The sequence below is a fragment of the Moorena sp. SIO1G6 genome, from assembly GCF_010672795.1.
Taxonomy (GTDB): domain Bacteria; phylum Cyanobacteriota; class Cyanobacteriia; order Cyanobacteriales; family Coleofasciculaceae; genus Moorena; species Moorena producens.
Genome location: NZ_JAAHFZ010000001.1, coordinates 602,842 through 657,486, shown reverse-complemented (window position 1 = coordinate 657,486; position 54,645 = coordinate 602,842). Strand labels below are relative to the sequence as shown.

Genomic DNA, 54,645 nt, shown 5'->3' with positions numbered 1-54,645 from the left:
AGATTAGCGATCGCACTCTTATACACACTTAACTCTTTTTGTCAATTTAGGGCGATCGCCTCTCTATGCACACTTGACTCTTTTTGTCAAGTTTTATGTTAAGAAAGATGTTTATAAAGCATAGCTTAAAAAAGGGGGGAGCCATACTCAAAGTCCCCCTTTTTTAAGGGGGATTTAGGGGGATCTCCGAGTTTGAAAACACGCCCTAGGGGGGCTAAACCATACCCAGAATCAGCAACGCCAAATAAGCTGACGACTGACGGCTGACGGCTGAATGCTTACGTTTTGTTACACAAAAGATGACAATGGTGTATAACTAGATGAGAATTTTTCTGATCATCTGGATTGGACAATTTCTCTCCCTAGTAGGTTCTCGCTTAACTCAGTTTGCCTTCAATGTCTGGTTGTTTCAAGAAACCGGCTCAGTTACCCAGTTCGGCTTACTGGTTTTGTGTGGTAGCTTGCCTAGTCTACTCATTTCCCCAATCGCAGGGGGATTTGTAGACCGCTGGAGCCGTCGCTGGACGATGATTATCGCTGATTTTTGTGCTGGTCTTTGCACCTTAAGCATAGCTTGGTTATTCATCACAGGAAACCTAGAAATTTGGCACTTGTACATCATCGAAGCTCTTAGTTCTTGCTTCAGCACCTTTCAGGCTAATGCTTATGCTGCTGCCACTACTCTGCTAGTACCAAAAGAAAACCTACCTCGTGCCAGTGGCTTAACCAGTTTGGGGCGGGGTGTATCTAAACTGATTGCACCAGTTTTGGCAGGTATATTGCTGCCCCTTGTTCACATCCCAGGCATCATTGTCATTGACTTTGCTACTTTATTTTTTGCCATTGTTCCCTTGATGGTAGTTACATTTCAGGAATTAAATAATCTAGATGAACAGACAGGGGACAAATCTTTTTGGAAGGAGGTTATCTATGGCTGGAATTTTCTAACTACCAAACCTGGATTGCTAGCATTATTAATTTTTTTTGCTAGCAATAACTTATGTACAGGAATATTTAATGTCCTTACTACTCCCCTAGTTTTATCTCTCACCTCCCCTACTGGTCTTGGGATTGTTTTATCCATTGGCAGTTCTGGAATAGTATTAGGTAGCCTGATGATGAGTATCTGGAAAGCTCAGGAGCATTACATCAAAACTATATTTGGCTTTACCCTCCTAGCAGGTCTTTTCATATTTTTGGCAGGTTTACGCCCTTCCCTGTCTCTATTCACGGTTTCTGACTTTTGTTTGTTAGCTACATATCCGGTTATTAGCGGTTTAGTGCAAGTCATGTTTCAAAAGAAAGTACCTCCAGAGGTACAGGGAAGGGTTTTTGGTTTGAAAGCTCCCATTGCTAGTTTGGGTTTAACCCTTGGTTATGCGATCGCTGGCCCTCTAGATGATCTGATTTTTGAACCTCTGATGGCTCCTGATAGTATTTTAGCAGGAAATATAGGAAAAATAATTGGAGTTGGCCAAGGTCGTGGAGTTGGTCTTCTAGACATTCTTATCGGTTTAGTAGTAGTTGTTGGAACCATTGCGGCTTATCAGTATCCTCGCCTCAGATTGCTGGAAGAGGAATTGCCCGATGCTATTCCTGATGAACCTTTTGCTACTTCTAAGTTTTAAAATTTTGACTGCATGCTGTTTCACCCGGTGGGTGGAACGGGCATCTTGCCCGTTACAATCGGGCTGGTTGTCAAAACCAAGCACGAAGAGGCGGAAAATTAGGGCGACCGCCCCTAACGCACCTTACAAAACTATCAGCCAGAAGAAAGAAGAGGTAATATCATCTCAGGATAATTACCCTTAATAAAAATCTGCCCCATCTCCCCATCTCCCCATCTCCCCATTCACACCGATATTTTTTCCATCTCCCTAACCAGGGGTAAAATTTCCTTACCAAAGTAGGTCATTGTTTCCAGTTCAGGCCAACCAGAGAAAATGAACTGAGAGCAGCCCATCTTTTTATATTCCATGATTGCTTCAGCAATATCAATCGGGCTTCCGACAAGGGCCATAGAAGACGGTCCATGGGCAGGTACAGCACCCTTCCATAACCAAGGGGTAAGCCAATTACCATCAGCTTCTTCTTGATAAGCAAATTTTATTGATTGGAAATCAGAGTTCTTAACAAATACTTGATCAATCCATTGTTTATTGCCAGTCTTAATCAAAGAATAAGCAGCTTCTATGGCTTCTTCACGAGTAGGTCTAGCAATTATAGAACCACGTAGACCAACCTCTATTCCTTGGTCAATTATGGTTTTAACACGTGGTCGCAGTTTATCTGGGGTATCGAAAAGAAGTAACCAACAATTACCTTGCTTTACAGCAAGTTCCTGTGCCCCAGGCGAACCGCCACCGATGTAAATTTCTGGGGAATTCCTCTCTGGTGCCACAAAAGGTGTACCGACTTGCCCTTCTTCAATATGGTAGTAGGTACCTTTAAAAGTAAACCCGCCATTTTGTTGCCACAACCCTTGACAAATCTCTAAAAATTCTTCGGCTCGCTGATAACGTTGATCGTGTTCGAGAAAATCGCCATAGTAGCCTTGCTCTTTTTGGGAATGACCCATAATTACATTTAAACTCACTCTGCCATTGCTTAACGCAGAAAGGGTATTAATTTGTTGGACAAACAAGGTAGGTGAAATTGCTCCGGGTCGATAGGCAACCATGAATTTTATCGTTTCTGTTGCCATTGCTAAAGCAGTGGAAAGTATAATTGGATCTGGTCTGTAATAGCCGAAGGCAGTCAACAGGGAATCAATACCAATTTCTTCGGCACGGCGGCAGAAGAAAAGATTATTCTCGATATCTGGTAAATTCACTTGTTGCTCAGGTGAATTACTTGGCTGGAGTTTAGCATCTTGTGATACAACTCCTAACCTATTTGCTTGTGCGGCTAATCGCCAGTGAAATCTCAATGAGTTCATCTTCAAAAAAATCGCTAGTTTGGAAAGTATTTAGCTTTAGCTACGGTCGGACAAATGTCTCGGCGACTTTAGTTGCAGTTCCTTTACGAGGCAGGGGAGTAACTGTTCCGTAGTTAGCCCTGGAAGCTACAATAATTAGTAAACTTTATAATTATATGATTGATTGTATATTATTTATAGCGGTTTTTAGTTTAATGAGGTACACAAAATTTTTTCCTTATTCCCTATTCCCTATTCCCTGCTCCCTAAAACCCAGGACGAAAGTACTTGATAACTATGAGAATTCCTATAGATTGTTACAACTGGCCTAATTTGTACTCCCAATTCAATAAATTAGTTAATTAATTAATTGCTATTTAAGCAGCGAGGTCTCAAAGCTGTGACCTTGATTATGTTTGCTTTCTAGCTACTCTTGTCACCCCGCCACATTGAAAACTTACTTAATACATGGTAAATTATTCCTTGACTTAAAATAGTACAGACAATGAATCCTTCATCAAGCGAAACTAAACCCGCTCCTGTTGAACAAGAAATCAATCTAGATGCTAGTGAACTATTGGGAACCTGGAAGAATACTAACTCCCAGACTAAGAATATCACCAAAGCAATTATCGAATTTGACGAGGGACAACTGACTATTCATATTTTTAGTGCAGGTAGCCCTGAGCTTGATGATTGGGGAAAAGCAAAATTACAAGCCTTTACTTCAGATCAATCGTCTCCTGTGGTTGGAGGATTTATTACCCAATATAGTCGAGGTTTTGTGGAAACTTCAATCGCTGCTAACTGTAAAAGAGGAGTTTTAGTACTCCAAGTTTATAACAGTTACAAGGATAGTAACGGCAAATTTAACGATTTTTCACGGGAATTTTTCCACAAATAATTTTCTTAAATCTAAGTATTATGGCACAAACAATGACTAAAACAAAAGTAGATATTAGTAAGTTTCTGGGACGTTGGGTTAACACCTATAAGGAAACAAAAGGAATAGCCTCATTTGAAATCTCTAGTCAGGATGGTGTTCCTAAATTTCGTGCCTTTGGATCCCAGACGAGTCATGCTCCTGGAGATTGGGGGGAAGTTGAAATTATTCCTTTAGCAGCTAGTCCAGATGGTGGTGTGGCTAAGGGATTTCATATAACTTATGAAATCAACCAGGTTAAATCATTACTAGCTGTTAATGAAAATAAAGGTTTGTTGATTATCGCAATTTATTTTTTACCGAGTGAAGGTAATGGTTACTTTTCTAGGGAATTCTTTTTTCTTGAATAAATAGCCAAATTTTTTCAGTATCATTAGTTGTAAGTATTCAGCTATCAGCTATCAGCTATCAGCTTAAGCGCTACGGGCACGCTACTTGATGTGCTTATGGGCTACGGGCACGCTACTTGATGTGCTTATGAGCATAGGGCAAGCTACACTGAACAGCTTTTGAATAAAATCGGTAAGCATTGGTTTAATCTGAGTGAAGTCACAGGGCTTGTGGCCTGTGCCATAAAGCTGACTGCTGACTGCTGACTGCTGAATGCTTACAATTAGTTTATCGTCATACTATGGCTACCATGGCGATAACCTATAGTCCTCACCTCTTGGTAGCGATAGTTATCTTCAAAGTACCACAAAACAAGTCCCCACAAGGGCAAATCCCCCCATCTATTGCTATAAATACAGCTTGACTCATCAACTTTAGTTTGAAATTTTCTGAAAATGTCATTATTTCTAAAGTATTGACAATTGATGAGCATGCAATTAGTGTAAGGACACTTGACACTATTGTGATCTTCTTCCAGCTTATTTTTTAGTTCAATATTATTCTCATTTACAAATTCTTGTAAGAGTTTTGTCATACCAAGAGTCACATCCGGTACATCGAATTTTCTAAAGTAGGGGGAGATAAATACTTGATTTTTTTTCTCCATCACCTCGACTATATCGTTATCAAATTTATGAATAAAACAATCTTCATCTATTCTGATCAGATATTGGTAGTCATTGGTGTAGTCTAAAAAATCTATAAACCAAAAATGACACATATGCTTATATCCTAGTGTAAACTGACTAGATCTACTCGTTGGAGGACATAAATCATTGTTAATTTTATTTTTACAATTATTGAAGGCTGTTCTGGGATATTCAGTTTTAATATTGATGAACTTTATTTCCATTTCTGGGGTAAAGCTTTGAATATATTCCTGGTGAGCAACTGATATATTGCCCTCATGAAATAAAATGTTATCAAATTGATTACTAATATACTTGTTGATTGATGTATTTCTGGCAATCAAGTCTTGATAGTTTTCTTTTTTTTCATAGCCCTTAGTCAAAGCAACGACAGCAATCGATTTTTTATCCATGTTACCCATTATTACTTGCCGTGATTGATATTTCTTTTTCGTATTCTTTAAGGTAATTAGCAGCCATTGTTCGATAATGAAAGTCTCTCATTGCCTTTTCCCGACAGGCTTGAGGAGAAATTTCATCCAGCCTTTCCACTGCAGCAATATAGTCTTTTTGCCTGTGACAAATAAAACCAACATCAGAGGAAACTATTTCCTTAAAAGCTCCATGATGACTACAAATTACTGGAGTTCCTGAGATTAACGCTTCAGGCACAACTAAGCCAAACGGTTCGTTAATTAGTGTTGGTGCCAGAAGTGCTTTGGCGGAAGCGATTAATTGCGCTTTCTGTGGTCCCCGTATTTCACCAACAAACTCAACTCCTTGCTCCTGGCACATGGCAGCAAATTGCCGTTGATAAAATTGGTTTTTACTCGAACCTGCGACCACTAGCTTGATGCCCAGTTCTTGGACTAAGAGTAAGGCGAGACCAAATCCTTTCAAGACAGCTCTTTCTAAACCGCAGACCAAAAAGATGAAATAATCATCTTTGGTTTCAGAATAAATGAATTCAGCAGGATCTATACTATTGTAGACATAGCGATCGCAACCATAGCTTTGGGCATGGGAGCGCGAAACAAAAATCAAATTCTCTTTTGAGAGCCCTGAAATATCATGGTTTCCAAAAGGAGCTTGGAAGGTTCTGACCCAAGGCTTACCATGGGAATCGAATGCACGAGATGGGGGAATATCTTGAGGTTGTAAAATATCAACGTCAAACATTCGCTCCGTAACCTGATTAACGCTGTCTGGTAAAGGTTCTATAATTTCATTATTTCTGAGATCGTAGAACACATCATGCCCCAGTTCTGCCAAGCCTTTAGCGAGCAAATCTGTAGTGTGTTGGGATGCAGTGCCATTAATCTTGGCTGGATATTGGTGATTACTCGATATGTAGATACGCATTTTTTATAAAATCTCTTTTACTCTATTACAATTTTACATCTGCTGGCTCTAATTTGTTAGATTTAAATTCCTCTTTTTCCTGAGGCAATAATCCGCTGGATTGGGTTCTGTATAGGTAGGCAAAATGTCCGTTCTTTGATAGCAGTTCATTGATTGAACCATCTTCGATAATCTTTCCTTCCTGAAATACCAGAATGCGGTCCATAAAGCTGAGGGTGGAGAGGCGGTGGGCAATGACAATGGCAGTTCGTCCTTCGATTACCTTTTTTAGGGCATCCTGGATAGCTTGTTCAGTGATAGAATCCAGGGAAGACGTGGCTTCATCTAGGATTAGGATAGGACTATTTCTGAGCATGGCTCTAGCGATCGCAATACGTTGCCGCTGCCCCCCTGAAAGTTTTATTCCTCGTTCTCCTACCAGGGTTTGATAACCTTTTGACATTTCTGTAATAAATTCATGACAACAGGCTTTCTGAGCAGCTTCCATTACCTCCTCATCTGTGGCATCCAAACGGCCATAGCGAATATTCTCGATCAGGGTACGCTGGAATAAAGAAGGGTCTTGGGGAATCAGGGCAATTTGACTGCGTAGACTCTCTTGAGTGATTTTATTAATGGGTTGATTGTCAATGAGGATTTGACCCTGTTGAATGTCAAACTGACGTAAAATCAGCCTGGTAAAGGTGGTTTTTCCTGCCCCTGAAAATCCAACAAGCCCTACTTTTTGTCCAGGTTCAATTTTCACGGATAAGTTTTCAAATACCCTGTAACTGGAGGGATAATGAAAGCTAACGTCTGCAAATTCGATAGCCCCTGCTTTCACTTCTAGGACTTCGGCTTCTTCGAGATCAGTAATCTCATGGGGTTGAGATAATGTTTCAATAGCATCTGTACAATTACCAAATTGTTCAATTAGATCTGCCAGTTGTTTGACAAGTTGATTGGCTTGATTGAGAAAGTTGGTTAGAATGGTAACAATCAGGACAAAATCTCCGGCGGAAACCCATTGGTGTTTAAATCCATAAACGAGAAGTAATAGAACCATAACTTCACTGATTAAGATGGTAAAATCTTTAACAGCAAACGCTTTGATTGTATTTAGTTTAAGATCAATTTTTTTATCAATAGTCTCATCCTGATGACTAGAAAATAAAGCAATTTCTTCTTGCTCATGGGCAAAAGATCGCACAACATCATGGTTACCTAAGACATCAGTTACCAATCCAGAGATATTAGCATTAGACGCTGAGTGATTTTTTGCTTTATTGTAAAGTCCTTTTGCTAAATTAGGAGCAACTAACCCGATAAATATTAAGAACCATATTACAAAAAATAAACCGATAATTGGGTGGACTAAAACAAAAAAAATAAAGACATATACAAACTTGATTGCTACACTGGCGAAGTTATTAAAGCAAACATTAGCAATTCGATTGAAACTAGTCACGAGAGTAAACAACTTGCTCGAAACTGCTCCAGATAAGTTATTTTGAAAAAAATGACTGGAATGTCCTAGAGTATACTTCAAGAACGATCGTAAAATAACTCGATGACAAGTCGATATAGAGAATATATTAATCCAGTCTCGAAGCAGAATCATCAGTTTCGCAAAGACTAGACAACTGATATAAATAAGGACAGGACTTAAAAAGTCTCGGTAAGAAATATTACCTTTTGCCTGAGCTGCTATAAAGCCATCTAGGATTACTTTTAATTGGTAAGACTTCAGCATTACTAATGAAGCCCCAATTACCGTTATAACGGCCAAGGCAATAAATTGCCACCGGATTTTATTATCGGCTTGCCACAAAACATACCAAAAGAATTGTTTGGTGCTTGTAGGAATACTGATGTTTTCCTCTGGAATTTGAGTGTTTTCCTCTGGATTTTCCGTGTTAAGCAGTTTTTCTTCCATTACTGTAAACTAAACTGTAAACTAAGCTTATGTAAGTATATAAAAACTAGCAATGTAAAGAATGGACATGCTAATGGAAATGAAGTTTAGGTGTCAGGTATTAGATTTAAGAACGAGACAGGAGCTAAAATCAGCTTCTCCCTAGGTAGACAGCCCATACAAATCAGTATACACTATTCATGATTCCGAATTTTCCCCAAGGGACCTGAATATGGCTTCAGTGTACCATATCAGTTCATTAATAAAGGATTTAAGCTTGGTTTTAAACCCTAAATCGGATAAATTACCATCGATATCAAACATTTCTTGAACATGGGAAATAGGTAATTTATCTGGAATGGGCAAACCGCCTAAAGCCAGGCAAACTAATCGCAATTGTGCCAGACAATTAAGTCCTCCAAATCCCCCAGAAGATAAGGTACAAATACCAATCGGTTTATACCTTAGAGCCTGGGGTTCAAGATAATCAAGGGCATTCTTTAATACTCCTGGGTATCCATTTTTGTATTCTGGAGCAACAATCAAAATACCATCCGCTTGGCTTAGTTTAGAGCAGAATCGTGATAAATCAGGGGGTAAAATTTCCATTTCCTTTAATCGCTCCTCTAGCATAGGTAGCTTATACTCAGCCAGGTCAATTATTTCAGTTTTAATCGGATAGTTTTGAGATAATTCATTGAAAATGAACTGAGCTACCTTCAAGCTTTGTCTTCCCGTCCTACAGCTTCCTAAAAGAATAGGAATTTTAAGGTTTATTTGCCTTGATTGTTCCATAGAGATAGCGGTTGAATGTTGAGGGTTAATAACCTATAATTTTAGGATTACTCCAGTATTATCATAAACCGAGTTGATTGTGATAACGACAGCTAAATGTTATGATTTTATCACAATCAACCAGGTTTATTGACCGAGGCACTAGCAGTGCGGTCATAGCCACTAACGCCATAGGCAAATTTCTGGCTGGCGAGCTCCCTAATGACTTGTTGATCGGCAGTTAGATGGAGGATCATGTAAAAATCCTGTTTGATTTAAGCAATTTATTCCTCTTAAAATTTGATAGTATCTTAAAAAGTGCTAAAAATCAAATAGTTAACCATAAACAATAGATGATGACCCCCAATTTAGCGTTTATTACCTGTATAGAATCAGGCCATCTAGAAAGTCAGTCTCTACTACTATATGAAAGTATTCGCTGTTACGGAGGTCGCTTTAGTCAATGTCCGATCTACGCTTTCTCTCCTAGGGTAGGTCATGAGATTTCTCCAGAGACGAAAAAATCCTTAGAAAAACTTAGTGTTGAGCATATTGACTTGGTACTAAATGATGAATTCACCCACGACCCCTACGCCAACAAAATCTTGGCTAATGCTTATATTGAGAATCAGCAAAAACACGATTTTTTAGTATTTATCGACAGTGATACGTTATTTTTTCGCGAACCAACTGCATTAGAGTTACTAGATAGTTATGATGTTGCTGTCCGGCCAGTGAGTTGGAAATCAATCTGTACTTCTGGTTCGCCAGACGATCCCTATGATAATTACTGGCATCTTTTGTGTAAGTATTGCGGTGTCGATTACGAGAGTATCCCCTTGATCGAGACGTTTGTGCAAGGGGTTTTGATTAAAGCTTGTTATAACGCTGGCTTAGTAGCAGTAAGAGCGAGTAAAGGCATATTTAGCAAATGGCGGGACGATCTGATCACTGTTTACCGCCAGGGACTAGAGCCAAAGCAGGGTTCTGTTTGGCCAAAAGATCAAACTACTTTATCAACAGCTATCTGGGGAATTACGGACCGGGTTCAGATTTTGGAACCTGTCTATAACTATCCGATTATAAATATTAATAAACGACAACCATTATTACAATTTAATAGTTCTCATCCCCTCATTCACATTCATTATCATGGCATGTTCAAGGCTGAAAATTTACCGACTAATCCTTTATTTCAGTCCAATTTTGAACTGGAAGCAGAACTCAAAACTTGGTTATTAGCAAGGTTGCCCTTAGATTCTGTGCCATTGCCAGCAACAAAACTGTAATCCACTGGCAAATCGTAGTTGTATTGACTCAGATCAATCCCGATTAACTCGGAGGTTATAGCATTACTTTCTTGATAGTAATCACCAACAACTTCAGTGATTGTTGCCATGAGCTTACGTTTGATAGCTGAGTTACAGGGTTTAAGAATAGCTAGGGGTAATTTACTCTCCAGTTCTTGCAAATAACTCACAAATCGACGATTACAAACCTTTAAAGGCAGTAATGGACTGGGATTGAGTTGTGAAGGTTTCATAATCAACGGATTTAAAGTACCCATCAAGAGAGTTGCCATCCATGACAGTGAACTGTTCACACGGTCATGATAAGGCAAGGTTTCAACAATAGCCGCACAATCTTTAATTCCGTTGAACTCTAGAATTTGCGCAACAAAGCGTTTGGGATCGGTTTTAAATTGCTCGTAAGGTAAGACTAGTACATTCGAGCGACCGAACAGTTTTTGATAGTAATCTATCAGGAAATTATAGGCAAAGTGGTCGAGGCTAAACAGCGGTATTTTATAACCTCGAAGTGTCGGTTGTCCGATGTAATTGCGTAGAGAACATGGACCACTGGCACGTACATATTGATTGTAAGTTGAAAGAATCATCTGCTTTTGTTCCCTAATCACAATCAGAATGCGAGCCTTGGGAAACAAGGCAATCAGTCTATCCGCGATTTCTTTGCTGTCGTAACCACCTGAATGGGGGTGTCCAGATAAGCGTTCCAGGGCAATAACGGGAATTTGATCATTTAAGCTTGAAGGAATAGAGCTTTGAATTTGCTCACTACATTTTGCTAGATCAAATGCCAACGGATGGGGGCCAACGATTTGATGTCGCAGCGAGGGGTCACTCCACCAAATGAAGCCTGAGGACGGATTTTTAAAAAGGTGACGGTCAAGCCAAGAGGAGCCAGTTTTAAAATAACCAATAGCAATTAAAATATTTTGCGAAATCATAATTTTATAGCGTTCCTGGGCACAAAAAATTAATTAGTTTATCCGAAAAAATGCTCAGATACAGGAGCGCAAATTTCTTCTATTAGAGCAATATCCGTCTCCTGCAAAGCTTGGATCTCAATCTTTTCTTGCTGTAGCCAGGAACTATCCAAGACAGCAGAACCATCAGGAGATCGTTTTTTTGATAAAAGCCGCGCTCCCCTTTGGTATTCATCATCAAAACATTGGATTACCGGGTAGTCTACTGATAGTTTAACTTCTTTCCCCTCAATTAAACTGAGAATTTTTTCTACAGTTCCTAGGGGGGATGAACAAACCTGATCATAACTGACTATTAAATTAAGCAAGTTTTGATCTTGTAACAGTTTACCATTAATAGCTTTCCATTGATGAGCGCATTGAATAATTTTGTTGTTATCAATTAGCTGTTGCCAGTTTTTAGGTTTTACCCCCCACCAACCTTCTTCTGGCTCATATCTATATCCCTGACGACGTGTAAACCTTTTCAGTAAAGAAAAGATATTGGGAACAGGTTTACGCACGATACCAACAATAAAACTATCGGGAAAAAGTTTTCTGAGCCAGGGAATCCGAACTGTATTATAAGGATTTTTGTTGACAATCAGAGCTGATTTTATTTCTAGATTTGCTAAGCGCTCTAGTAAACAATTTTTGATTTCTTCGGTAGCATCATTCTCCCCAATTTCATGACCCATTTCACCTCCACTCCTTTGATAAATCGTTCCTGCGGGAAAACCACGGGGAGTAAAGGGTGGTACATTGCCCCAAAAATCCTGTCCTTCTCCTTCTTCAAATGGATGTTCTACTAATCCAGATTCAGCTAGGAGTTGTCTTAAGAGGAATGTTCCTGATTTTTGGAGACCAACAACTAGAATAAATTTTGGTTCCATTTTTTATTCTTTACACCTGATTCATTAACAAATGCTATAGCTTGAAACTAGCCGGTTGGAATCTTTTTATTATAAACTCCTCTTGTTCTTTATATTTTTCAGTTAAGTACTCTGCTACTTTTTCAGGTATATCCATTTTGGGGCTATTATTGAACAGAGAGTTCATCGTAGAATTAAAAAACGTCTCTTCGTACTTTATCTCTAAAAAGTCACAAACTTTTTGGAGGAGATTAGCAGGATTGAGGCAAATATCATCGTAGAATAAATAAAGGATTTGCTCTTGAGCGAAATATTTTTCATAGTTAGTTATCGTTATGGTATAGTGCCCCTTAAGTAAACTATATTTGGCATCAATCATCTCGATCCACTCTTCATAACTAATCTGTTGATGATCGAGAGTATCCCAACGCCTTGAGGTAACGACCTGTGACCAGGCTCTTTTGATGGGGTTACGTAAAAGATAAATAATCTTAATATCGCCTAATAAACTTTTGATGTGTTTAACACCTAGTTCTGGTAAAGCTGAATAGGCAGGGGTTATTTCACCTATAGCATCTTGAGATGTCGCATCTTTAAATAAAGACAAATACCACTGGTCATCTTTGACTTCAGAAAATGCCAGATGAGCCAAAAACTTAAGGTAGCTATAGCTAATAGTTTCTCCCTTAAGTTTTTTGTTTAGCTCCCTGTTCAACGTCGATAATCTATTTCTTTCTATTCTGGTTACTGTACTTTTATCCAGATGAATCTCATCGAAATAGTGTATTTCTTTATAAGCAGGTAGCCATATTTGAGGGTGCCCCTTGAGATTATGATATAACCAGGTTGTCCCGGCTTTTTGAGCCCCAATACACAAGAAATTAGGTTTACTAGCGTTAGTAGCCATGTTCAACAAAAATGAATTTTTGCTTATGATCAATAGTTACTTTAAATCAGCACCCACAGCCAGGGAGGTATCAGTAAAAGCCACTAAAACATCATTTTCTATTTTGCCATTTTCATAGCTCAGGGAGTAATTATGATTGATTTGTTTAAGCTTTTCAATGATGTCATCTTTGACAACTGATTCACCCCAACCTTTTTGTGATAGTAGACGCAGATCATCAATTAGGATGGTATGGTTTTTTATGGGATGATTAGCGATCGCATCAAGTTCCTCGTACAGGGGGCAAGACTTTTTACCTTGATAACCCAGTGTCTCGTGAGCATCTAACCAGAAGGTTATTGGACGGTCTATGGTCTGAATTACCTCTGTTAAACAAGATAATGAGTCTCCTAAAATGATTTCTACAGTTCCTTGATCAATTTCTGATTTAAATCGTTGTACCGAATGCTCATAAAACTCTTGAGAAACTTCGATACTGTAGATCTTGGTAAAGCCTGATGCTAAAGCAGCAGCAATTCCGTGGCCCTTATAGGTTCCGGTTTCAACAAATATAGGGTTAAGATATTTGGCTAAATCAAATTGGATTGGCATGTTTTACAAATAGTTTAAAAATACTACATGTGGGGAACAGGTTGCCCACGTTACTGCTAGCTATAGAGTGAGTAGGTTAATTATAGCAAAAGATTTTACCTACCTGCAAAAACAACGTCTCCGGAGACTATTTACTATCTATGAAACACTTATTTCAATAAGTTTACCACCCTCTATTCCATAACTAATTGTGCAGTTTAGATGTGTGACAGCTTAACAAAACTAAACTAGTTGATTTTTAATCGGTAAACCTATAGCCAAAGGTTTCAATATCTTTTTGGTAAATTTTTCCTACAAATTCTTTGGTTTCATCGTCATAATACTCCAAATAAGGTTTGTACTCCTGTTTGTAGCCCTTTTTAATCTTGTTTTGTTTATTTGAATTCAGATGAGGAAGTTGAGAGTCTTCTATTCCCAGCTTTTGACAGACAATATTAAAATCTGCTTGCAGGTTCTCAAATTTGCCCACAAAATCCACTAAACGATTTCCTTGAGAGTCATAAAGGAAATCATACTGCGGTAAGACATGTCGAGAGGCATCACTATAATCATCTGGTTTGGGAAAATGGTTGAAAACAAAGTCCTTAAATTCAAATTTGTCTATATATCTTTTAAAAATATATTCAGATGCTAATCGTTTCCAAGGATTTCGGACAAAAGAAAATTTATAATAAGACTTGAATTGTTCTGGTGTCAGGTGGCCAAACCTAACATATTCTTCTGCTGTTAGATGGGAGAGCTGCTCCGGGCCTAGTTTCGGATCTCTATTGGATCTAAGCAGCAGCATCTCTCTGGTGACACCAAGCAAGGTATAAAAAAAACTCTCAATGCTTTCTCCAGCCACTTTGGGGATATGAACAAAAACACATTGAAAATCGTTACAGAGCATAACCAAACATGCTAATTTCTTTACTAAATGTCTCTTGGATTTGTTTTTGGGTATTTTCGTCTAAAATTTCGCGATAGCTTCGCTGATCTTTTCTAGTAGAAGCTTTAGCTCTAGGCAATTGTAAAGTTTCAGGTAGCCCTAATCGAATCCTTAATTGTTCTAATTCTTCATTGAGATTCTCATAAAGACAAACTCTATCTACGGCGACTTCTCCCTCAATAGTATACAACTTAAACCCCATCCTCCTTAGGTAAAACAGAGGTTTGAACTCTGACTCCACGAACTCAGCAATGGTTGGACGTGGTTCTAGCTGATAACGCCAATAGTAATAGGATACAAAACGATCCCAAGGATTTCTCTCGAAACAAAACTTGTAGTAGCTGTTCCAGACCTCATCTCCAATCAAATTTTTGATACCCGCAGCATGAATATGATTATAAAAACCATTAGATTGATAGTTTTGAGCACCTCGATAACCTAATTGCTTTCTCATTTCTTCCTCTGGGTAAATCGGGGTGATAATGTCTTCGCTACCACAAAATTTAGATAAAGCGATTTCGATGCTTGTTCCAGCAGTTTTGGTTGTTTTTATAAAAATGAATTGGTACTTGTGAGAAATAATCATTAGCTTAGGGGTAAATTAAAGGAATGCCACCTAACTCAGCAGCATATTCACTAAAACTAGAGTAGTAAGAACCGATCATTTTTTGGCACTTAGAAAGCAAGTATAGATCTATCACAGCATTTTTGACAGGTGTTTGACGTTTATTATCACTATTAAATCTTTGACAATAGCTAATAATTTTGTTTGGAAATTTATGGTAGATTAGCTGTTGGGTAATTTTATTATCTGTAGCCAAAAAAAACTTGGAGCAGCCATTATATATTTCTTTTTCTATTGCGCTAATAAACATCTCATCCGAAGAAAAATTTGATTCTAGCTTTTTGTATTTTAGATGGTTGAATAAGTCCGTGCGTCGAATATGTAGACCAATGATATTATCTATCCAATGCTGTTGTCTAAAATTCTCTAGAGCTTGACGTAAGTCTTGTTTAGGTTTTAGTTTCCTAACAAATTCTAGGTACTGCCTTCCAAATGTTTCACGATCTAGCTCGTCCTTAAGATATCTTTCATAGACATTCATGCCTATATAGGCATTCTTATCTAAATATACGTATAATGTTTTGGCAGAATTTTCGCTACGAAAAAGTTTTACCATTGATTGAGGAGATATAGTGGCACAGACAGGTTCAAACAGTTCGTGAAAATAACAGTTACAAGCATCTTCAGGATACCAGCACAGAAATAAGGGAATATCCCAAAAGTAGCTCAGGCACAGGTAAGAACACAAGATACGCAAACGGTTGCACAGACCACCTATTGCTGTATGTAAAATAATTTTTTCATAGGGCGGTTGATTAATGGTAGCAACAGAGGCAGCCTGCTTGATGACCTTCTTAATTCCTCGATAGGCTGAGGTATTGTGGCTAGACGTTAAATTAATTGCTTTTTGATAAGCTTCTAAAGCTTCCTCTAATTGTTTTGGGTGTTGTCTAAGCAAGTCTCCTAAAGCGATATAGGTATCTGGATTACTAGGTTCTAATTCGATCTGCTGCTGACAAGCACCCAACAATTCCTCATAGCTTTTGTCATAGCTTTGCTGTGTGGTTAATTCACTCTGTTCAAAACTGAAGTTATTTTTCACAACTAATCTTAACTAGTGTGCAGGGATGATACCAAAACAGCCTATTCTAATCTCTTCCTAGCAGGTTAACTAGGAGTGTCTATCAGACTCATATTCTCATACAAATGTACAAATGATTAACTTGAGCTAAAACGTTAATAAACTTAATATATCCATTTTCAGGGTAAGGGCCAGAAAAATTGAGCCAAAATGTGATATTGGGCTATGTGGTGGGGACTATGTGTTAGCCCTCAAGGGAAACCAGTTGTGTAGGGTGCGTGATAAGACGGGCTGTCGCTGATTTTCTCGGTAGGCAGTATTGAGACACTCCGTCCCGTAACGCACCACCCACCGGGTAAAACAGCATGCTAAAACAAACTTTTCACAAATCCTCCATCAACTTGAATACAGGTTCCTGTGATATAACTCGCTTTTTCCGAAGCCAGAAATACTGCTAAATTAGCGACTTCTTCTGCGGAAGCTGGGCGACGGAGGGGAACACTTTTCATCCATTGCTGGATCACTTGTTCCCGAGAACTACCCTGTCTTTTCGCTACTTCATCAGCTACTTCATAGAACTTATCCGTAACCGCAAAGGAAGGGCAGATACTATTAACCAGAATGTTATGCTGCCCCAATTCATTAGCAAGGGTTTTAGCATAGGCGACAACACTTGCTCGTTGGGAATGGGCAATCAGCATCCCTGGCTGTTTGGCTGCTACTGAAGTCACAAAAATTATCCTACCCCAAGACTGTTTTTTCATCAAAGGCAGCAACGCTTCAGCTATAGTAACCTGACTCATAAAGGTGAGATCGAATGATTGCTGCCAATCCTCCTGGTTTAGTTCATAGTGGCGCTTGTAGGGCATCCCACCCACGTTATTGACGACAATATCAATGGTGGAAAATTGATTGGTAATGCCCGTTAGCAATTGGGATATACTCTCTTTTTGCTCAAGATCCACTGGGATAGGTGTAATGACTTGTCCTGTCTTGGCTTCTATTTGCTGGGCAGCCTTGAGTAAATTATCCTTATCTCTACCGCAAATTATCACTTGACACCCTTCAGCGGCCAAGCCCTCTGCGATCGCTCTACCCATGCCTCGACTCGATGCCGTCACTAAAGCGATTTTGCCTTTTAGTCCTAAATCCATAAATGAACTAATCCAGCATAATTAACATCTGGCTTCTAAAATCAACCGTTCTTTTTCTCCTGTCAGGGGACGGTGATAGATGAAATTTTCGTTCTCAACGGCTTCAAAACCAGCGCTAAGTAACTCCGAACGCAAATAATCTGCCGAAAACCAATAAAAGTCTTTCACCCTTGGGTGAGGATGTACAGGAGCATTAATCACTGCTGAATCATTAGAAATCAGCAGAATACCCTGGTTAGACACTAACCAATCTCGTAAACGACTGAAGAGCTTGGTTAAACCCACTCCTGGTTTGTATAAGTGTCCAACTACCCCATCACAGTAAATTAAATCAAAATTTTTGTGTTCCGGTTCCCACTGATTTATATCAGCAAAAACCACGGGCAATCCTTTGTTTCGCGCAATTTCAATGGCATCTTCATTCACATCATTGGCTATGACATGATACCCTTTTTTATGTAAATCACTTTCCACAAAAGCGTTACCCGTGCCAATACTTAAGATATTGCTTGTGAGTTCGTAGTTAACCAAAGATTCAATTTTTTTGGTAATGAATTCTCGGTAGTTTTGGTCGTAAATTGTCGGTGTGATCGAGTCTTTATAGGCGTTTCCTTCTTCCCAGATAGTGTAAATACTTTTACCTTGCTCCCGGAGCTGGGAATAGTAATTGTCTGTGGATAGCTGTAAATTTTGGTTCATCTTCTTTACAATTAGCCTTTGGGATTCTTAGTATGTGCTAGGCTTGCTTCCCGTAAGCATTCAGCCGTCAGCCGTCAGCTGTCAGCTGTCAGCCGTCAGCCGTCAGCTTAAAATAAACCTATGCAGACCTATGGCCACGCTAAGGGAACGGGAGAATTTAATATTGATAGAGAAGCATGAGAATTGAAAGTCTGGGTAAAAGCCCATTGCCCATAAGCTGAGAGCTGATCGCTGAGAGCTGATCGCTGATCGCTGAGAGCTGATCGCTGATCGCTGAGAGCTGATCGCTGAATACTTACGGATTCCCTTATCCACGCTGACCATTGATGTATTCTGCTGTAATCGAATGTTGGGGATTCTGGAAGATTTGCTCAACTGGGCCAAATTCAATTAAGCGTCCACAGCCAGACTGAACCCAAAATAACCCCACATAGTCTGCAATCCGTCGAGCTTGAGCCAGGTTGTGGGTGACAATCACCACCGTGTATTTCCCCCGCAAACTAGCAATCAAGTCTTCCACAACCCCACTAGAAATGGGGTCTAGGGCACTACAAGGCTCATCCATCAAAATAATTTCTGGAGCCAAAGCGAGGGTACGGGCGATGCAAAGACGTTGTTTTTGGCCTCCAGAGAGGCGCAATGCTGAGGCTGTAAGCCTATCTTTGACTTCGTCCCAGAGCTTAACATTTGTGAGCACCCTCTCGACAATTCCATTAATTTTCCGACGCTCTATAATACCATGCTCTTTCAACGGAAAAGCAATATTTTTCCAGATTGAGAATGGGAAAGGATTTGGTTTCTGCAAAACCATACCAATCCGACGGCGGAGAGCGATAGTATCAGTTTTAGGGTGAAGAATATTTGAATCCCCCAACCAAACATTACCATAAATTAGGCAGTTGGGGATGAGATCGGTTAAGCGATTGAGACAATACAAAAAGCTGGTCTTGCCACAACCAGATGGGCCAATCAAGGCAGTGATAGAACCCTGGGGAATTGACAGAGTGATATCGTCTAGGGCCTGTTTCGAACCATAGTATAAACTGAGCCGATCCGTGCATAGGGTAGGAAAGCCCCAGTTGTCCATAGGAGGAGAGATGACTGGTTTTGCCTGGGATGAAAACTGACTCATTAATGTTAGTTACGATACATTTTTACTCCTGAAGACTGCGATCATGCCATTGCTTCCCTAGGTAAATCGCTGTGGTATTGATCAACAGGATAACTATAACTAATATCACAGCCGAGGCATAGGCATTATCATCCCCGCCAGGGACATTCATGGATAACTCATAAATATGCAACGACAAAGCCCTTCCAGAATCAAATAAAGAGGTAGGTGTGCGATCGACATAGCCACTGGTGTAAATCAACGCCGCTGTTTCAGCGATTACCCTCCCAACTCCCAAAATTAACCCTGCTACTAAACTGGGAACAGCAGCAGGTAACAATAGATGAATGAGGGTGCTAGTGCGTGAGATTCCCAAGGATGCAGCCCCCAAACGGTATTCTTCAGGAACAGCCCGCAGCCCTTCTTCAATAGAACGAATCAAGATCGGCAGCACCATACAGGCCAAGGTCAATCCTCCAGACAGGATAGAGAAGCCAAGACCAAGGGTAACACAGAAAAAGGCATTGCCAAACAAACCAAAGACAATCGAAGGAACTCCTGCCAACATATCCAAACTGCGTCGCACCAACCGACTAAATAAGTTATTGGTGGCGGTAAATTCAGCTAACAGGATGGCAGTTCCCAACCCCAGGGGCAGGGCTACTGCCAGGCAAACCCCTAAAATCAATGCCGTTGAAACCAATATGGAGGCAATACCTCCTTCTCGACCAGCATTTTCAGGGTCTGTGGTCACGAATTCCCAAGAAAGATGGCTAGATCCATACCAAACCAAATGCCCTAGAATTATCGCGAAACTAGCGGCGACGGACAAAGCGACGAACCAGACAATGATCCTCAACACTCGGTCTCGATAAGCAATCTTGCTGCGATGCCGATGATTGCGAGAGTCACTCAAAAATTTCCGTTTTTTAGAGCCTTTAGACGGATGGGCAGCATGAGAGTGAGAAGAAAAGAGAGCCATGGAAGCTGACACTGCAATAACTCTGTAGTGGATGGTTACCCAACTCAGGGGCAATTATACTAGTAAATGTGTTTTTCTTCTGCGATCGCTTCTGCCAAGAGCGCCAGAAACAGACTCACTGCCAGCAACAACAATCCAGTTACAAACAGGGATGAACGATGATTGCCCAGGGCAAAAGCCATTTCCAAAGCAATGTTAGCGGGTAAGGTGCGAATCGGAGCGAACAGTGTATCTGGAATCTGAGGCACATTACCACAGACCATTAACACCAGCATCGTTTCCCCAAGGGCTCGTCCAATGCCTAGGATAATGCCAGTAAATACCCCCAGTCGCGCAGCCGGTAGCATGATGCCCAAAATCGTCCCCCAACGGGACAATCCTAGGGAAGCGGCTCCCTGCCAATAAACTTGGTTCATCTCTGCTAACGTCGCGTCCACGGTCAGGGCAATAGTAGGAATAATCAGTAGAGCTAACATTAGTACTCCTGCTAGTAAACTGGTTCCTGGTGGATGGAGGCGATTAATCAGTGGCACTAACACGACCAGTCCCCATAGTCCATAAATTACTCCCGGAAATCCCGCCATTAACTCCAGTAAGCGACGGTAGAAACTAGCGAGGAAAGGAGGAGCGTAATAGTGGCAGAACAAAGCCGACAAAATCCCAACGGGAGCCGCTAGCACTACTGCTCCTGTTACCACCAATAGGGTACCCACCAACATTGGGGTGAGGTTATAGAATCCTTGAGCGGGACTCCAGCTAGCATCGGTCAAAAAGGCTAATATCCCGATTTCATCAAGAATCGGTAAGGATTCAATGATCAAGAACCCTGTAATAATCACAACGAGTATACCTACCACAGAGGCAATTCCTCGTACAGTCCACCCTAAAAACCGATCAATTTTTCGGGGGCACAAATTTTTGTAGCCGAACGATATCATAATTTTCTTCACCCTGAACAAATGTGATGAACTGCTTTGCTAGTCCAGTGGGGTTTCCTTTTGTCACCAGAGTTAATTGCCGAAGCAAGGGAAAACTGCCATTAGCGACTGCTTCACTGGTTGCTTCAACGCCATCCAGTGCCAGAAGCTTGATGGATATACCCTCCTGCATACTATATTCCGCAGCACCAATGGAGACGTATCCAATAGCATTGGGATTACCTGCAACAGTTTTTATGCCTTGTTGATTATCCCCAATTACCACATCCGCCTTCACCTGTGAGTTATTCACTCCAAAGTATTCCAGAAATTTCTTTAGTGTTGAGTGTCCTTCTGCTCTGTGGACAAAGGTGATCGGGGCATCATTTTTATTTAAGCTTTGCCAATTTTTGATTTGACCAGTGCTGATGGCCTTAACCTGTTTCCTAGTGATTTCTGTTAAGGGGTTATCACCATGAACAATGATGCTAATTCCATCCCGTCCAAGCACAAAAACTTCCATCCCAACGGCTTCATCTTCTGTCAAAGTCCGAGAAACCATACCAATATCAGAAAGTCCTTGTTGCACATCTGCTAGTCCACGAGAGGAACCACCGGTTTGTACATCAATACGAATCCCTGGATTTTGCTCTTCAAATCTTTTACCCAAAGCTGAAACTAAAGGAGCAACAGTACTTGCTCCTGTTAAGATTAGCTTTTGTTGCCCAGACCCAACCTCAGGAGATTGAGTACAACTCTGCAAATATAGGCACAGAAGCAGGATAAACGAACCTAGTCTAAATTTCATCAATGTGTTATTAAGTAGCAAGGTCTCAGACCAAGTAAATCATCATAAATTATAAGTTTACATCGGTGGTGGGTTAGCACCCAATATATCCCTGTCGGTGGGCAGTGCCGATTCAACCGATCAAAGGCATTGGAATTGCTGTTATGCACTGCCCACCCTACGATAATTTACGATTAATTTTCTCGATAATATATCCCTGTCGGTGGGCAGTGCCGATTCAACCGATTAAAAGCATTGTAATTGGTGTTAGGAACTGCCCACCCTAGGATAATTTACTGTATTGATTATGCGATCGCGCTTTCCCACAGCGATCGCTAATTTCCCAGCTAAACCCCAACTGGAGATCCCCCCTAACCCCCCTTAACAAGGGGGGGACACTTACCACACTTTCCACACTCCCCACACTCCCCACACTTCCTGCTCCCTGCTCCCTACTCCCTGCTCCCTCAAAAAGAATTTGTTACAAAATTTTTCAAAATATGCTATAATATGCAAATTTTTGTGCTACACTTAAAGTGTGGACAAGAAAATCCACGGGAAGAGCCAGCCTAAGAGTTTTCGCAGGCTGCAGGCTGGCTCTGGGTCACCTTTACAGGAGATAACTTAATAATATGTCCCATCGACGCCTATACCCATGGGTAATGGTGCGCTTATTGCCACCGATGCCACCAGTGGTTTTCGCTCGGTTCGACAACCCTGCTGATGCGAAGAGCTATGTGCAGGTGCTGAAACTGCTGATGCCTGGTGCCAAGTTTCTACTTTTTTTGGATTACCGAGTAATTCTGTAGGGTGTGTTAGGGGCGGGCTTGCCATCATGTTCAACCTCATAGCAAGTGTTGGGAAAGCCCGCCCCGTAACGCACCACCCAAGGTCTCACCCTCATTTTCGCGGTAGCCATGGTTGGGACAGCGCGTCCTAAAATAGTGATCACAGGCAAGATGCCTATTCTACAAAGATCTCAAGTCCACCCATTGGGTCAAACAGGTGGGGATCCCCCCTAACCCCCCTTAACAAGGGGGGAACTGTTACCACGCTTACCACATTCCCGATTCCCGATTCCCGATTCCCTGGGGTATATAATATTCTCTAGGATTGCTATAATAAAAATCGATTAATCATTGGGAAGCATCTAACTGTCAAAGGTTTGCTGGGCTTAGGGTCTAGCACCAACATCAGCATAATTATAGTTACAGCGTTTTTCATAACTATGGGGTACACAGGATTGTTTACCAGATCCGCTGTTCCCTATTCTGTGCTCTTTTCCCCCCTGATTACGGTTAGGGGGGATCCCTATTAGCTGACTAACTCCTTGGGAAACTACCACCATGCCCCATAGAGGCAATCTCAACCGCCCAAAGCTTTTCCCTACCTTTAATACCAGTGTTAAGCAGTGCCTATGTTATTTCTTAGCACTGCTAGTAGCGGTACTTTTGATTGTTAACGGGAGTCATGCTCAAGAAAAGAAACCTGAGCTAGAATCCTGGCAGCTCAAAGGGATTGTGACAGCACTGGATGACCATGATCCCTTGGTATGGGTTGAAGCTTTGGACAAATTGTCTAGGTATAAATTGGATCAACTCAAGCCCCCCGTTGAGATTCCTAAACAGACAATTGACAAGATTGCAGACTTATTGGCCTATAAGCATAAGACCGACCATGATAGAAAGTCGGTTCAGTCCAAAGTCCGTGCTAGTGCAGTACAAGCTCTGGGGGAAATGGGAGCAGCGGCCTATAAGTATGCTCCCCAAATTGCTGAACTGTTAACCGACGAAGATAGTGATGTCAGTCTTAGTGCGGCATTGACTCTGGGGAAGATGGGAGCAACCGCCTCTGAGTACATTTCCAAAATTGCCAAACTTTTAATCGACTCAGATGGTAATGTCAGTCGTAGTGCGGCAAAAGCTCTGGGGCAGATGGGAGTAGCTAAGGACTACGCTCCCCAAATTGCCAAACTTTTAACCAACTCAGATACTGATAGTGATATCCGTGCTAGTGCGGCATCGGCTCTGGGGCAGATGGGAGTAGCTAAAGACTACGCTTCTCAAATCCTTCCACTTTTAACCGACTCAGATTCGAGTGTCGGTTCTAGTGCGGGATGGGCTCTGGGTCAGATGGGAGCCGCCGCCTCTGAATACTTTCCTCAAATCTTAGAACTTTTAACCGACGAAGATAGTGATGTCCGTTATAATGCCATCGAAGTTCTGGGGGAGATGGGAGCAGCAGCCTCTGAGTACTTTCCCCAAATCATTGAACGTTTAACTGACTCAGATTCGAGAGTCCGTTCTAATGCAGCATGGGCTATGAGTAAGATGGGAGCAGCCGCCTCTAAGTACGCTCGGCAAATCCTTCCACTTTTAACCCACTCAGATCGTGATGTCCGTTCAAGTGCGGCATCGGTTCTGGGTCAGATGGGAGCAGCTGCTTCTGAGTACATTCCCCAAATCGCCAAACTTTTAACCGACTCAGATAACCATATTCCTCATAGAGCGGCAGAAGCTTTGGGTCAGATGGGAGCAGCCGCCTCTGAGTATGTTCCCCAAATCCTTCCACTTTTAACCCACTCAGATGACCGTGTCCGTGCTAATGCGGCATATGCTTTGGCGGGGATGGGAGCAGCACCATCTCAGATAGCTCCCCAAATCCTACAACTTTTAACCGAATCAGATTGGAATGTCCATTATCATGCAGCATCCGCTCTGGGTGAGATGGGAGCAGCACCATCTGAGTATGCTCCCCAAATCATTCCACTTTTAACCGATTCAGATAGCTCGGTTCGTGATAATGCAGCAGAAGCTCTGGAGAAGATGGGACCATTACAGGTAAAACACTTACTTTCTGTATTAAATCAAGTTTACTGGTACCATCGAGAAGCACCAAGCCTGCGTTTTCTAGCCTATTTCCTCAGTGGTGGTGAAAAAGACTCAGTGCGCTTAATCCACTGGTTGGGCTCACCTGAGAAATATCCCCATGAAATTCAGGTCATCAATCACCAAGAAGGGTTGGAAGTTCTCAACCTATTTGCCGAAATCTGGGAAGATACTCAATCTCTGTCTAAACTGCGCAAAGACTTGGAAAGGCAGATTGCCATAGTTGTTGACAAGGTCAAGTGGGAACAAGCAGATATGGATCTGCTCAAGCAACACCACGATAATCTTAAGTCTATAGACTCCCAACTTGCTGCTGCCGTCAATGCTCAAATTGTTGCCTTAGAACGACAGCACCGGTTTCTGATTGCCTTTAAGGTTTGGCTAATCCATGTCAGTTGCTGGTTGTTTCTAATTATCATTTATCCTCGTTCTTCCCAAGTCCAAGGCCTAATCTGGAACTGGAAATTCCGCACCATTGTGGGCTTAGGCTATATCAGTCTTGCTCTGACCTGGATTCCCTGGTTGCGTTACCGATTACTGGCTCCCTTCCGGGAGGTGCTGGTGGCCGATGCTAGCTTAGATAGCTTCGATCCCCAGGCTTACTTTCCCAACTCTTACGTTAAAATTAGACGAGCCACCCATACCCAACCGATTCAAACCGCCATTGCCCAACTCCAGTCTCCCATCGTTCTGGAAGGGGAATCGGGACTGGGGAAATCGATGTTTCTCCGGAATTTAGTCAAAACCTCCGGGCGGCTGTCGGTTTACCTGCCAGCCAGCGAATGTGCCGCTGGTGTGGTGGAAGGGATTCAAACTAAATTGCCCATCGCTGCCCATGACCCTAAATTCCTACAAAGCCTGATTAACTACAATACCCTAGATATCTGCATTGACGGACTCAATGAAGTCAGCCCTGACACCAGGGCTACTATTAATACCTTTGTGGAGCATCACGTCCATGGGCATATTATCCTCACTACCCAACCCTTGGAATGGACACCCCCAGCCACGGCTAAAACCTACGTGCTGCAACCCCTGAAGCGCCAGCAAATTGCTGAGTTCCTCACCTCTCGTCAAGGGATTTTGCCCGAAGATGCCCCGGTATCCGGTGTAGAGTACGAGCAAGCCTGTGACGACTATCTGGCCACCCAACTCCACCAAACCCAATCCAAACAGGAGTTAACGGCAGTACGTCGGTTTCTCTCCAATCCCATGGATTTGACCTTGGTGGCGCAACTGTTGGCTCAGGGCAAAGACCCGGATTTGCTGAACTTGCAACAGCAGCAATATGAGATCATGGCAGAAGACTATCAACAGATTCACCTTTGTGCCTTTCCCCTGGCTGAATTTGCTGAAACCGTCTACCAGATGCGCCTCCATGATCAAATTACTATCCCAGAAGAGGGCTGCTTGGATGAGTTGCAGTGCATGGAACGCTATAAAATGGTATTAACTCGTCAGCAGAAGGATGCTTTTGGTGGTACCCATCGAGAATGGTACTTTCGCCACGATAAAATCCAGGAATACTTTATCGTCCAGACCTTCCTCAAAACCGAGAATCGAGAACGTCAGCACGAGCATTTGAGTGACCCCCGATTTCGCGGTGTCTACCTGCTGCTGGCCACCCTGTTGGAGGTTGACAAAGCTCTGGTATTACGGGAAGTCCTGATTCAATCGGCTGCCGAAACCAAAGACCATGCCGTCAGTGACCAGTTCATCCAGCGGTTTAATTCTCGCCAAGAGCTCACCCAAACCACCAACAACCATGGCGTGCTTGCCCTTTACCAGAAGCATTACCAAGACCTAATCGAAATTGCTAGACTACAAGCAAGCCGACTTATCACTGTTGAAAACAACGCCATGAGTGACTCAACGTCAGACTACCATCATTCCAACTATCACTCTAAATACGATCAACGTCAGTCTCAACATAGATTTAATAACTTTGTCGATGCGACTCAAAGTGAGTTTAATCAAGAAATTGATAGTCAAACTCAAAACAATTATGCCCCCGAGAAAAACCAAACCCTAAGTGAAGCCGCCGCTGAAATTCAAGGATTATTAAAACAATTAGAGCAAAGTAATCCCAATGCCACGGATTTAGAAAAGACAGCGTTTGTAAATATCGCCATTCCAGCAAGTACTAAACAACGGTTGCTTAGTGCCTTAGAAAGTGGTGGTAAAGAAGCCCTTAGGGAATTATTAGATAATCCCTATGTGAATGTGGGCATGGCGATTGTGGAAGGATGGCAGAATCCATAGTAGGGAGTAGGGAATATGTAAGCATTCAGCAGTGAGCGGTCAGCGGTCAGCTTATTTTATTCAAAAGCTGAATGCTGAATGCTGAATGCTGATAGCTGAATGCTGATAGCTGATAGCTAATAGCTGAATGCTTACAAATAGTCTAATGCCGAGAGGATATGGCCAAACTTTTGATTTAGAGTATCTATAGTTTCAGGTTTAAGATTATTTCTGAAATCTCCAGGAGTGATTTTACGTATGTGAGTATTGGGCTTGGCATTTTTGGGATCTACTTGATCAGATAATTGCTTAGACAAGCCGTTTATATCTTCTGAAGAAAGTTGAAACGGTTGAACAAACGAGGTGAACCAACTATCAAAGTTATCTACCATATCTTCATACTTGAGTAGATTAACACCAGGATGACCAATGAAGTGATTTAGATATTTTTCATATCTCTCAAAGTAATCATCACTGAAGGAAATCACAAACTTGTCTATTCCCCAAGAAAGCCACTCGTCTCGAATCGATTTCTTTATGCCTCCGTGAGTTTTTGTCCAAGAAAAGAACATTGAATTCAGACCATCTCTGGGATCTCGTAGGTGTAGGTTTACAAAACAGCTATCTAAGTCTATCTCTAGGGGACGACGTATAGGGCCAATACACCCTGTATCTATATAATTAAACTCAGCAAGAGCTGACTGGCAACAATTTACTTTAAAGTCTTGAAAATATAATAAACTATCACTTAACTCTTTATTATTGGGAGAATAGTATTTCAGTTGAGCCAAAGCACAAGCTTCTAAAGTTATTCTGTGCAATAACATTGAACCTGCTTTATGTACTGTAAAAACAGCTATTTTGGTGACTGGTTTCATAATATAATTTAAGTATAGCGGTTTTTAATTAGGTGAGGTACATTTTTTTATGGAACAGGGAATCGGGAATCGGGAATCGGGAATCGGGAATCGGGAATCGGGAATCGGGAAGAAGGTAAAAATTTTTTGTACCTCATTAGGCTAAAAACCGCTAGATTAATTAAATCATAATCTCGGCTATATATTGCATAATTCTGGATGTTGTAGACTGCCAACACCATTGTGGGTGCATCTCAATGCATCCACAAACACTCTTCGGCAATAGAAGTATAATATCATGTTATGACATTACCCTTAATATAGCGGTTTTCAATTAGGTGAGGTACAAATTCTTGGGTTTTAGGGAGCAGGTAAGAGGCAAGAGGCAAGAGGCAATAGGCAATAGTCCCCATCTCCCCATCTCCCCATCTCCCCATCTCCCCATCTCCCCCTCATAAGGGTAGGTTTTTTACAAAGACCTCAGGTGTGGGGTGTGGGGGATAAGACAATGTACTTAATTTGTCGTTCAAAATCATCGCTTCTTCAGGTGCGACCCGTGGCGAATTTAATTCGCCAAGGTCAAGCGCACCTAAGTTGTTTTCCTTTTCCTCTCCCTCTGGGTCGCCCCATGTTTTACCCTAATGTAAAAAACCTACCCCTGTGAGCCACCCTCCCCACACTTCCCACACTTCCCACACTTCCCACCCTCCCGACTCCCTACTCCCGATTCCCTACTCCCCACTCCCAATCAAACTCAGAAGATAACCTCCACTACCAAGTCGTCATAGTCTAAGTCACCACCACCAAAGGTATCCTCGAAGCTAAACTGATTGTCCCCTAGTAAGCGGACGTGATCAAATTGATCAGGGTTAGCAGGCAAGAAACTAAAGTAGGCATTCAGACCGGAACCCTGCTGATTCGTTGGATTCTGAGTCAGGAACTCCTCAACAGTGCCATTAGCAATTAGGAACGGAGCTAACAGTACTCCACCGGATAGCCCACTGGCTAAATCTACCTGATTGGAGACTGCAAGCTCTGCATAACCGGCATCACCGGGGTTGAGATTACCAATTTTACCACTAGCATCATCAACCTGATAAAAGCCAAAGCTATTCTCAAACACTGCTTGACTACTAACCACAAACTCAGGTGTTACTGTTCCAGTCACATCGGTTAAATCCAACAGCTCCACTTGCCCTTGAATCTGGGGACTCCCTATCCCTACAGTAGGAGTTAAAGCCGAAGCGTCTTGAACCGTTACCACTAAATCATCAAAGTCTTGGTCATCAGCATCTTCAAAGTTTAACGTCAAGACACCGTCGCTATTGGTCTCGGTTTGGATATGGTCTAAACCATCGCTATTGAAAGCAGCATCACCGAAGAATACAGAAACATTTTCTCCTGCTAGCACGGCCTCTCTGGTGCTATTTTGTACTAGGTAAAATCCTAATTGATCCCCTACATCAAAATTATTAATTAGACGACTAGTTTGACCACTATCTTCCGGATTTAGCAGCACAGAGAAAATAGTCTGAGCATTAGATAGAGCCGCTTCCACATAGCCTTCCTGACCAGGAGCAATACCATTAACTGTACCTTGGTCATTATCCGTGACAAACACCCCAATTTCATTGACATTAGTAGCGTTTCGACTAATAAAGGTGAATAGGAGTTGAGCGTTGCCAGTGGTGTCACTAGTGATAGTAAAAGTATTGTTAGGGTTCTGAGTCAGAGTCGAAGGAACAAAGGTAGGGATCGAGTTAACAGTAATATCAACAGTCGCTGTATCAAGGCCGCCGTTGCCATCAGATACCTGATCGATCAAGCTATCATTCCCACTGAAATCTGGATCAGGAGTATCAGTAATAACGTCATCATTAGTATTATCCAAGGTACCGTTATTGTTAACCACAGCAGTACCATCTGGTGCATCATTTACAGGAGTAACAGTAATGTTAACGGTAGCGGTGTCAGCAGGGTTAACCCCATCGTTTAACTGATAAGTAAAACTATCCGGTCCATTGTAGTCGGGATTCGGAGTGTAAGTAATAACGTCATCGGTTAGATCATCAGGAGTACCATTGTCATCTACTACTGCACTACCATTACTGGGATCACTAATAACCGTTAGAGTGCTATCTCCCTCAGTATCGGTGTCATTATCTAAGACGTTAATGTTAACGGTTGTATCTTCAGTAGTCGTGGCCGTATCATCTACAGCTATCGGGAGTTCGTTGGTCAGGTTGAATTCAATATAGTCAAATCGGATGAATTCATCACCATCAGCGGTACCTTTAACCTCGATCAGGTCTCCATTACGGATAAACGTGCTAGAGCTAATCTGCAAAGGGACGAAAGTGGAGGCTTCGGGGATACCGCTAGCAGTAGAGGCAGGATTATTAAGAGTGATTGTGGGAAAGACGGTACTGCCAATCCTGACATCGATTGTGCTTTCTCCATCTATTTCGTCAAAGATGCCAATGATTACTTCATAGCTACCAGTGGGCTGATTAAAGCTTGTGCTAGCAGTACCAGGGGGGAAAGCAGTATTATTAACAGCATCAAATAGACTGATTAGTGCGCCCCCGGAGGCATCAGGATTAGGAGTAGTTACAAAGTTAGTTATACTAGATAAATTTTCGGCTTCAATTCTCGTCATAGTGTTGTAGTCTCCAACCTTTATCTGTGTTTCAAGCTCTGGTAATTTTATTTGGTAATTTTATTTGGGCAGCAAGTAATACCCTAGCAAGTTTATATCCACTCAATCCCCAGGATATGGATACCCTTTACAGAAGACATCTCCAAAAATTAACCTCAAACCCTTGCACTGCCTGGGTCAAAACCGAGTTTCTGGAGATGTCTAGAGTCATGGGAAAGAGTATAATACTATGCTAAACCTTCACAAAAGCACCGATTATTACAGCTAATCAAAAATCTGATAAATCGGCCGCTGTATTAGTTACATGGTTTTGATTTTCCGTGTTTCAAAACCTATCTAAATTCCGTAGATGCTCCACCAAAATTCTTTTGCTGACATAGTCTCATAACTATACTATAGTCTTCCCCCAAGAGCTTGAGTTTTTGCGGTCAAACAATTCCTTTATTCATTCATGACATGAATTGGATATTATGTCACCATGGAATGTAGTAATTTTATCAAAACTTTATCCTATTGTTACGGATATGAGAATTGGTCAATATTTTCGATGACTAGAGAATAATTAATGCGATCGCTCTTAGCGGAAGCTTCGCTTCATCGCGCTGCAGGTAGGGAATAGGAAACAGGGAATAGGGAACTTCTGATCAGGGAAAGAGAGGGAGGTGTGGGAAGTGTGGGGAGATGGGGAGATGGGGAGATGGGGAGATGGGGAGATGGGGAGATGGGGATTGATATCAGCAACTGGCTGCCCAAAACGGCGCTGCATTCTTTCGTCCCTTGAATTTGTAAACACCATTACACGCATTTTTAATAATTATACGGGTATAAACAATACCCAAAATCTACTTTATATATACTTTATATAACTATTATGATTTTTTTTATAGCGTTTCTCATAGTCATGATGTACAGAGTTTTTTTCCTATTCCCTATTCCCGATTCCCTATTCCCTATTACCTATTACCTATTCCCGATTCCCGATTCCCTATTCCCGATTCCCTATTACCTATTCCCGATTCCCGATTCCCGATTCCCGATTCCCGATTCCCGATTCCCGATTCCCTATTCCCAGAGCCGCTGTTACCTATTCCCAGAGCCGCTGTTACCTGTTCCCGAAAATCCCAAAATTATGTACCTCACCTAATTAAAAAATGCTAGATATCACAACATACATATAACTATCCATAAAATAACTAATATAAAAATATTGAGTTTATCTTTCATCGAAAACTAATCCATTAGGTAATCGAACCATAGGTTTTATTATAAACATGGCTTAGGCAGTAATTATACTGGTAAGGTGCCTTAATAACGTAACCTACTACTTATGGCATTTGGAGTGATAGCCTTTAGAGTGATAGGGTTTCGAGTCCAGTTTTGGGTAAGTCCTAAGCAAAAATGATTATTTTATAAATCTTGAACTTTTATAAATCTTGAAAATTGATAGCTATATAGCCTTTATATTTGAGTTGTGAACATACTCCCAAAGGCCAAGAGGCAAGAGGCAAGAGGCATCCATGCTAGAGGGGAAACAGCTCCGGAGTTTTATTGTCCAATAAAAAAAAGACCATACAGGTTTACATCTCATTTGTAAACGCTATATAACGTCTCTACATGTAAGCAATCAGCTAACGCACCAAGGGCTTTAGCTGATTGCCCTTGGCTAAATACTTAGGTAATTGAAATTACGTATTTAAACATAACTTTGCCAACTGGGATCAGTTACTGGCTCAAGCCTCTCCAGGCGATCGAACCCATTAGCATTCATCAGCCAGACACTATTTTGTCCATCGTCGAGATTGCGCCAGAGGATATCATCGACACCATTATCATCAATGTCGAGGGTACCATGGATTACCTCCTGACCACTACTGATTGGTGAGGAGATCAACACTGATTCAATGTACTGAGTCCCTTCCATCCTCCAATAGTAAATAGTTTGCTCTTGAGTATTGCGCCAGATAATATCCCCATCACCATCTCCATCCAAGTCTCCCGCTGCCCTCATTTCCCAAATACTAGTGACTGGTTCCGATTGAATGAACACCTCCTGAGCCACAGTAGTGCCATTCATGAGCCAGACTTTATTTTCCCCAGTGGAAGTATTGCGCCAGAGAATATCCTCTTGATTATCACTGTTAAAATCTTCGGTGCCACGAATTTCCCAGTCCAGGTCTGGAGTTGGGGTGATGGACACTGCATTCTGAAACACCGATCCTGCCATCAACCAGATGCCAGTTTCACCAGTAGAGGTATTACGCCAGAGAAGATCCTGTTGTTGATCAGCGTTGAAATCCCCTGCACCCTGCATTTGCCAAGGACTGTCCGCTGCTTCTGTTGGTGAATGAATTGTTACGGCTTGAGCTAAGTCGAGACCATCCATCAGCCAAGCACCATTGACTCCGGTCTCGTCATTACGCCAGAAAATAGTCACACTCTCGCTGATAGTGGATTGGTCATTGTCGGTAATGGTGAAAGTGGCACTGGGAGTCTCACCTAATTGATAGTCGGGACTATTCTCAAGGGTAATAATGACAGTTTCTTCCCCTTCTGCTATACCATCGGCAATTGGGGTAAGCTTGAGATCTACTGACTCCTGACCTTCTGGAATAGTAACGGTACCAGTTAGGATGGGCTTGTAATCTGAGGGGCTAGCGGTGCCACTGACCGTGTAAGTTACCTCTAGGCTTTGACTAATGTCTCCGGTACGGGTGATGGTAATACCACCACTTTTTGGCACAGTTTCGGCTAATGTGCCATCAGTAGGGGTAATGGTAAGTTCAGGAAAAGTAATAACTGGGCCAGCTTCCACTGCTGGTGTTATTTCAATAACGTCGATCCGCGCTAGTTCATCGGTTTGATTCCCCAAACTATCCGCCACGGCAGAGATTTCAATCTGATCCCCTGGAGTCAGTGCTACGTCTTCAAAGATGGGATTAGGATTGGATAAACCATCAAATATAGAACCAGTCAACCCGATATAATTACCAGAATTGGGTGTGTCTATGGGTGGATTGCCCTTTTCTCCTGGGTTTTTATTGAAAATATATCTACTAATTGGGATACTGTTGACACGAAGTGTCAGGGTAGCTCTGCCATCTGATTCATCAAAATGGGCAATATTAAAATTATAGTTACCAGCAGGACCGTCAGCTTCTGTCCAGGTTAAACGAATGAATGCTGGTTCACTAGTATTGGTTTTGGGAATCTCGATAGCTTGGCCACCGGAAGCAATGTCACTATCAAAAACTATGTAGTTCTCTAGACTCAGCCTAGTTGTGTCTTCTGCCTCAAATGTTGGCATAATTACTATTATCCTCTCCTTTTTAGGGAATAGGGAACAGGGAATAGGGAATAGTAGGAAAGAGCTCCGAGTAGTTTTTGGTGTTATGATAAATCCCTATTGGAGTACATGAAATATTTTCAAAAGTTATATAATAACGATTGCTAGATTGGATATGAAACTTTTTTAAATCGAAATATTTTTAACTTTTACTTAACTAAATAATGGCTGATTATTGGATAATAGCTAAAAGTATGTATTCCTACTCGCTATAGTATAGCAAGGGAAGTATAGTTTAGGACATAGTCTTTTAGTTGAAAGGGACTTCGGAGCAGGTAGCAGAAGATGTCTTAAGCTTTACTTCGACTGCTATAATGGGAATTTTTTTATCAATTACCATTACTATAGATGACATAATTATGATTCGATGTCACTAAAAAATCACTTACTTCATCAAATCTTTACAGTTTTTTTTCCGGATTAATTTCTAGTCTTCACGTTTATACAGCGGTTTGCAATTCAAGGTACAAACTTCTCGGTTTTTAGGGACTTCGGAGCAGGGAGCAGGGACTGAGGCCGTGGGCCACGCGGGGCGCGTTCGGAAGAGGGAAGAGGGAAGAGGGAAGAGGGAAGAGGGGAAAAAATCCTGTGTACCTGATAGTTATGCAAACCGCCGTATCTCTGGTTTACATCTCTATTTGTTGGTGAGAAGCGACGGAAAACGGCCAACAGACAGAGTTCAGGGAGGGAGGAATAAAATAGAGACTTTGGGGCAGTATTCAATCGGGTTTGTGATCAATCCCAGGGTACCGGAATTGATATCATCAGGTGATGTAAGCTATCAGCTGATACGCGACACGCTGATAGCTGAGGTTGTTTACTTGAGGTCTGATCAACAGACGTTTGTTGTGGGCTTCTTAAAGGATAATGTGCTACTTCTGAGTAATGGGCTGCTGGACACAGTTGAGCATACGCAGAGTAGCAGCAGCGGCATAGTTCCGGCGTGCTTGAGAATCGGGCAAGAAAGCGTTACCCCTTTCGTTGAGGGGAGATGCCACTTGGCAGTAGGCAGACATTTCAGAAATCAGAGCAACAGCCCAGTGACCTTCGGTGTCGGAAAATTGTGTGACTGACTCAGTAGAAACGAGTACCCCTGGCTGCCCTTGCAGGCTTTTGGCAAATTCAGCAGCTTTTTTTTGTACTGCCATCAATTCGGCGCGAGTTACGGACTTATTTGGTCGGAAGGTGCCATCAGGATAGCCACTAACAATGTTGTTGTCCCTCGCCCATTGAATTTTGGCAGCACTCCAGCGCCCAGCCTCAACATCCCGATAGGGCCGTCCTGATGCTTGAGTGGGGACAGTAATAGTAGCACCTGGCAGTTTACCTAAGCCTTCAATCACCATAGACACGAGTTGTTCTCTGGTGAGAAACCCTTGGGGTCTGAAGGTATTGTCCTGAAATCCAGCAATAAATCCCATTGCTACAGCTTTTTCAATTTCTGAGCCATAGACATCATTAGCAATATCCCGAAATTTAGAGGTTTCCCGTGGCGGAAGTGGGGGAAGCTTGGATGGATCAGTACTTCCTGTGTTACCTAGGGGTGTATTAGTAGCAAGGTAGACGTGACCTAGCTCTTTGCCATTGAACATTCTCTTGGCAAATTCCCAACCGGGCTGGAGAAAAATTTTCATAAAGCCCTGGCTAATACCACCAGTTCTGCCGATGATTACTTCAGGAGCTTTACGATCAAGGCGGTGCTTACCCACTAGCAACAGTTCACCATTACGCTCAACAATGCTGAGGATGTAATCGAGTCCTAAGTCTTCACCCGCCATGCGCATGGAATAGCCATTGCTATCAGTACTACGTCCGCAAATGCCAGTAAAGTCAAAGTTCAACAGCAGTGGGTCTACGATCACTGGGTTAGTACCACTCTCGCTCCAACAGGCTCGCTTGTTGGATTTTTGCTCTATGATCAGCAGTTGATGGGAATTTGCACCAAAGGGTTGAGCTACAGCAATAAACTTGCCTTGTTCAACTTGTTTTTGCTCGAAGGTAGCGGCGGAGGTCTGGTTGCCAAGACTGATTGTTGAGAAGGCAGTGGCTAGGGCAACGGTGGCGAAGGTGGCTAGTTTTTGTGGTAATTTTTGTCTTAAAGAATTTTTCATCGAATTTTCGCGCCTCCTTTTAGTAGTTGACAAGTAAGCCCGTGGAGCGTTTGAGTAATCGGACTTTCCGGGCTGAGAATTGTCCGATTCTTTTCCAGTTGCTATTGCTCACTGAAACTTGTGTTGCCGTATCGCCACTGATCCACCCTCGGTAGGTCTGACCCGCTTTTACAGCTTCCACGTAGTCGCCTTTACGGAAACCGTGGCGAGTGGTGGTTCCTCCGTACTTTCGGCGTTTACCGCCCTTGGAAAATTGGAGTAGGTGGAGTTGACGACGGCTAATTGGCGGTCGGGAAACCACGGCGAAAGGTGCAAGGGTGACCACAGCCACGGTGGGGGTCACGACTTTACCGTTGCGGTAGTACTGGGTCTTGACCTTTCGGAAGGGGAAGGATGCCAAGGCTATACCGTCGTTGGCGTGAGTCTCAGCCGTCTGACGACTCTTATCGGTCTTGTCTTTGGTTAACCCCAACCCTTTTCGTGCCATTGAGGTCTCCCATCCCATCTTTTGGGTGACGGGGACCGTGAATGTTGCCTCAAGGCGTTGGATGGATTGGTATTGCCCCACCATCACTGGAGAGAAAGCTTTTGTCCCTTTGGCTTTGACCACTTCATAGACGATCTGGCTAATGGGATAAAGCTCGAATAACTCACTGACCACACGAAACTCTAAATCACGGTTGGCTTTGATGGATGGGGGAAGCTTTTTGGCTAGCCGATTCTCAAAGCGCTTCTGTCTGTGAGCGCGTTGGTCGTAGGGAATTTTGTGGTTAATCCGACGGCTACGGCGAGTTCGCCGCATCATGCCTCGGGTATCGATCCGGTCTCTGACCTTGGGATAGGGTAGTACCAGATGACCCGTCCAGAGGGTGGCTTGGGCTGACTGGACAGCCAAGCCAGTGAACATTTTGCCGGGGTCAATCCCCACAGCAATCGACTGAGTTTCCTCCCCTGATGGTTCAGCTACTAGTTGAATCGCAAAGATGTCGAGGGCGTTAGGGTAGATGATGGCTTTACCTTCTTTAACCCAACGTCTCGCTCTAGAGGCTTTTGTCGGCATTAAGGGTTGTCCATTTGGTGAAATTACTGGGACTCGTAACATGGAGATAATCCTCACGAGTAAAGTGTTTGGGGGTTACCCGTCCCTTCGGTCACCTCATTCAAGATGTCCTTTCAGCAAGCGACTGACAACACAGTCTTACAGTGGTACGGACTGGGGAAGTATCCGTACGTGCGTACCAGAATGAGGCTCGATGACCTAGTCAAACCTGGGAGAGTTAGTTGTCTCTCCAAGCCCCAACCTGGCCGTAGGCCACGCTACGCGAACAACGCAGTAGGTTGGGGTTATTGACACTACTTACCTGTGTATTTCAGCATCTGTACTGAGCTTTTAGGATTTGTCAATTTTAAGACAACTGCTTCAAGCTATAATGATTAACTTTCAGATTAAATGTTTCTGGTTCTAATGGTTTAAGTTTTATTTTTGATTAATAAAATTTGAGCAAAAGTAGCTAAGGACACTAATATCAGTGTGAAGCTGGCGAAACTATCACAAGGTTTTCGAGCCTGAGGGTTATCTCTAAGCATGATGGGATCAAGGCTGAAAATCCGTCGGAGGTCGCTAGAATGTTATTTAATATTGCTGGTGTAGGGACTGGGTTAGGAATTCTAACCCTATTGGTATTTGGGCTGTTGCAATGGTTGCACATCAGTACTGGTCATTTCCTGGATTGGGTGATTGGTGTGGCTAGCTTTTGGTGGCTGTTGGTGATTGTGACAGTGCCATGGAATGTCCACTTGGAAGCTAGGGAAGTTTTAGCAGAGGGGTCGGCTTCCAGGGAAAATGAGATTGCGGTTGACCCGAAGCAATTAGACTATGTGAAAATGATAGCTAAGCGATCGCTAACCGTAGCAATCGCCCTTCACGTGTTATCTGCTGTGGGTCTTTACATGCTTGCTGCTACTGGGATTAGTGCTGTGGGCTACGTCAGTTCGGGAGCAGCTTTGCTTTTAACTGCTTTGCGTCCAGCGGTACGTTTTTACCAGTATTTAGCAGCTCGATTAAGGATGATCCGGCAAGAGTTTACCTATCCTCGCCGAGATGTAATGGAACTACAGAATCGTTTTGAAGCTCTCGAAAGAAGTGTCAAAGGTCTACAAGAGCAACTAGACCCACAAGAACCTTACTCTTGGGTGGCAACCCATCAGCGTTACTGGGAAGAGACTCGTAAAGGCTTAGCCCAACTTGAAGCATCCATGGCACAACTGGAAGCTAATAACAATGCGGAACACCAACGTTTAGCTCGGGATTCTGAAAATGCGATCGCACAATTAACTACAGATAGTCAATTTCTGGATAATGTCCGAGAAATTATTCGGTTTTTCAAGACAGCTTAGCAGTTATAGCGCTACGGGCAGGGAATCGGGAATCGGGAATCGGTAATCGGGAATCGGGATTAAACCAAGTTAGATGCTTCATATAAACGCCTGACAACGGCGATAATTCGCTTACCGTAATCTAAATCAGCTGACCAGCGTCCACTGAGCTGCCCAACTAAGGGAGCAATCCCTCGGGTAACGAAGCGAAACCGGGGATCGACCAAGGGTTGGACTAGGGGTTCCTGACTGGCGTAGGCTTTCAAGTGTTGGATATGGGCACGTACTCCAATTCTAGCGCTAGGAAAAGTCGCTTCTTCATCACTAGTCACTGCTCCCAAACCACCAAAATTATTCTGCTCAGGTCTAAGGCGATCGCTAAAGCGTAGGAAGTTAGTTTCTACACAAGCTTGGGAAAAGGCAATGTCATAGTTGACTCCCTCTACGGAGGCTTCTTCTCGATAGAGCCTAGGTAGGTCAGGAAACTCAGTCAGGGCGTTCTGATTATTGTTTTTAAGAAATATCTGTAACTGGACTTCGGAGGTGCTACCATGACCCATGATCCGGTCAATCAGACCTGGACAGATTTTCTGGGAAATTGAGCGCAAAATCACAGTGCGGGTGGCAGTATCCCAACCGACAAAGATGTCATAATCCCTTAGTTCAATGGCCTTAACATAAACGACTCCCCGATATTGCACACGACGGACATTCTCGGCGGTGGTCAAATCCACTCCTAGGCGATCGGCTAGGTCAATGGGAATGTAAGAATTGCTATTGATTAGAACACCTCGATCATCGTAAGTCTGATTATTGATTTTAATATCAATGATGGGATAAACGGGATTGAATTCATCGGGTGGTTGTTCACCAGAAATCAAACTACTCCATTGGGCAAGTCCATCAGCTATGCCTCTGGCCATGTCACGACGTCGATTCTGGAGCAGAGCACGGTCTTGGGGATTAGTCAAAAAGCCAACTTCGAGCAGTAGGGAGGGAAGGATAACATCACGGCAAAAGGCAAGACGGCCAACACCTGAGTCCGTATCAGGCTTTGCTCCTCGATTCGGCAGTTCAGGAAGGCGTGTGATCAAATAGCGCAGCATTAGTTCAGCATGCTTCTTGCGCTCAGTGTTATTGAAAATGTAGAAGGCAGAGGCACCTCGGATGTTAGGATTGGAAAAGGCGTCAGCATGAATCTCTAACGCTACATCACCAAAACGAGCACGGTCATTAATCCATTGAATTGTCTGCTTTAAACTCAATTCATCAGGAACAGATAATACTTCAAACCGACGCGATCGCAATTCTGGCACCACCAGATCTCGCAGCCGAATCATTTCTTCGGCTTCCGTTGTCCCACCGGCAATCGCCCCTGGGTCACGACCACCACGTTCCATGCCACCGTGACCTGCTGAAATAAATATACGTCCCATGTCTTGCTTTTTGCCCTTAGCCCTTAATTGAGCACTTGCTCTCTCCAGGATAAGGATTTAGTTTCCCTATGGCTAGGGGAAGTTGGACTGGACAAATCATCCCACCAATAGGCAATAGCAAGCAATAACCACAGCAAAATGGATGGATGAATAATAGTAAGCATTCAGGCATCAGCGTGTCGCGTATCAGCTATTAGCCAAAAGCCTGTGGGCACAGTGATTGATGCTTTTGAATAAAATAAGCTGACGGCTGACAGCTGACGGCTGAGTGCTTACGAATAATAAACAATGAATAGTATGATTGCTTAGCTTGAGCAACACCCGGAAAATCATAGCTTTTAGCAAACTATATATCAATGGCGAATCAAACCTTTGGACTAGACAACCAGCTTTACGACTACTTGAAATGTGTTTCTGTAAGAGAGCCAGAAGTTTTGACCCAGCTTAGGCTGGAAACAGCACAGCATTCTATGGCTAGGATGCAAATAGCTCCTGAACAGGGGCAGTTTATGGCCTTACTCGTGCAGTTGATGGGAGCCAAGAAAACTCTAGAGGTGGGGGTATTTACAGGCTATAGTGCTTTAGCTGTAGCCTTAGCTTTGCCACCAGAGGGCCTGGTGGTTGCTTGTGATATCAGTGAGGAGTATACTGCGATCGCACGTCGCTACTGGCAACAAGCTGGAGTAGCTGACAAAATTGACCTGCGAATTGCGCCAGCACTGGACACTCTGGATAGGTTGCTGAAAGAGGGACAGGCAGGTACATTTGATTTTGCCTTCATTGATGCCGATAAACGGAACTACGAAAACTATTACGAGCAGGCACTGAAACTGGTGCGTAATGGTGGACTAATTGCTGTGGATAATGTTTTATGGTCGGGGCGAGTAGCGGATCCTGAGGTAGTCGATAACATAACTAAGGCAATTCGAGCATTTAATCAAAAGCTCTATCAAGACCAACGGGTAAACCTTAGTTTGGTACCAATTGCTGATGGATTGACCCTAGCACTAAAGAATTGACACTCCCCGTCCTGTAAGAACGGGGATTCTTGGATCAACGACTCGTCTTGCGTGGGCCAGGTCGTAACCAGGAACAGTAGAGGACAAATCTCCCCGAGCGTTTAGATCATTTCATATCCAGGTTCCGGTGTGCCGGAGACGAAACCTTAGAAGAGTGGAGCCTTAATCATAAAGTTTTAACCCTTTTATGCATAGCCGACTAACCTTAAAGGCTCCACTCTTCTTACGGTAACTTCTAACCCCACCGTACCTTTTTTTTATATTAGATAGATAGGTACTTTTTTTATCTAAATTTTTCATAGACGTTTAAGTCGTTAGACCAAATTACGCAATATGTATCTGATACATATTTTTTACGTTGTCTACTTATTGTTAGATAGTATCTATCTAGTCTTCTACTTTATTGTTTATATTTTTCTTATAGCACACCTATCACAAATTGTCAAGATAAAGTTTAAAGAAAAGCCGTCCTATAAGGACGGGGCTTTAAACCCAAAATTTTTGGTAAGAAGCTATCAGCGTGTCGCGTATCAGCTATCAGTTATCAGTTATCAGCGTGTCGCGTATCAGCTAATGCGCTAGGCGCAGGCTAGTTGAGGTGCTTTTTAATCAAACAGGTAAGCATTGGTTTAATCTTAGTTACTTCAGCTGACCGCTGACCGCTGACCGCTGACCGCTGATGCTTAAGCTTCCTTGATGAGATCATCAAAACAGTGAGGGCAACAAATACCTTTGATATATTTAGGGGAATTGAGATCAGCTTGGGAAATTGGATTTCCACAACCGTAGCACATATGGTGGGTTCCAGCTTCCAAGCTGTGCTTGAGAGCAATCCGTTGATCGAAGACAAAGCACTCCCCCTCCCATAAACTTTCGTCTTCTGGGACTTGTTCTAAATACTTGAGAATGCCACCTTTGAGATGATAGACCTGTTTAAAACCCTGACTCAACATAAAGGATGAGGCTTTTTCACAGCGAATACCCCCTGTACAAAACAGGGCTACTTTTTTGTCTTTGGTGGAATCGAGGTGGTGGCGAACATAATCAGGGAATTGTCGGAATGAGTCAGTATGGGGATTTTGGGCACCTTTGAAGGTTCCGATATTTACTTCATAGGTATTGCGAGTGTCAATCAGGACTACGTCTGGATCTGAAATTAGAGCATTCCAGTCTTGGGGATTAACATAAGTACCTACCTTCTGATTGGGGTCAACCTCTGGCAAACCGATGGTGACAATTTCTTTCTTTAACCGGACTTTGAGGCGGTTGAATGGGGGGGAGTCAGTGTAGGATTCTTTATGCTCTAGGTCGGCCAGACGGGGATCGGAACGGAGAAAGGCTAGGACTGAATCAATGGCTTGACGGGAGCCTGCGATTGTGCTATTTATGCCTTCTGCTGCGAGGAGAATCGTTCCTGTGATGCCTTGAGCTTGACAATGGGCTAGTAAGGAGGGTCGTTTATCGGCAAAGTCTGGCAATCTGACAAATTTGTAAAATGTTGCAACTACCTGGGTCATGATCCGGTTAAGGGGTGAAAAGAGTGCTGAGTTTTGAGTCCTGAGTCGTAAAGTGCCTCACTATTTACTATATTGGCGTATGGTAAGACCCCGCACTAACCTGCTATGGTCAGATTACTGTTGTGGTTTACTGTTGCGGTCACTGGTGATAGCCCATCACCCGATTACTCTATGACCTGATTACCTGAACTGACAGTTGTAAATGGTGCTTTGATCTGAATGGATGGCAGAAATGCTCGATTGCGATTGCGCTACGCCCACGCTACGCGATCGCTAAATCTAAAATCTTGATTGGATCAGGGTTTTAGCCATTACCCCCCTGACAATCATGCCAGATAAATCGTGCTATGGGAAAATTTTTTGGCTATCTTGCTTGACTTTCCACTTGGATGTTGTATAATAACAAAAGTGCGATTGATAAACTAAGCTTGATTTAGCTTAAGTTGTATTTACCTGGGGGTATAGCTCAGTTGGTAGAGCGCCTGCTTTGCAAGCAGGATGTCAGCGGTTCGAGTCCGCTTACCTCCACTAAATGTATCTATTGGTAGATTGGTGGCTAGGGTAGGCTTTAGAGTAGAAACAAAATAAAGGCTAATGGCTGATAGCTGATAGCTGATAGCTGATAGCTTAATGCTTACCATAACTAATCACTAATTACCACTAACTCTGATTCCATTGAGAAATTGATTTCTAAAAAATAGACGATATAGTTCGCAACTAGCTGTGGCTCGATTCCCGCGAATTTTGATCAAACCCAAGCTTTCCAATTTATAGGCAGTGAGCGCTTCTAATTCCACACTTTCTGTCGCCATGACTACTTCCTTAAAGGCAGCGACTAGGTCAGGATGGGGTAACAAAGCGGCTAGATAGTAACGCAAATAGTTACTATAAATTCCAGTTTGAGTTGGGGCTTCCTCTAGTAATTGTTCTAAGCTAACATCCTGTTTGGTGAGATGATACAGGGCAAGACGAATTAAACTAGGACAACGACCTACCATAGTCACTAAAGGATCAAGACGTTTCACAGCTTCGTCACCTTTTGCCCAATCCAAACCATGACGCTGGGCTAACTCTAGCACTTGCTCATTGGTAAATTCTGGGAGTTTAATGGCTAGGCCAACATTAAAGGGAGACTGATTAAGTTTTAGTGGCACATATACATCTGTAGCATGAGCTATCACCCATCTTACGTTTTGCCAAATTTCCAGTTCCCTAGCATCCTCATACCAAGAGCGTAGCAAAGACAGAAAATCCCTAGAAAGTTCTGGATACTCAAAAATTTGATTGACTTCATCTAAAGCAATAACGATTGGCCTATCGACTTGCTCTAGCAAATAGTCTTCAAAGTAAGTGGTGCAACTGACCTTAGAGCCAATCTCAGAATCCCAATAGTGATCGAGTTGGAGGGATAAACCCAATTGCCGACTGACGTTGGCACAAAACCAACGTAAGAACTTATCTAGGTTGGTGAAAACTTGGGAATCAGCTCGGTGTAAACTTAAAGTAACAGTACGAAAGCCCTGTTTTTTAGCATAAGCCACAATCCTTCGCACTAGGGAAGTCTTTCCTTTCTGTCTGGGGCCTTTAATATGAATCAGGCTACCTGGTTTGCTAACTTCTGCGTAGGTAAGCGCTTCAATAGGAGGACGTTCGATGTATAAATTGGAGTTTAGTGGTACCGGACCACTAGGAAAGTCTAGCTCTGGTACCAGAGCAGGGTATAGGGAATTACCGAAACTGCTTTTGATCCTGTCGTGATAGCTATAAATCCCTAGAGAGGATAGCTGAGCTTGGGAGTACCGCCTCAAAACTGACCGGACATTACTTTTGGTAACTTTTTGTTTGAGAGCCACAGAGAGACGTTGCCAAAGTTTGAATCCTACATCTCTAATGTAACTATGCTCATACCCGCAGCTTTCCGCAATCTCAGCGTAAGTCTTCCCTTCCCAAACTTCACAGAAGACGGTCTCTTGAAGGTTACTGAAGGAGTAATCGGGCAAAATTGTGTCCAAAACAGCTAGGGCTTCGTCTGCCATCATTGACTAGGTTGAAAGCCAACACACCAAACACTAGCTTTACTTTGACATAGAATTGCCAAAATTTCCGTGCAATCAAGCAATTTTTTCCAATTTTTTACGACTATTACCAGCAGATGGCCCACTCCAATCTAGGTAAAATTCCCGATTTTTTCAGGCAGACAATTTCCATAGGTCTTTTTTAAAATCAACTCAACGTTGTTTAAGTCTGGTATCCCAAGACGATTGAGTGATGAAAAAACAAGTTTTCGGAGCAGTTTCAGCCCTAGCATTCGCCGCATCTGTGTTGCCTATTGCCATCCCTAGTCTAGTACCAGTGGCTCAGGCTCAAGCGGGTTTTGTGCCGAATGCTCCCTATGTTGCCAGCGCTGGAATTGCTGGAGCTGCAGGGGATAGGCATTTTATTACCGTTGGTGTGGCTGTGTTTCCAATAAATGCTGTTGTGATTGAATGCACCAATCTGGCTGGTGTTCGTAAAGCAACGGTTACTAATCAGTTTGGTGAGAGAGTGGCAGCAACCACAGCAGTGTCTAAGAGTCCTGAAGGTGGTATGGCTCTTACGGTGACCTTGAATGAACCTGTTAAACCAGGCAATGTCCTGCGCATTGTGATGAATGGGGTAGAACAAAATCGAGAAGGGGGAGCAATGCTTTATCGAGTGTCTGCTCTGACCGAAAATATCTCCTATCCATTTCCTGTGGGTACGGCAATGTTGCTCGAGCCGGTCTTGAATGACTAGAGTCCATAGGGTTGTTCGCGTAGCGTGGCCAATAGGCCAAGGTTGAAGGTTGAAGGTTGAAGGTTGTTTGGTTGAAAGTTGAAGGTTTTTTTGTTAAAGGTTGTTTGGTTAGACCTTGCACCATTAGTATTTTTATGATATTGCTTGCGTCAATTATTCTGACCTATTCCCTGTTCCTTTAACCCAAGTTCCTTGATCCAAAGTCCCCGAATTTCTGTGTCTTTCGATATCTGACCCAAGTACTTGAGGATGTTGTCAAAGGAGTTGAGATTTAGTCGTTAAATTATTGACAATACTAGACAAACTTCTACATACTTGTCTAGTATTATGCATTACAGACCTCACCAATTTGCCAAAATCGCTGGTGTCTCGGTTAGAACCCTTCAACGATGGGATGCATCGGGAAAATTGGTTGCAGACAGGACACTAGGAAACCACCGAGTTTACACCCAGAAACATATCAACGAATTGAAAGGGTTGTTACCCGATTATATGAAACGGTCTATTGTCGTTTACTGCCGGGTATCATCTCCTTCTCAAAGACCAGACCTGGAAAACCAAGTTAAAGCTATGGATACCTTCTGTAATGCCTCTGGTCTCAAAATCGATCAAGTCATCCCAGAAATTGGTGGGAGTATGAACTTCAAACGTAAGAAATTCCTCAATCTACTATTCCGTATGCTTTCCGGGCAGGTCTCTACCATCATCGTCGCTCACAAAGACCGATTATGTAGGTTTGCGTTTGACCTGATTCTTCAGTTAGCCAAGTACTCCGATGGCGAGATGATCGTGACCAACAATGAATTCCTTAGTCCCCAGCAGGAGATGCTGGAAGACCTCATGGCTATCATCCACTGCTTCTGTTGTCGGCTGTACGGTTTGCGTCGGTATCTCCAAGCGATTCAAGAAAAAATCAACAAAAACCTTGATAGTCCCGACGATTGTGCGAAAGTAGAAATGGAAGTACAAGTTTAGGTCGAAACTCCCATGTTTGGAATCAAGCGCGAACTCAAAGTCAACAACTCCGAAGCCAACTGGCTATCTCAATGTGCGGGGTTCTCTCGGTTCGTTTATAACTACGGACTGGGAATTATGAAATCATCATGGGAGTTTGAAGACATCAGAGCTTCCGATTCCAAGAGGTTGAACACAATTAAGAAGGTGTTCACCAATGTGACTAAGAAGAATCCTGATTTTGCTTGGTGCAATAAGTATCCAGCTCGGATTTACCAAAATGCGTTTCGGAATCTAGCTAAAGCCTTTAGTTGGTGGCGTGACCCAAAGATTAAAGCTCAAATGCCTACATTCAAGAAGAAACGCCATCAGTGCAGTTTTACCGTTGATGATTCAAACGGAAAACGGCTGGTAAAAGCTGGGAAGACCATCAACATCCCAACAATGGGGACGTTCAGATTAAAGGAGGCTATTCCTTACGATTGCATTTCCCAAACATTTACCATTTCAAGAGAAGCAGATAACTGGTTCGTATCGTTCTTTGTCGATGCTTGCCCAATGCCAGCGATGAAACACACTCAGCAAAAAGTCGGAATTGACCTAGGTGTTAAGTGTTTTGCGACTTTGTCCGATCGCACCAAGATTGAAATGCCCAAATCGATCAAGAAAGCGAAAATCAAGCAATCGTTGCTACAGTGGCGCAATCGTAAAAAGGTGTTAGGCAACGGTCAGACCAAGACCCAACCCAGTCAGAATGCTCAGAAATACTATCAAAGACTGAGGAAGCAACACAAACACATTGGGAACATCAGAGAGGACTTTTTGCAAAAGGAAACCACCAGGTTAGCGCAGACCTATCAAGAAATCAAGATTGAGGACTTGAACCTGTCTGGGATGCTGGCTAATCACAAGTTAGCTGAAGCCATCGCCTTACTGGGATTCTATCGGTTCTCAGAGTTGCTGACCTACAAGCAAGAATTCCACGGGTTCAAACTAACCCTGGTAGACAGGTGGTTTCCCAGTTCAAAAACATGCCACAAGTGTGACCACATACAGGATATGCCGTTGAGGGAACGAGTTTATGTGTGTGGCAGTTGTGGAAACATTGAAGACCGGGATTTGAACGCAGCGATTAACATAGAGCGTTGGGAACCCGGTAACAGAACACTGTCGATGGCAATCGATCAAACGCCTGTGGACTAGAAGTAGCCGACTACCTAGGATGAAACAGGAATTGAACATCAGACCAAATGTCTAGGTTTGTGTAAGATTCATGATGCAGTTAAGCTAGCATCAACCACATGGACAACTTAAAGGAGAAGTTTTATATGGTAAGCGAAGGTAATCTGATCGATGCAGCTTGGCAAGCGCTGGAAGATTCGATTATCGATTATCAAGGTCATCCCGTGGGCACAGTAGCGTCGAAAGACTCGGATATGGAAGCCCTGAATTATGACCAGTGCTTTACGCGGGATTTCGCGGTGTCGGCTATGGCATTGCTGATGAGGGGCAAAGGAGAAATTGTGCGCAATTTCCTGATCGAAACCCTAGGGCTTCAAAGCCGTGAAAAGCATATGGATTGCTTTAAGGCGGGTCTTGGATTGATGCCAGCTAGCTTTAAAGTGATACATAAGAAGGAACAGGAGTATTTAGGGGCGGATTTTGGGGAACATGCGATCGCACGAGTTGCTCCAGTAGATTCTGGCTTGTGGTGGCTGCTGGTGTTAAGGGCTTATGTTAAGGCAACTGGTGATCAAGCCCTTGCCCACCAGACAAGGTTCCAACGGGGAATCAAATTAGTTCTAGATCTGTGTCTGACTAAGCGATTTGATCTGTTTCCCACGATGTTGGTTCCCGATGGTGCCTTCATGATTGACCGACGCATGGGAGTTGATGGCTATCCGTTGGATATTCAAGCCCTATTCTACACTGCCTTGCAGGCGGCCAGTGAGTTGTTGTTGCCAGAGGATGATTATGTTCCTGTGGTCAAGGAGCGCTTGGGTCATCTAACTTATCATATTCGGAATTACTATTGGTTGAATTTAGACCGCCTCAAGGAAATCTATCGCTACAATGTGGAAGAGTTCGGTGAAGCGGCAATCAATAAGTTTAATATCTATGCTGATACTATTCCTGATTGGCTAATGCAATGGTTGCCAGATTCAGGGGGATATTTTGTTGGTAACCTTGGACCAGGACGGATGGATTTTCGCTTTTTTGCCCAAGGTAATTTAATGGCAATTATTACGTCCCTAGCTACTGAAGAACAATCCCAAGCCATTATGAACTTGATCGAGCAACAGTGGCAGGATTTAGTGGGAGAAATGCCCATGAAAGTTTGTTTTCCGGCTTTGGAAGGTCGCGATTGGCAAATTATCACAGGTTGTGATCCCAAAAATACTCCTTGGTCTTACCATAATGGGGGGAGTTGGCCCTTCTTGTTGTGGGAATTGGCAGCAGCAGCACAAAAAACTGGGAAATCTGAACTGGCCCGTCAAGCATTAACAATTGCTTCCCAATGCCTGCTTCAGGATAACTGGCCAGAGTACTATGATGGTAAAGATGGTCGCCTGATTGGCAAGAAAGCTAGGAAATTTCAAACCTGGACAATTGCTGGCTTTTTAGCAGCACAACAGTTGATAGATAATCCGGATCATCTTAACTTAGTCAGTTTTGAGGACACTGCTGTGATGATTTGCTCTATGGATATTGCGGAAATTGTTGCCATGAACAAATAACTTTAAATTAATTTAAACTAATTTAAATTCACTTAAACTAAGTTAAAATTGGTACTTACCAAGTACCAATTTTAACTTAGAGGTTGTCTGAGAAGTCTCATTTGCTACATCCAAGCCCCCGTTGGTCCCCCAATTTTGGGGGACTTTTAGAAGCAAATTGACTCTTGTTCCCCCCAAAGTTGGGGGGCTAGGGGGGCAAAATTCAGTATCAAAAAACTTGGGAGATATCCTCTTAACAATTCCCAAAATTACCAAGGTAAGCATTCAGCGGTCAGCGGTCAGCGGTCAGCCTTGGCCAAAAGGCCACGCTACGCGAATGGTTCACGCTACTTGAGGGTAAGCATTCAGCCGTCAGCGGTCAGCCGTGGGCTTTTGGCCCACGCTGCGCGAACAGCTTTCCGTAAAAGAGATTAAGCGAATGCTTACCAGTTGTCTTGATGCAATAGCGAGTGGGGTTTTCCCCGAAGACCTTGGTGCATCACTTATTCAAAAGTTCCGTAGCTTGCCCATAGCCCATAAGCTGATACGCGACACGCTGATAGCTGAATGCTTACACTTGAGGTGCCGTCAGCTTATTTTATTCAAAATCACCATTAGTAGCGTACGCTATGGGCATAAACTTTTCCCGTAGCGTGGCCACAAGCCTTTACTTCTAGCTGATAGCTGATACGCGACACGCTGATAGCTGATAGCTTACTTACCAAGTACCAATGACCAATGACTAATGAGTAATGACTTGGGACGAGAAATTTGCGGTAATCTACCCACAGGAGAATCACGGGAATGGCTAGTTACCAATGGAATTGGAGGCTACGCATCAGGGACGATAGCTGGTCTAGTCACCCGCCGTTATCATGGATTGCTGATTGCTGCTCTCAAGCTCCCCTTGAATCGTAATCGTGGATTAAGCGATCGCGAAGATCATCTCCATGTCGCAACCTTTGAGACCCAACTTAAAGTTGGGGAATCCCTGACTCTGGTGGTCAGCACTGAAGAACATCCTGAACTTGATGGCAACACAGCCTTAGACGCTCATTATCAATACCAGCAGCAGTTAATCAACCGTTGGGATGCTGCCCACAATCTCAAAACTACCCCCAGTTGGATCCGGCAATTAGTATGGGCGGCTGACCAATTTATTGTCAACCGCCCGTTAGCAGATGCACCTGATGATAAAACGATTATGGCAGGCTACCCTTGGTTTGGGGATTGGGGGCCAGATACCATGATTAGTTTGCCAGGATTGACCAAAAAAGTTTCAAGCCCCGTCCTTCCTTCGACGGCTTTTAAGTAGAGTGTGATAGAATAAACATGTAGCCTAGTACAGGCAGGAAAAGTCGGTACTGCCAATTTAAAAACAACGAGCGTTTTGCGATACTAGTACACGAGGAGCGAAAAACCTCGCCAAAACCCATGGGTCTTAACAGACACCGAAAACCAGTAAAGTACAAATTCAAAGTATATAACGTACCGTGGGGCACACGGGAACGGGCAATCCCAACGCTTAGGGAGACAAGCCCACTGGGGTTAGTTAAATTAGGCTCAATATTTGGTTCTTCTGGACGAATATTTGGCTTAAGTAAGGCATTTCAGGATAACTAATTTTAAGGCATGTCGTAGAACTAAGAATCCCCGCTCTTATAGGGCGGGGAGTGTCAAAAGAATGCTGTCAATCCTAGCAAAGTCGGTACAAAAGTGGCTCCCCATTACCAATTTACTATTGGTGCTGGGGAGACTCGGGTGATTAAGCTGTGGCTGAGTGATGCTCCCAATATCCCCCAACCCTTTGGCAGTGAGTTTTCACGGATTATTGCCACCCGTCGCTCAGAAGCGGATCAGTTTTACCATGCGATCGCACCACCCGGAATTAATGATGATCAGCGTAATATTCAGCGTCAAGCCTTCGCAGGACTGTTGTGGAGTAAACAGTATTATTACTACAACGTAGAAACCTGGCTCAAGGGTGACCCCAATCAACCGCCACCTCCACCAGAACGTCTCAAAGTCAGGAATCAGCAATGGAATCATCTCAACAATGCAGATATTATTTCGATGCCCGATAAATGGGAATATCCCTGGTTTGCAGCCTGGGATTTGGCATTCCACTGCATCCCCTTAGCAATGATTGATCCAGATTTTGCTAAGAATCAACTTGACTTAATGACGCGGGAGTGGTATATGCATCCCAATGGGCAAATTCCCGCCTATGAATGGAACTTTTCAGATGTTAATCCTCCCGTGCATGGGTGGGCAACCTGGCAAGTTTATAAGCTGGAAAAACAGTTCCATGGCACAGGCGATCGCCAGTTTTTAGAACGGGTCTTTCAAAAACTTCTGCTGAACTTTACTTGGTGGGTTAACCGCAAAGATTTCGACGGCAACAATGTATTTGAAGGGGTATTTTTAGGCTTAGACAATATTGGAGTATTTGACCGTAGTTCAGATCTTCCAAACGGCTGAATGCTTACCTATTACCTATTACCCAAAAAACCTTCGACTATAAAACTACCGCGCACCACTGGACATGATATGATTCATTGAAACTTTGCTATTGTCAACGTCTATGTCAAGTTTCATTGCTAAAACAACAGATTGGTTGAATCGGATTCCAGGGCGTGGTTACTTATTGATCGCTATCCTGATTTTTGCAGCAGCGAATTCGGTCATTCGTAAGCTCACTGACCTGGGTGCAGATAATTTAATTGATGGTAGAAATCCTATTTCCTTCTGTAATGTGTTGTTTGTTGGCAATCTCTGCGCGTTGCTAGCGTTGATTGCTATTTATGGACGACAGTGGAATTTTCGAGCCCTCAGACAACTCTCTGGAACAGATTGGTTAGGGTTACTAGGTGTTGCAGTTTTGTCAGGAGCACTGGCACCATCTCTGATATTTATCGCTCTTGAGCGCACTGCTGTTAATAATGTAGTGCTGATTGGACGCATTGAGCCTCCTCTTGCTTTGGCTTTGTCGGTTTTACTTCTCAAAGAACGGGTAAATCGTTGGGTGATAGCTGGTGCGATTATTTCATTTATTGGTGTAATCCTGACTATTGTGCTTCAGCCTCCCCAGGAAAACATGATTAATATGGGTGGAGGCTTTAGGATTGGTGTCGGTGAATTGATGGCAGCAGCAGGAGCGATCGCATTAGCAATTTCTACCATTATTAGTAAAGTCAAGCTGCGCCAAATCCCTCTGGGAATCTTTACCGTGTTCAGAACTGCTACAGGTACGGTCATTTTCTTGGTTGCGGTGATTAAGTTATTTGGAGTAGGTCATTTTATGGATGCTTTATCACCATTTGTCTGGCAATGGATGCTGCTCTATGGGGCTGTGATTGTAGTAGGAGGTCAACTCTGTTGGTTTAAGGGTTTGAAGACTACTACTGCATCCGATGTTTCTCTGGCGAGTTCCTTTAGTCCGGTAGCGGGCATTTTAGCAGCTTACTTGATTCTATCAGAAGTACCAACAATAGCTCAGTATATTGGTGGTGCTGTAATTATTTGCGGCATTGTCCTGAATCAAATTGGTATTTCTCGCAAACTTCCTAAAACTGATACTATCATTGTGGCAGAATCGATGAAAGAAATGGAATTTGGGTTTAAAGGAGTATGAATGTAAGCATTCAGCTAATGCTTACCTAGTAACATAAGGATGTTACTAGTTCTAGAGATGTCAGTATGGAGATGTTAGCCAAATTTGCTGAAAGAGTTACCGAGCGCTTGATGGCTGGGATATTAACGTTTCCTGATGGTCAAGCTTGGGTAATTGTAGTTATCTTAATCGTGATTTATGGTTTAATTGCTTTACCGATTGGTTTCCGGAACGGCTTTCTAAAACTAGATCAGAACTTACTTACTATTGATAATCCCCCATTATCTCCTTTATTCAGGAAAACTGATGTAAGTGCTGTTAATGTCAAAACCTCTTGGTATTTAGTGGGAAAGATTATGATAACTGCTCTGTTTACCCCAGCAATACTTGAAGAAATATTTTTCCGGGTTTTATTATTACCTCATCCCTCAGAAAACCCTTCCTTAATTTCACTATCCGCTTGGTCTACAGTCAGTTTAGTCATTTTTGTTATCTATCATCCACTGAATGCTATCACCTTCTATCCGGCGGCAATGGAAACATTTTTTAAACCTATTTTTCTATTCCTAGCTACACTTTTGGGAATTATTTGTACTATTGCTTATCTTCAAAGTGGCTCCATCTGGACAGCTGTAGTCATTCACTGGTTGTTTGTTGTGATCTGGCTGATTGGCTTGGGTGGCAAAAGCAGACTTTTGTAACTTAAGCATTCAGCATTCAGCTATCAGCTATCAGCTATCAGCTATCAGCTATCAGCTATCAGCTATCAGCTATCAGCTATCAGCTATCAGCTATCAGCTATCAGCTATCAGCTATCAGCTATCAGCTATCAGCTATCAGCTATNTGAGTACCATGGAGAGTTTGATCCTGGCTCAGGATGAACGCTGGCGGTATGCTTAACACATGCAAGTCGAACGCCCCTTCGGGGGAGTGGCGGACGGGTGAGTAACGCGTGAGAATCTGCCTTCGGGTCGGGGACAACCACCGGAAACAGTGGCTAATACCGGATGTGCCGAGAGGTAAAAGATTTATTGCCAGAAGAGGAGCTCGCGTCTGATTAGCTAGTTGGTAGGGTAAAGGCCTACCAAGGCAACGATCAGTAGCTGGTCTGAGAGGATGAGCAGCCACACTGGGACTGAGACACGGCCCAGACTCCTACGGGAGGCAGCAGTGGGGAATTTTCCGCAATGGGCGAAAGCCTGACGGAGCAATACCGCGTGAGGGAGGAAGGCTTTTGGGTTGTAAACCTCTTTTATCAGGGAAGAAGAAAGTGACGGTACCTGAGGAAAAAGCATCGGCTAACTCCGTGCCAGCAGCCGCGGTAATACGGAGGATGCAAGCGTTATCCGGAATTATTGGGCGTAAAGGGTCCGTAGGTGGTACCTCAAGTCGGCTGTTAAAGACCAGGGCTTAACTCTGGGCAGGCAGTGGAAACTGAGGAACTAGAGGGCAGTAGGGGTAGAGGGAATTCCCGGTGTAGCGGTGAAATGCGTAGATTTCGGGAAGAACATCGGTGGCGAAGGCGCTCTACTGGACTGAACCTGACACTGAGGGACGAAAGCTAGGGGAGCGAATGGGATTAGATACCCCAGTAGTCCTAGCTGTAAACGATGGATACTAGGTGTAGCTTGTATCGACCCAAGCTGTGCCGAAGCCAACGCGTTAAGTATCCCGCCTGGGGAGTACGCACGCAAGTGTGAAACTCAAAGGAATTGACGGGGGCCCGCACAAGCGGTGGAGTATGTGGTTTAATTCGATGCAACGCGAAGAACCTTACCAGGGCTTGACATGTCGCGAATCCCGGTGAAAGCTGGGAGTGCCTTAGGGAGCGCGAACACAGGTGGTGCATGGCTGTCGTCAGCTCGTGTCGTGAGATGTTGGGTTAAGTCCCGCAACGAGCGCAACCCTCGTTTTTAGTTGCCAGCACTTCAGGTGGGCACTCTAGAGAGACTGCCGGTGACAAACCGGAGGAAGGTGGGGATGACGTCAAGTCAGCATGCCCCTTACGTCCTGGGCTACACACGTACTACAATGGTGAGGACAATGGGCAGCCAACCCGCAAGGGGGAGCTAATCTCATCAAACCTGGCCTCAGTTCAGATTGCCGGCTGCAACTCGCCGGCATGAAGGAGGAATCGCTAGTAATCGCCGGTCAGAATACGGCGGTGAATCCGTTCCCGGGCCTTGTACACACCGCCCGTCACACCATGGAAGCTGGCCACGCCCGAAGTCGTTACCCTAACCCTTAGGGGAGGGGGATGCCGAAGGCAGGGTTGGTGACTGGGGTGAAGTCGTAACAAGGTAGCCGTACCGGAAGGTGTGGCTGGATCACCTCCTTTACAGGGAGACCAACTGAGACCGAATCTTTCG

Annotated in this window: 44 protein-coding genes, 1 tRNA gene, 1 rRNA gene and 3 pseudogenes; 19 read left to right on the top strand and 30 right to left on the bottom strand. The window is 43.2% G+C overall.

What is annotated here, in order from left to right:
• Positions 1 to 320 precede the first annotated feature (320 nt).
• Positions 321 to 1,628 carry an MFS transporter gene (locus tag F6K63_RS02880; RefSeq protein ID WP_287310689.1) on the top strand — a complete coding sequence of 436 codons (1,308 nt, stop codon included), beginning with the start codon at positions 321 to 323 and terminating at the stop codon, positions 1,626 to 1,628.
• Between the two features lie 224 nt (positions 1,629 to 1,852).
• On the opposite strand, the gene F6K63_RS02875 is transcribed toward F6K63_RS02880, so the two are convergent.
• Entirely contained in the window at positions 1,853 to 2,938 is a 1,086-nt protein-coding gene (locus F6K63_RS02875) for an LLM class flavin-dependent oxidoreductase (protein WP_287310687.1), read from the bottom strand.
• 484 nt (positions 2,939 to 3,422) lie between these two features.
• On the opposite strand from F6K63_RS02875, the gene F6K63_RS02870 reads away from it, so the two are divergent.
• Positions 3,423 to 3,821 (top strand): hypothetical protein, encoded by a 399-nt coding sequence (locus tag F6K63_RS02870; protein WP_287310685.1) that lies wholly within the window; start codon positions 3,423 to 3,425, stop codon positions 3,819 to 3,821.
• Positions 3,822 to 3,841: 20 nt separating this feature from the next.
• On the top strand, positions 3,842 to 4,210 hold the full coding sequence (locus tag F6K63_RS02865; protein WP_287310683.1) for a hypothetical protein: 369 nt from the start codon (positions 3,842 to 3,844) through the stop codon (positions 4,208 to 4,210).
• A gap of 263 nt (positions 4,211 to 4,473) precedes the next feature.
• Here the strand turns inward: F6K63_RS02865 and F6K63_RS02860 are convergent, their stop codons facing one another.
• The 4 genes from F6K63_RS02860 to F6K63_RS02845 all read right to left on the bottom strand — a co-directional run bounded on the left by F6K63_RS02860 (position 4,474) and on the right by F6K63_RS02845 (position 8,930).
• The gene (locus F6K63_RS02860) at positions 4,474 to 5,292 is read right to left on the bottom strand and encodes a glycosyltransferase family 15 protein (protein ID WP_287310681.1); all 819 of its coding nucleotides are present in this window, start codon (positions 5,290 to 5,292) and stop codon (positions 4,474 to 4,476) included.
• A 1-nt stretch (position 5,293) separates the two neighbouring features.
• A complete protein-coding gene (locus tag F6K63_RS02855; RefSeq protein ID WP_071104904.1) occupies positions 5,294 to 6,241 on the bottom strand; it encodes a glycosyltransferase in 948 nt (315 codons plus the stop codon).
• A gap of 25 nt (positions 6,242 to 6,266) precedes the next feature.
• Positions 6,267 to 8,156, bottom strand: coding sequence for an ABC transporter ATP-binding protein (locus F6K63_RS02850; protein WP_287310679.1), 1,890 nt, complete (start codon positions 8,154 to 8,156; stop codon positions 6,267 to 6,269).
• Positions 8,157 to 8,333: 177 nt separating this feature from the next.
• Complete coding sequence (locus F6K63_RS02845) at positions 8,334 to 8,930, bottom strand: NADPH-dependent FMN reductase (RefSeq protein WP_287310677.1); 597 nt, start codon at positions 8,928 to 8,930, stop codon at positions 8,334 to 8,336.
• 332 nt (positions 8,931 to 9,262) lie between these two features.
• Between F6K63_RS02845 and F6K63_RS02840 the strand changes: the two genes are divergently transcribed.
• The gene (locus tag F6K63_RS02840) at positions 9,263 to 10,198 is read left to right on the top strand and encodes a GT-B fold glycosyltransferase domain-containing protein (protein WP_287310676.1); all 936 of its coding nucleotides are present in this window, start codon (positions 9,263 to 9,265) and stop codon (positions 10,196 to 10,198) included.
• Here F6K63_RS02840 and F6K63_RS02835 read toward each other — a convergent pair.
• The 14 genes from F6K63_RS02835 to F6K63_RS02770 form a co-directional block, all read right to left on the bottom strand.
• A complete protein-coding gene (locus F6K63_RS02835; protein WP_287310675.1) occupies positions 10,105 to 11,157 on the bottom strand; it encodes a sulfotransferase in 1,053 nt (350 codons plus the stop codon). The two genes, F6K63_RS02840 and F6K63_RS02835, sit on opposite strands and share 94 nt — an antisense overlap.
• A gap of 38 nt (positions 11,158 to 11,195) precedes the next feature.
• Positions 11,196 to 12,068: a sulfotransferase family protein gene (locus F6K63_RS02830; RefSeq protein ID WP_287310674.1), complete on the bottom strand. Its 873-nt coding sequence runs from the start codon at positions 12,066 to 12,068 to the stop codon at positions 11,196 to 11,198.
• Positions 12,069 to 12,102: 34 nt separating this feature from the next.
• Positions 12,103 to 12,954: a sulfotransferase domain-containing protein gene (locus F6K63_RS02825; RefSeq protein WP_287310672.1), complete on the bottom strand. Its 852-nt coding sequence runs from the start codon at positions 12,952 to 12,954 to the stop codon at positions 12,103 to 12,105.
• Between the two features lie 36 nt (positions 12,955 to 12,990).
• Positions 12,991 to 13,545 (bottom strand): hypothetical protein, encoded by a 555-nt coding sequence (locus tag F6K63_RS02820; protein WP_287310670.1) that lies wholly within the window; start codon positions 13,543 to 13,545, stop codon positions 12,991 to 12,993.
• A 238-nt stretch (positions 13,546 to 13,783) separates the two neighbouring features.
• The gene (locus tag F6K63_RS02815; RefSeq protein WP_353812820.1) at positions 13,784 to 14,389 is read right to left on the bottom strand and encodes a sulfotransferase family 2 domain-containing protein; all 606 of its coding nucleotides are present in this window, start codon (positions 14,387 to 14,389) and stop codon (positions 13,784 to 13,786) included.
• 34 nt (positions 14,390 to 14,423) lie between these two features.
• Positions 14,424 to 15,059 carry a sulfotransferase family 2 domain-containing protein gene (locus tag F6K63_RS02810; RefSeq protein WP_287310667.1) on the bottom strand — a complete coding sequence of 212 codons (636 nt, stop codon included), beginning with the start codon at positions 15,057 to 15,059 and terminating at the stop codon, positions 14,424 to 14,426.
• Between the two features lie 4 nt (positions 15,060 to 15,063).
• A complete protein-coding gene (locus F6K63_RS02805; RefSeq protein ID WP_287310665.1) occupies positions 15,064 to 16,140 on the bottom strand; it encodes an O-fucosyltransferase family protein in 1,077 nt (358 codons plus the stop codon).
• Between the two features lie 347 nt (positions 16,141 to 16,487).
• Positions 16,488 to 17,273 (bottom strand): SDR family oxidoreductase, encoded by a 786-nt coding sequence (locus F6K63_RS02800; RefSeq protein ID WP_287310664.1) that lies wholly within the window; start codon positions 17,271 to 17,273, stop codon positions 16,488 to 16,490.
• Positions 17,274 to 17,294: 21 nt separating this feature from the next.
• Complete coding sequence (locus tag F6K63_RS02795) at positions 17,295 to 17,972, bottom strand: class I SAM-dependent methyltransferase (RefSeq protein ID WP_287310662.1); 678 nt, start codon at positions 17,970 to 17,972, stop codon at positions 17,295 to 17,297.
• Between the two features lie 307 nt (positions 17,973 to 18,279).
• Positions 18,280 to 19,059 (bottom strand): phosphate ABC transporter ATP-binding protein, encoded by a 780-nt coding sequence (locus tag F6K63_RS02790; RefSeq protein WP_502708272.1) that lies wholly within the window; start codon positions 19,057 to 19,059, stop codon positions 18,280 to 18,282.
• Positions 19,060 to 19,126: 67 nt separating this feature from the next.
• Positions 19,127 to 20,065 carry a phosphate ABC transporter permease PstA gene (gene pstA, locus F6K63_RS02785; RefSeq protein WP_287310659.1) on the bottom strand — a complete coding sequence of 313 codons (939 nt, stop codon included), beginning with the start codon at positions 20,063 to 20,065 and terminating at the stop codon, positions 19,127 to 19,129.
• A 59-nt stretch (positions 20,066 to 20,124) separates the two neighbouring features.
• Positions 20,125 to 21,003 (bottom strand): phosphate ABC transporter permease subunit PstC, encoded by an 879-nt coding sequence (gene pstC / locus F6K63_RS02780; RefSeq protein ID WP_044494041.1) that lies wholly within the window; start codon positions 21,001 to 21,003, stop codon positions 20,125 to 20,127.
• On the bottom strand, positions 20,960 to 21,790 hold the full coding sequence (locus F6K63_RS02775; protein ID WP_008187171.1) for a phosphate ABC transporter substrate-binding protein: 831 nt from the start codon (positions 21,788 to 21,790) through the stop codon (positions 20,960 to 20,962). The genes pstC and F6K63_RS02775 overlap by 44 nt, the downstream gene beginning before the upstream one ends.
• A gap of 262 nt (positions 21,791 to 22,052) precedes the next feature.
• Positions 22,053 to 22,202 carry a hypothetical protein gene (locus F6K63_RS02770; RefSeq protein WP_287265625.1) on the bottom strand — a complete coding sequence of 50 codons (150 nt, stop codon included), beginning with the start codon at positions 22,200 to 22,202 and terminating at the stop codon, positions 22,053 to 22,055.
• 199 nt (positions 22,203 to 22,401) lie between these two features.
• Here F6K63_RS02770 and F6K63_RS02765 point away from each other — a divergent pair, with 199 nt between their 5' ends.
• Positions 22,402 to 22,578 carry a hypothetical protein gene (locus F6K63_RS02765; protein WP_287310657.1) on the top strand — a complete coding sequence of 59 codons (177 nt, stop codon included), beginning with the start codon at positions 22,402 to 22,404 and terminating at the stop codon, positions 22,576 to 22,578.
• A gap of 537 nt (positions 22,579 to 23,115) precedes the next feature.
• Positions 23,116 to 26,919 (top strand): HEAT repeat domain-containing protein, encoded by a 3,804-nt coding sequence (locus tag F6K63_RS02760; RefSeq protein ID WP_287310656.1) that lies wholly within the window; start codon positions 23,116 to 23,118, stop codon positions 26,917 to 26,919.
• 131 nt (positions 26,920 to 27,050) lie between these two features.
• Here F6K63_RS02760 and F6K63_RS02755 read toward each other — a convergent pair whose 3' ends face one another.
• The 8 genes and pseudogenes from F6K63_RS02755 to F6K63_RS02720 all read right to left on the bottom strand — a co-directional run bounded on the left by F6K63_RS02755 (position 27,051) and on the right by F6K63_RS02720 (position 36,970).
• A complete protein-coding gene (locus tag F6K63_RS02755; RefSeq protein WP_008187162.1) occupies positions 27,051 to 27,776 on the bottom strand; it encodes a hypothetical protein in 726 nt (241 codons plus the stop codon).
• 275 nt (positions 27,777 to 28,051) lie between these two features.
• Complete coding sequence (locus F6K63_RS02750) at positions 28,052 to 28,192, bottom strand: hypothetical protein (protein ID WP_008187160.1); 141 nt, start codon at positions 28,190 to 28,192, stop codon at positions 28,052 to 28,054.
• A gap of 317 nt (positions 28,193 to 28,509) precedes the next feature.
• Positions 28,510 to 30,414, bottom strand: a complete 1,905-nt coding sequence (locus tag F6K63_RS02745; RefSeq protein WP_008187159.1) for a DUF4114 domain-containing protein — start codon at positions 30,412 to 30,414, stop codon at positions 28,510 to 28,512.
• Between the two features lie 577 nt (positions 30,415 to 30,991).
• Positions 30,992 to 31,180, bottom strand: coding sequence for a hypothetical protein (locus F6K63_RS02740; protein ID WP_287310654.1), 189 nt, complete (start codon positions 31,178 to 31,180; stop codon positions 30,992 to 30,994).
• A 92-nt stretch (positions 31,181 to 31,272) separates the two neighbouring features.
• Positions 31,273 to 31,508: pseudogene (locus F6K63_RS37585) on the bottom strand (hypothetical protein).
• A 599-nt stretch (positions 31,509 to 32,107) separates the two neighbouring features.
• Positions 32,108 to 33,718: an FG-GAP-like repeat-containing protein gene (locus F6K63_RS02730; RefSeq protein ID WP_008187157.1), complete on the bottom strand. Its 1,611-nt coding sequence runs from the start codon at positions 33,716 to 33,718 to the stop codon at positions 32,108 to 32,110.
• A 911-nt stretch (positions 33,719 to 34,629) separates the two neighbouring features.
• Positions 34,630 to 35,868, bottom strand: a complete 1,239-nt coding sequence (locus tag F6K63_RS02725; RefSeq protein ID WP_008187156.1) for a DUF3747 domain-containing protein — start codon at positions 35,866 to 35,868, stop codon at positions 34,630 to 34,632.
• A gap of 19 nt (positions 35,869 to 35,887) precedes the next feature.
• Complete coding sequence (locus F6K63_RS02720) at positions 35,888 to 36,970, bottom strand: RRXRR domain-containing protein (protein WP_008187154.1); 1,083 nt, start codon at positions 36,968 to 36,970, stop codon at positions 35,888 to 35,890.
• A gap of 524 nt (positions 36,971 to 37,494) precedes the next feature.
• Between F6K63_RS02720 and F6K63_RS02715 the strand changes: the two genes are divergently transcribed.
• Entirely contained in the window at positions 37,495 to 38,265 is a 771-nt protein-coding gene (locus F6K63_RS02715) for a hypothetical protein (RefSeq protein WP_008187150.1), read from the top strand.
• Between the two features lie 59 nt (positions 38,266 to 38,324).
• Here F6K63_RS02715 and tftA read toward each other — a convergent pair whose 3' ends face one another.
• Positions 38,325 to 39,680: a hormogonium tapered terminus morphoprotein TftA gene (gene tftA / locus F6K63_RS02710; RefSeq protein ID WP_008187147.1), complete on the bottom strand. Its 1,356-nt coding sequence runs from the start codon at positions 39,678 to 39,680 to the stop codon at positions 38,325 to 38,327.
• A 356-nt stretch (positions 39,681 to 40,036) separates the two neighbouring features.
• Here tftA and F6K63_RS02705 point away from each other — a divergent pair, with 356 nt between their 5' ends.
• On the top strand, positions 40,037 to 40,699 hold the full coding sequence (locus F6K63_RS02705) for a class I SAM-dependent methyltransferase (protein WP_008187144.1): 663 nt from the start codon (positions 40,037 to 40,039) through the stop codon (positions 40,697 to 40,699).
• A 683-nt stretch (positions 40,700 to 41,382) separates the two neighbouring features.
• Here the strand turns inward: F6K63_RS02705 and trhO are convergent.
• Positions 41,383 to 42,216, bottom strand: coding sequence for an oxygen-dependent tRNA uridine(34) hydroxylase TrhO (gene trhO / locus F6K63_RS02700; protein ID WP_287310652.1), 834 nt, complete (start codon positions 42,214 to 42,216; stop codon positions 41,383 to 41,385).
• A 455-nt stretch (positions 42,217 to 42,671) separates the two neighbouring features.
• Between trhO and F6K63_RS02695 the strand changes: the two genes are divergently transcribed.
• Positions 42,672 to 42,744 (top strand) — tRNA-Ala (locus tag F6K63_RS02695).
• Between the two features lie 122 nt (positions 42,745 to 42,866).
• On the opposite strand, the gene F6K63_RS02690 is transcribed toward F6K63_RS02695, so the two are convergent.
• Positions 42,867 to 44,255 carry an AAA-like domain-containing protein gene (locus F6K63_RS02690; protein ID WP_287310650.1) on the bottom strand — a complete coding sequence of 463 codons (1,389 nt, stop codon included), beginning with the start codon at positions 44,253 to 44,255 and terminating at the stop codon, positions 42,867 to 42,869.
• A 229-nt stretch (positions 44,256 to 44,484) separates the two neighbouring features.
• On the opposite strand from F6K63_RS02690, the gene F6K63_RS02685 reads away from it, so the two are divergent.
• From F6K63_RS02685 to F6K63_RS02640, 10 genes and pseudogenes are all read left to right on the top strand, one after another.
• Positions 44,485 to 44,991 (top strand): hypothetical protein, encoded by a 507-nt coding sequence (locus F6K63_RS02685; RefSeq protein ID WP_287257194.1) that lies wholly within the window; start codon positions 44,485 to 44,487, stop codon positions 44,989 to 44,991.
• Positions 44,992 to 45,318: 327 nt separating this feature from the next.
• Entirely contained in the window at positions 45,319 to 45,966 is a 648-nt protein-coding gene (locus F6K63_RS02680) for an IS607 family transposase (RefSeq protein ID WP_008187139.1), read from the top strand.
• Positions 45,967 to 45,978: 12 nt separating this feature from the next.
• Positions 45,979 to 47,148 carry an RNA-guided endonuclease InsQ/TnpB family protein gene (locus F6K63_RS02675; protein ID WP_008187137.1) on the top strand — a complete coding sequence of 390 codons (1,170 nt, stop codon included), beginning with the start codon at positions 45,979 to 45,981 and terminating at the stop codon, positions 47,146 to 47,148.
• 98 nt (positions 47,149 to 47,246) lie between these two features.
• Complete coding sequence (locus tag F6K63_RS02670; RefSeq protein ID WP_287310649.1) at positions 47,247 to 48,683, top strand: glycoside hydrolase 100 family protein; 1,437 nt, start codon at positions 47,247 to 47,249, stop codon at positions 48,681 to 48,683.
• 157 nt (positions 48,684 to 48,840) lie between these two features.
• Entirely contained in the window at positions 48,841 to 49,017 is a 177-nt protein-coding gene (locus F6K63_RS02665; protein ID WP_154659862.1) for a hypothetical protein, read from the top strand.
• A 390-nt stretch (positions 49,018 to 49,407) separates the two neighbouring features.
• A pseudogene (locus F6K63_RS02660) lies at positions 49,408 to 49,932 on the top strand (glycogen debranching enzyme N-terminal domain-containing protein); the annotation flags it as partial.
• A 407-nt stretch (positions 49,933 to 50,339) separates the two neighbouring features.
• Positions 50,340 to 51,140, top strand: a pseudogene (locus F6K63_RS02655) (MGH1-like glycoside hydrolase domain-containing protein); the annotation flags it as partial.
• A 106-nt stretch (positions 51,141 to 51,246) separates the two neighbouring features.
• Positions 51,247 to 52,296 carry a DMT family transporter gene (locus tag F6K63_RS02650; protein ID WP_287295184.1) on the top strand — a complete coding sequence of 350 codons (1,050 nt, stop codon included), beginning with the start codon at positions 51,247 to 51,249 and terminating at the stop codon, positions 52,294 to 52,296.
• 71 nt (positions 52,297 to 52,367) lie between these two features.
• Positions 52,368 to 52,976, top strand: a complete 609-nt coding sequence (locus F6K63_RS02645; protein WP_165691843.1) for a CPBP family glutamic-type intramembrane protease — start codon at positions 52,368 to 52,370, stop codon at positions 52,974 to 52,976.
• A 149-nt stretch (positions 52,977 to 53,125) separates the two neighbouring features.
• Positions 53,126 to 54,614: ribosomal RNA gene (locus F6K63_RS02640) — 16S ribosomal RNA — on the top strand.
• The last annotated feature ends 31 nt before the right edge of the window (positions 54,615 to 54,645 follow it).

Excerpts from the sequence above, each read along its gene's own strand:
- F6K63_RS02880 (WP_287310689.1), top strand. The coding sequence starts at position 321 with ATGAGAATTTTTCTGATCATCTGGATTGGACAATTTCTCTCCCTAGTA.
- F6K63_RS02875 (WP_287310687.1), bottom strand. The coding sequence starts at position 2,938 with ATGAACTCATTGAGATTTCACTGGCGATTAGCCGCACAAGCAAATAGG.
- F6K63_RS02870 (WP_287310685.1), top strand. The coding sequence starts at position 3,423 with ATGAATCCTTCATCAAGCGAAACTAAACCCGCTCCTGTTGAACAAGAA.
- F6K63_RS02865 (WP_287310683.1), top strand. The coding sequence starts at position 3,842 with ATGGCACAAACAATGACTAAAACAAAAGTAGATATTAGTAAGTTTCTG.
- F6K63_RS02860 (WP_287310681.1), bottom strand. The coding sequence starts at position 5,292 with ATGGATAAAAAATCGATTGCTGTCGTTGCTTTGACTAAGGGCTATGAA.
- F6K63_RS02855 (WP_071104904.1), bottom strand. The coding sequence starts at position 6,241 with ATGCGTATCTACATATCGAGTAATCACCAATATCCAGCCAAGATTAAT.
- F6K63_RS02850 (WP_287310679.1), bottom strand. The coding sequence starts at position 8,156 with ATGGAAGAAAAACTGCTTAACACGGAAAATCCAGAGGAAAACACTCAA.
- F6K63_RS02845 (WP_287310677.1), bottom strand. The coding sequence starts at position 8,930 with ATGGAACAATCAAGGCAAATAAACCTTAAAATTCCTATTCTTTTAGGA.
- F6K63_RS02840 (WP_287310676.1), top strand. The coding sequence starts at position 9,263 with ATGATGACCCCCAATTTAGCGTTTATTACCTGTATAGAATCAGGCCAT.
- F6K63_RS02835 (WP_287310675.1), bottom strand. The coding sequence starts at position 11,157 with ATGATTTCGCAAAATATTTTAATTGCTATTGGTTATTTTAAAACTGGC.
- F6K63_RS02830 (WP_287310674.1), bottom strand. The coding sequence starts at position 12,068 with ATGGAACCAAAATTTATTCTAGTTGTTGGTCTCCAAAAATCAGGAACA.
- F6K63_RS02825 (WP_287310672.1), bottom strand. The coding sequence starts at position 12,954 with ATGGCTACTAACGCTAGTAAACCTAATTTCTTGTGTATTGGGGCTCAA.
- F6K63_RS02820 (WP_287310670.1), bottom strand. The coding sequence starts at position 13,545 with ATGCCAATCCAATTTGATTTAGCCAAATATCTTAACCCTATATTTGTT.
- F6K63_RS02810 (WP_287310667.1), bottom strand. The coding sequence starts at position 15,059 with ATGATTATTTCTCACAAGTACCAATTCATTTTTATAAAAACAACCAAA.
- F6K63_RS02800 (WP_287310664.1), bottom strand. The coding sequence starts at position 17,273 with ATGGATTTAGGACTAAAAGGCAAAATCGCTTTAGTGACGGCATCGAGT.
- F6K63_RS02795 (WP_287310662.1), bottom strand. The coding sequence starts at position 17,972 with ATGAACCAAAATTTACAGCTATCCACAGACAATTACTATTCCCAGCTC.
- F6K63_RS02790 (WP_502708272.1), bottom strand. The coding sequence starts at position 19,059 with ATGGACAACTGGGGCTTTCCTACCCTATGCACGGATCGGCTCAGTTTA.
- pstA (WP_287310659.1), bottom strand. The coding sequence starts at position 20,065 with ATGGCTCTCTTTTCTTCTCACTCTCATGCTGCCCATCCGTCTAAAGGC.
- pstC (WP_044494041.1), bottom strand. The coding sequence starts at position 21,003 with ATGATATCGTTCGGCTACAAAAATTTGTGCCCCCGAAAAATTGATCGG.
- F6K63_RS02775 (WP_008187171.1), bottom strand. The coding sequence starts at position 21,790 with ATGAAATTTAGACTAGGTTCGTTTATCCTGCTTCTGTGCCTATATTTG.
- F6K63_RS02765 (WP_287310657.1), top strand. The coding sequence starts at position 22,402 with ATGTCCCATCGACGCCTATACCCATGGGTAATGGTGCGCTTATTGCCA.
- F6K63_RS02760 (WP_287310656.1), top strand. The coding sequence starts at position 23,116 with ATGCCCCATAGAGGCAATCTCAACCGCCCAAAGCTTTTCCCTACCTTT.
- F6K63_RS02755 (WP_008187162.1), bottom strand. The coding sequence starts at position 27,776 with ATGAAACCAGTCACCAAAATAGCTGTTTTTACAGTACATAAAGCAGGT.
- F6K63_RS02750 (WP_008187160.1), bottom strand. The coding sequence starts at position 28,192 with ATGGGGAGATGGGGAGATGGGGAGATGGGGACTATTGCCTATTGCCTC.
- F6K63_RS02745 (WP_008187159.1), bottom strand. The coding sequence starts at position 30,414 with ATGACGAGAATTGAAGCCGAAAATTTATCTAGTATAACTAACTTTGTA.
- F6K63_RS02740 (WP_287310654.1), bottom strand. The coding sequence starts at position 31,180 with ATGCAGCGCCGTTTTGGGCAGCCAGTTGCTGATATCAATCCCCATCTC.
- F6K63_RS02730 (WP_008187157.1), bottom strand. The coding sequence starts at position 33,718 with ATGCCAACATTTGAGGCAGAAGACACAACTAGGCTGAGTCTAGAGAAC.
- F6K63_RS02725 (WP_008187156.1), bottom strand. The coding sequence starts at position 35,868 with ATGAAAAATTCTTTAAGACAAAAATTACCACAAAAACTAGCCACCTTC.
- F6K63_RS02720 (WP_008187154.1), bottom strand. The coding sequence starts at position 36,970 with ATGTTACGAGTCCCAGTAATTTCACCAAATGGACAACCCTTAATGCCG.
- F6K63_RS02715 (WP_008187150.1), top strand. The coding sequence starts at position 37,495 with ATGTTATTTAATATTGCTGGTGTAGGGACTGGGTTAGGAATTCTAACC.
- tftA (WP_008187147.1), bottom strand. The coding sequence starts at position 39,680 with ATGGGACGTATATTTATTTCAGCAGGTCACGGTGGCATGGAACGTGGT.
- F6K63_RS02705 (WP_008187144.1), top strand. The coding sequence starts at position 40,037 with ATGGCGAATCAAACCTTTGGACTAGACAACCAGCTTTACGACTACTTG.
- trhO (WP_287310652.1), bottom strand. The coding sequence starts at position 42,216 with ATGACCCAGGTAGTTGCAACATTTTACAAATTTGTCAGATTGCCAGAC.
- F6K63_RS02690 (WP_287310650.1), bottom strand. The coding sequence starts at position 44,255 with ATGATGGCAGACGAAGCCCTAGCTGTTTTGGACACAATTTTGCCCGAT.
- F6K63_RS02685 (WP_287257194.1), top strand. The coding sequence starts at position 44,485 with ATGAAAAAACAAGTTTTCGGAGCAGTTTCAGCCCTAGCATTCGCCGCA.
- F6K63_RS02680 (WP_008187139.1), top strand. The coding sequence starts at position 45,319 with ATGCATTACAGACCTCACCAATTTGCCAAAATCGCTGGTGTCTCGGTT.
- F6K63_RS02675 (WP_008187137.1), top strand. The coding sequence starts at position 45,979 with ATGTTTGGAATCAAGCGCGAACTCAAAGTCAACAACTCCGAAGCCAAC.
- F6K63_RS02670 (WP_287310649.1), top strand. The coding sequence starts at position 47,247 with ATGGACAACTTAAAGGAGAAGTTTTATATGGTAAGCGAAGGTAATCTG.
- F6K63_RS02650 (WP_287295184.1), top strand. The coding sequence starts at position 51,247 with ATGTCAAGTTTCATTGCTAAAACAACAGATTGGTTGAATCGGATTCCA.
- F6K63_RS02645 (WP_165691843.1), top strand. The coding sequence starts at position 52,368 with ATGTTAGCCAAATTTGCTGAAAGAGTTACCGAGCGCTTGATGGCTGGG.